General features: G+C 36.7%; 35 protein-coding genes (2 of these 35 cut by a window edge). 7 read left to right on the forward strand and 28 right to left on the reverse strand.

What is annotated here, in order from left to right; translation table 11 throughout:
- The 11 genes from QM491_RS16100 to QM491_RS16150 form a co-directional block, all read right to left on the reverse strand.
- Window positions 1-644, reverse strand: the 5' end (the start) of a protein-coding gene (locus tag QM491_RS16100; protein WP_283328537.1) for an alpha-N-arabinofuranosidase. It extends 895 nt beyond the left edge of the window; 644 of the gene's 1539 nt are visible here — the first part of the coding sequence; its start codon is at window positions 642-644; its stop codon lies off the left edge, out of view.
- Between the two features lie 152 nt (window positions 645-796).
- Complete coding sequence (gene araA, locus QM491_RS16105; protein WP_283328539.1) at window positions 797-2302, reverse strand: L-arabinose isomerase; 1506 nt, start codon at window positions 2300-2302, stop codon at window positions 797-799.
- A 116-nt stretch (window positions 2303-2418) separates the two neighbouring features.
- Window positions 2419-4056 carry a ribulokinase gene (locus QM491_RS16110; protein WP_283328540.1) on the reverse strand — a complete coding sequence of 546 codons (1638 nt, stop codon included), beginning with the start codon at window positions 4054-4056 and terminating at the stop codon, window positions 2419-2421.
- A 197-nt stretch (window positions 4057-4253) separates the two neighbouring features.
- Complete coding sequence (locus tag QM491_RS16115) at window positions 4254-4955, reverse strand: NUDIX hydrolase (RefSeq protein ID WP_283328542.1); 702 nt, start codon at window positions 4953-4955, stop codon at window positions 4254-4256.
- Between the two features lie 451 nt (window positions 4956-5406).
- On the reverse strand, window positions 5407-6369 hold the full coding sequence (locus QM491_RS16120; protein ID WP_283328544.1) for an arabinan endo-1,5-alpha-L-arabinosidase: 963 nt from the start codon (window positions 6367-6369) through the stop codon (window positions 5407-5409).
- Window positions 6370-6447: 78 nt separating this feature from the next.
- Window positions 6448-8430, reverse strand: a complete 1983-nt coding sequence (locus tag QM491_RS16125; protein ID WP_283328546.1) for an alpha-L-arabinofuranosidase family protein — start codon at window positions 8428-8430, stop codon at window positions 6448-6450.
- Between the two features lie 143 nt (window positions 8431-8573).
- Window positions 8574-11966: a VCBS repeat-containing protein gene (locus QM491_RS16130; RefSeq protein ID WP_283328548.1), complete on the reverse strand. Its 3393-nt coding sequence runs from the start codon at window positions 11964-11966 to the stop codon at window positions 8574-8576.
- Window positions 11967-12011: 45 nt separating this feature from the next.
- The gene (locus tag QM491_RS16135; protein ID WP_283328549.1) at window positions 12012-13496 is read right to left on the reverse strand and encodes an arabinan endo-1,5-alpha-L-arabinosidase; all 1485 of its coding nucleotides are present in this window, start codon (window positions 13494-13496) and stop codon (window positions 12012-12014) included.
- Window positions 13497-13696: 200 nt separating this feature from the next.
- Window positions 13697-15250 (reverse strand): RagB/SusD family nutrient uptake outer membrane protein, encoded by a 1554-nt coding sequence (locus tag QM491_RS16140; RefSeq protein WP_283328551.1) that lies wholly within the window; start codon window positions 15248-15250, stop codon window positions 13697-13699.
- A gap of 87 nt (window positions 15251-15337) precedes the next feature.
- Window positions 15338-18673, reverse strand: a complete 3336-nt coding sequence (locus QM491_RS16145; protein WP_283328552.1) for a SusC/RagA family TonB-linked outer membrane protein — start codon at window positions 18671-18673, stop codon at window positions 15338-15340.
- 282 nt (window positions 18674-18955) lie between these two features.
- Window positions 18956-20005 carry a FecR family protein gene (locus QM491_RS16150; RefSeq protein WP_283328554.1) on the reverse strand — a complete coding sequence of 350 codons (1050 nt, stop codon included), beginning with the start codon at window positions 20003-20005 and terminating at the stop codon, window positions 18956-18958.
- Between the two features lie 333 nt (window positions 20006-20338).
- Here QM491_RS16150 and QM491_RS16155 point away from each other — a divergent pair, with 333 nt between their 5' ends.
- A complete protein-coding gene (locus QM491_RS16155; protein WP_283328555.1) occupies window positions 20339-20944 on the forward strand; it encodes an RNA polymerase sigma factor in 606 nt (201 codons plus the stop codon).
- Here QM491_RS16155 and QM491_RS16160 read toward each other — a convergent pair.
- Window positions 20941-21933, reverse strand: a complete 993-nt coding sequence (locus QM491_RS16160; protein WP_283328556.1) for a bile acid:sodium symporter family protein — start codon at window positions 21931-21933, stop codon at window positions 20941-20943. The two genes, QM491_RS16155 and QM491_RS16160, sit on opposite strands and share 4 nt — an antisense overlap.
- A 137-nt stretch (window positions 21934-22070) precedes the next feature.
- Between QM491_RS16160 and QM491_RS16165 the strand changes: the two genes are divergently transcribed.
- The 3 genes from QM491_RS16165 (at window position 22071) to QM491_RS16175 (ending at window position 23890) form a co-directional block, all read left to right on the forward strand.
- On the forward strand, window positions 22071-22502 hold the full coding sequence (locus QM491_RS16165) for a MarR family winged helix-turn-helix transcriptional regulator (protein ID WP_283328558.1): 432 nt from the start codon (window positions 22071-22073) through the stop codon (window positions 22500-22502).
- Between the two features lie 93 nt (window positions 22503-22595).
- Window positions 22596-23012 (forward strand): organic hydroperoxide resistance protein, encoded by a 417-nt coding sequence (locus QM491_RS16170; protein ID WP_166551205.1) that lies wholly within the window; start codon window positions 22596-22598, stop codon window positions 23010-23012.
- Between the two features lie 164 nt (window positions 23013-23176).
- Window positions 23177-23890, forward strand: coding sequence for a recombinase family protein (locus QM491_RS16175; protein ID WP_283328560.1), 714 nt, complete (start codon window positions 23177-23179; stop codon window positions 23888-23890).
- An 86-nt stretch (window positions 23891-23976) separates the two neighbouring features.
- Here the strand turns inward: QM491_RS16175 and QM491_RS16180 are convergent, their stop codons facing one another.
- Complete coding sequence (locus tag QM491_RS16180; protein WP_283328562.1) at window positions 23977-24306, reverse strand: hypothetical protein; 330 nt, start codon at window positions 24304-24306, stop codon at window positions 23977-23979.
- A 617-nt stretch (window positions 24307-24923) separates the two neighbouring features.
- On the opposite strand from QM491_RS16180, the gene QM491_RS16185 reads away from it, so the two are divergent.
- Both QM491_RS16185 and QM491_RS16190 read left to right on the forward strand, forming a co-directional pair.
- A complete protein-coding gene (locus QM491_RS16185; protein ID WP_283328563.1) occupies window positions 24924-26135 on the forward strand; it encodes an acyl-CoA dehydrogenase family protein in 1212 nt (403 codons plus the stop codon).
- 11 nt (window positions 26136-26146) lie between these two features.
- Complete coding sequence (locus tag QM491_RS16190; RefSeq protein ID WP_283328565.1) at window positions 26147-27214, forward strand: phosphotransferase family protein; 1068 nt, start codon at window positions 26147-26149, stop codon at window positions 27212-27214.
- A gap of 65 nt (window positions 27215-27279) precedes the next feature.
- Here the strand turns inward: QM491_RS16190 and QM491_RS16195 are convergent, their stop codons facing one another.
- The 6 genes from QM491_RS16195 to QM491_RS16220 all read right to left on the reverse strand — a co-directional run bounded on the left by QM491_RS16195 (window position 27280) and on the right by QM491_RS16220 (window position 39478).
- Window positions 27280-29601 carry a glycoside hydrolase family 3 protein gene (locus QM491_RS16195; RefSeq protein ID WP_283328566.1) on the reverse strand — a complete coding sequence of 774 codons (2322 nt, stop codon included), beginning with the start codon at window positions 29599-29601 and terminating at the stop codon, window positions 27280-27282.
- A 206-nt stretch (window positions 29602-29807) separates the two neighbouring features.
- The gene (locus QM491_RS16200) at window positions 29808-30674 is read right to left on the reverse strand and encodes a transglutaminase family protein (RefSeq protein ID WP_283328568.1); all 867 of its coding nucleotides are present in this window, start codon (window positions 30672-30674) and stop codon (window positions 29808-29810) included.
- Window positions 30664-33237 (reverse strand): circularly permuted type 2 ATP-grasp protein, encoded by a 2574-nt coding sequence (locus QM491_RS16205; protein ID WP_283328569.1) that lies wholly within the window; start codon window positions 33235-33237, stop codon window positions 30664-30666. The genes QM491_RS16200 and QM491_RS16205 overlap by 11 nt, the downstream gene beginning before the upstream one ends.
- A gap of 244 nt (window positions 33238-33481) precedes the next feature.
- Window positions 33482-36907: a transglutaminase family protein gene (locus tag QM491_RS16210; protein ID WP_283328570.1), complete on the reverse strand. Its 3426-nt coding sequence runs from the start codon at window positions 36905-36907 to the stop codon at window positions 33482-33484.
- A gap of 686 nt (window positions 36908-37593) precedes the next feature.
- Entirely contained in the window at window positions 37594-38514 is a 921-nt protein-coding gene (locus tag QM491_RS16215; protein ID WP_283328572.1) for a ParB N-terminal domain-containing protein, read from the reverse strand.
- Window positions 38515-38521: 7 nt separating this feature from the next.
- Entirely contained in the window at window positions 38522-39478 is a 957-nt protein-coding gene (locus tag QM491_RS16220; protein WP_283328573.1) for a ParA family protein, read from the reverse strand.
- Window positions 39479-40403: 925 nt separating this feature from the next.
- On the opposite strand from QM491_RS16220, the gene QM491_RS16225 reads away from it, so the two are divergent.
- Entirely contained in the window at window positions 40404-41828 is a 1425-nt protein-coding gene (locus QM491_RS16225) for a replication initiation protein (RefSeq protein WP_283328574.1), read from the forward strand.
- A gap of 689 nt (window positions 41829-42517) precedes the next feature.
- Here the strand turns inward: QM491_RS16225 and QM491_RS16230 are convergent.
- The 9 genes from QM491_RS16230 to QM491_RS16270 form a co-directional block, all read right to left on the reverse strand.
- Window positions 42518-43834: an alkaline phosphatase family protein gene (locus QM491_RS16230; RefSeq protein ID WP_283328575.1), complete on the reverse strand. Its 1317-nt coding sequence runs from the start codon at window positions 43832-43834 to the stop codon at window positions 42518-42520.
- Between the two features lie 100 nt (window positions 43835-43934).
- Entirely contained in the window at window positions 43935-47159 is a 3225-nt protein-coding gene (locus QM491_RS16235) for a TonB-dependent receptor (RefSeq protein ID WP_283328577.1), read from the reverse strand.
- A 322-nt stretch (window positions 47160-47481) separates the two neighbouring features.
- A complete protein-coding gene (locus tag QM491_RS16240) occupies window positions 47482-49647 on the reverse strand; it encodes an FUSC family protein (RefSeq protein ID WP_283328579.1) in 2166 nt (721 codons plus the stop codon).
- A gap of 121 nt (window positions 49648-49768) precedes the next feature.
- Entirely contained in the window at window positions 49769-50170 is a 402-nt protein-coding gene (locus tag QM491_RS16245) for a response regulator (RefSeq protein WP_283328580.1), read from the reverse strand.
- Window positions 50170-51927 (reverse strand): sensor histidine kinase, encoded by a 1758-nt coding sequence (locus tag QM491_RS16250; protein WP_283328582.1) that lies wholly within the window; start codon window positions 51925-51927, stop codon window positions 50170-50172. Before QM491_RS16250 ends, QM491_RS16245 begins: the two co-directional genes overlap by 1 nt.
- Window positions 51928-52368: 441 nt before the next feature.
- Window positions 52369-54075, reverse strand: a complete 1707-nt coding sequence (locus tag QM491_RS16255) for a GAF domain-containing hybrid sensor histidine kinase/response regulator (protein ID WP_283328583.1) — start codon at window positions 54073-54075, stop codon at window positions 52369-52371.
- A gap of 355 nt (window positions 54076-54430) precedes the next feature.
- On the reverse strand, window positions 54431-55141 hold the full coding sequence (locus tag QM491_RS16260) for a hypothetical protein (RefSeq protein ID WP_283328584.1): 711 nt from the start codon (window positions 55139-55141) through the stop codon (window positions 54431-54433).
- A gap of 118 nt (window positions 55142-55259) precedes the next feature.
- Window positions 55260-56612: a glycosyltransferase family 2 protein gene (locus tag QM491_RS16265; RefSeq protein WP_283328585.1), complete on the reverse strand. Its 1353-nt coding sequence runs from the start codon at window positions 56610-56612 to the stop codon at window positions 55260-55262.
- An 82-nt stretch (window positions 56613-56694) separates the two neighbouring features.
- Window positions 56695-57671: the 3' portion of a HEAT repeat domain-containing protein gene (locus tag QM491_RS16270; RefSeq protein WP_283328587.1), read on the reverse strand. The gene runs 115 nt beyond the window's last position; the window shows 977 of its 1092 coding nt (coding positions 116-1092); its start codon lies off the right edge, out of view; the stop codon is at window positions 56695-56697.

Raw genomic sequence — 57671 nt, forward strand, 5'->3', positions numbered from 1 at the left:
GTGGCATATTGACGATAAATGTTGGCATAATATTCAGCCTTCATATTACCACCGCAACCCCAAGCTTCGTTTCCAACACCCCAGAACTTCACACCCCAAGCTTTATCCTGTCCGTTTTCTTTACGCAAATTTGCCATTGGACTTACGCCATTATGGTTTACGTATTGAACCCAGTCAGACAATTCTTTTACAGTACCACTACCCACGTTACCAGCCAAGTATGGTTCTGTACCTAATTCTTTACACAAATTCAAAAAATCATGTGTACCAAAGCTATTATCCTCTGTTACACCACCCCACCAAGCATTAACGATTGAAGGACGTTGTTTTTTAGGACCAATACCATCTTTCCAGTGGTAAGTATCTGCAAAACATCCCCCTGGCCAACGAAGATTAGGAATCTTCATTTTTTTCAAGGCCTCAATCACATCCTTGCGAGCACCGTTGATGTTAGGAATCTTCGTGTTATTTTCACCAACATACAAGCCCCCATAAATACAAGCCCCCAAATGTTCCGCAAAGTGACCATATATCTGACGGTTGATTTGAGTTTTAGCTTGCGAGGCATCAAGCGTTACTTCATTTTGGGCAAATCCTTGTAATGACATAGCTGCAAGCGCTAATGTCGAAATCCATTTTTTCATAGTTTAGTTAATTAATTTAGGAGGACAGTTTGAGTGCAGTCTTTAAAGCAATGAGTATATTTTAAACACCATTCATCACTCAAAATTCTGCCTTATTACTTGCAAGGTTTAACGAGCGAATAGTGTCGAGAACACTACTCGCTCGTTTGAGATTATTTGAATGCTACTTCATTCCAACGCAACTCATTTTTTAGATTACGCAACTGAGTATCTTTATTGATTACTACTAACTCTACACCAAACATATCAGCTAAATCCTCGATATATTCAGTTGTAAGGTTTTGGCTAAATACTGTGTGGTGAGCACCACCAGCCAAAATCCATGCAGCACATCCTGTTGCCATATCTGGTTGTGGTTTCCACAATACGCGCGCTACTGGCAATTTTGGTAATTCTTCTGTTACATCCACGCCGTCTACTTCATTTACCAAGATTCTGAAACGGTTACCCATATCAATCAAAGAAACGTTCAAGGCTGCACCAGCACCACCATTGAATACCAAACGTACTGGATCTTCTTTACCACCAATTCCTAATGGATGTACTTCACATTTTACAGCACCTTTAGCAATACTTGGACAGATTTCCAACATGTGTGCACCCAATACCATTGGATTAGCTGGATCGAAATGGTAAGTATAATCTTCCATGAAAGAGTTACCGCCTTCCAAACCACTAGCCATGAATTTCATGACACGAACCATAGCAGAAGTTTTCCAGTCACCTTCGCCACCGTAACCATAGCCAGCGGCCATCATACGTTGAGAACCGATACCTGGTAGTTGTTTCATACCATACAAATCTTCGAAAGTATTGGTATAAGCACCAAAGCCACCATCTTCTAAGAATGCTTTCAAACCAAGCTCGATACGTGCTGCTTCAAACAAAGACTCACGCATGGCACCACCTGCTTTCAAAGAATCCATTACTTGGTAAGTCTCTTCATATTCTTTTACCAATTGGTTGATTTCAGCATCAGAGAATTGGTTGATTACTTTTACCAAATCACCAACACCGTGTGTATTTACTGAGAATCCAAAAGTCATTTCAGCACCTACTTTATCGCCGTCTGTTACCGCTACTTGACGCATATTGTCACCGAAACGAACCACTTTCAAACGTTGCATTTCGAAACGACCTGCCGCTACACGTGCCCAAACATTGATTTTTTGTAACACATCTTCTTGCTGCCAGTGACCAACCACAACTTTACGGCTCAAACGCATACGAGACATAATGAAACCAAACTCACGGTCACCATGTGCCGATTGGTTGAGGTTCATAAAGTCCATGTCGATGCTCGACCAAGGAATATCACGATTGAACTGTGTATGCAAATGCAACAATGGTTTTTTCAAAATATTCAAACCACGAATCCACATTTTTGCTGGAGAAAAAGTGTGCATCCATGAAATAATACCAATACAATTAGGAGCAAAGTTTGCCTCCTGACAGATATTATAAATTTCATCTGGTGTTTTCACCACTGGCTTGAAAATCACATTTACAGGGATAATCGAAGATGCTTGGAACGAGTCCGCAATGATTTTCGAATGCTCATCTACCTGACGAAGTGTTTCTTCACCGTATAAATGTTGGCTACCTGTTACAAACCACACTTCTAATGGCAAACCGCCAAATGTTTTTAAATTACTCATTGTTCTGATTGTCTTGATGTTTTAAGTTATTAGAAAGATGCTTTACGCTTTATGCTGTAAGCTGTAAGCAATAATTCAATTTGCTTATAGCCTACAGCTTACAGCTTAAGACTCTTTTATATATTCTCCTCAATATACTGTCCGATACCTTGGTATCTTTGGTATAGTGCTTCGTAGATAGGCACAACCTCTGGACGAGGCTCATAAGTTGCATCAAATGCCGAAGCCATATTTTTTTGAGCTGAAGCCATATCAGGATACACACCTGCTGCTACGGAAGCACAAATTGCTGCACCCAAAGCACACGCTTGGTCTGAACTAGCTACCTTGATCGGCATATTTAATACATCTGCCAAGGTTTGCATTACAAATGGTGATTTTTTGGCTACTCCACCAATGGCAATAACTTGCTTGATAGGTACGCCTTCTTGTTGGAATCTGTCCGAAATAGCACGTGCCCCAAAAGCCGTTGCCTCAACTAGTGATTTGAAAATTTTTACAGCATCACTACCCAAGTTTAAGCCAATGATTCCTCCTTTGAGGGTATGATTAGCATCGGGAGTACGACGACCATTCATCCAGTCAACAGAGACAATATCGGTAGCTTTTACAGGTAATTCTAAAGCTTTTTCTGAAAGATAAGGAATCAATTCAGCGCTAAGTTTGTCGGCTGCCTCCTGACCTAATAAATCACGTACTGGTCCAACAATCACCTTTTGGAACCAAGCATACAAATCTCCAAATGCCGATTGTCCAGCTTCCATTCCTAACATGCCGGGAATGATTGAGCCATCTACCTGACCACAAATACCACGAATCAACAAATGTCCAATTTCTTCGTTGGGTGCCACCAACATATCGCAAGTAGACGTTCCGATTACTTTACACAAAGAGTAAGGCTGAATGTCTGCCCCAACTGCCCCCATGTGACAGTCAAATGCACCTACACCAATTACAGCTTTATCTGAAATACCTAGTTTATCAGCCCATTCTTTTGAAATGGTACCCATACTATTGTCTGAAGTATAAGTTTCGCTAAAAAGTCTATCTCTTAATCCACCCAAAAGTGGATCTAATTTTGTCAAAAATTCCTCAGAAGGAAGACCTTCAAATTCTTGATGCCAAAGAGCTTTATGACCCGCAGCACAACGGCTTCTTCTCATGGCAATTGGGTCTGTATTACCTGTTAGTACAGCCGAAACCCAGTCACAATGCTCTACCCAAGAATACGCCTTTTCACGAATAGATTCATCTACACGAAGGGTACGAAGGATTTTTGCCCAAAACCATTCCGATGAATAAATTCCACCAACATATTTCGTAAAATCGGTATCCCAATGATGCGCCAAATGGTTAATTTCTTCAGCTTCGGCATTGGCAGTATGATCCTTCCAAAGAATAAACATACCATTCGGATTTTCAGCAAATTCTGGTAACAAAGCCAAAGGTGTACCATTTTGGTCAACAGCCACGGGAGTCGAGCCAGTGGTATCTACCGAAATACCTACAATATTTTGTTTTACCTCATCGCTCAAACCTTCTAATGCTCCAGCAATCGAATTCTCTAATCCCTCCAAATAGTCTAAAGGGTGTTGTCTGAATTGTGATGATGCTGGATCACAAAATAACCCCTGCTTCCAACGAGCATAATAATGAACGGCCGTTCCTACTTCTTCGCCTGTTGCGGTATTTACTACCAATGCTCTTACAGAGTCTGTTCCGTAATCAACTCCGATTACAAATTGATTTTTCATTCGTTGAATATATGTTTAAAGCCGAGCTGAAACCAGCCAAATGCGTTAATTTGACACAATTTTGTATTTCAAAAAAGCGAATAAGTATTTTCTCTCATAAACCTTTTGTTATTTCCCTAAGTACAAGATATTTATAAAATACTCAACTTCAGGATTAGATTTATAATTCATCACTAATTCGCTTTTTTATAAAGCTTTTATACTTTAAAATCAGAAACAAAATAATGGAACGCATTAAATTGTTTCTGATATTTTTCTTGATCTAATTTATAGAGAATCGCCTTCTTAGTAGCCGAATTCTCGTTCTTTTCACCTGTATCTATCAACAATTTTGTCGATAGAATTTTACGACTAAAATTACGACGATCTAAAGGCGTATCATAAATCGCTTCATAGAGTTTTTGCAACTGAGGAATCGTAAATTTTTCAGGCAATAACTCAAACCCAATTGGATGCAAAGCCGCTCGATAACGCAATCTTTCGAGCGCCAAGTTTACCATATTACTATGATCAAAAATGAGTTCTGGACGATTTTTTAAACTAATCCAAAAAGCATTTTGAGACTTCGCTGCATCCTGACTATGCGCATGAATATTAATCAAAGCAAAAAAACAAACTGAAACTGTTCGCTCTACAGGGTCACGATTGATTTCACCAAATGTTTTAATCTCTTCAAAGTAAATATCCTTTAGTCCTGTCAAATCGTACAAAATACGGTTGGCCGCCACCTCCAAATCTTCGTCTTCGTTCAAAAAGCCTCCCATCAATGACCACTTGCCAAGCTCAGGTTCAAAATCACGTTTGATTAATAATAACTTCAACTCTTCTCCATCAAACCCAAATACAATACAGTCGAGGGCTATAAGGATTCGAGTACTATGATTGTATCTTGTTAGCATTATTTGTTATAGTTTTTATAAAGCTTTGGGCTTTGTCATAAATAGCCTGATTACTCCTAGTAAAATAAGTTATTCGATTAAGGTAAAGTGGAAAATAAGCCTTGTGAGATTTATTTTCTACTTTAAAACTTCGAAATAACTTATTTTCACTCAAAAAAGGACTAAAATGAAGAAATTATTTCAATTTTAATCCTTTTTCAGGAAGTGAAGGGAACCAGTGATTCCCCCACTATACACTATTTATGAAATACAAATCGCTATGATTATTCAAAACGTGTTATTATGACACAATTTTAAATCAAATATTTGATTAATACAAAAAATAATGAGAAAAATTTAGAAGATTATAAAAATTATACCCCATAAGCCCCTGTAAACAAATGATTTGAGTACTTAAACATCTACAGAAAAGGATAGGAGTATTCAGTTTTGAAAAAATGGGCTATCTCTATTACTCCCAAGAAAGCACTGGCCAACCATTTTTGAATTTCATATTTATCAAAGCAAACTTTGACTTTCCTTCTTCTAAAGCATCGTAGAAATGTATGGAAGTAATAAGTTTTTTTCCATCACGTAATAATCCCACATGTCCAGGTCCCAACCTCGTATCTTGACTGCGAAGCAAAACTGTACCGCCACCTTCGGTAAGCTTACGACCAGATTGATCTAAGAAAGGTCCTAATGGGTTTTCCGAACGACCCACCACGATATAATAGGTACTATTCAAACCCTTGCAACATAGTCCATTATTTACGAAAAGATAATAGTACTTTCCTTCACGAATCAAACAGGACGCTTCCCAATCGGATTCGCGACCACCAGCTAATTTGACAATTGAAGCTCCCACTTTGCTCTTACCTGTTAAAGTATCCAACTCAACCCCTGCAATACCAGCGTGGAAGGATCCATAGGCCATATATACCCGCCCATCACCATCTTTCAAAATGCTTGGATCAATGGCATTAAAATCCTTTTTCTCTTGTGACTTTACGACCATACCTTGGTCTGTCCATCCGTAGTTGGGACTATCAGGATTGAGGCTTGATGACGTCACCAATCCAATAGCAGAGGTTGGGGAGCCAAAAGTTGAACATGAATAATACACATGATATTTTCCGTTCATAAAAATCACATCAGGTGCCCAAAAATGCCCCTTGAAGCCTTTTACAGTGCTATCAATCCAAGCAGGATGTTCTCCTTTTTTGAATATAGGAGGCGTATTCGTATTCCAAGTTTTTAGGTCTTTAGAAAAAGCAGGGGTAATACCCCAACCTGTCGAAAAATACCAATAAATATCTCCATTTTTAATAATTGTACTTGGGTCATGCACATAAGAGTGCTCAGACTGAGCAAACAAAAAAGAGGTATTGCATAACAATAGCCATGCAAGCAGATATGTGTAAATAGGCTTCATTTTTGGAGGAATTGATAAAAATAAGGGGAAAATCGTAGCAATTTTCCCCTCAAACTAAACCAGATTTTAAAAGATTTATTAAAGCGTTTTTATCCTCACCACATAGAATGAATATGGCGCGAGTTCGAGACTTACTTTTTTAGTCTTTGCATTTACCACAATTTTCTTTTCAGAAGGACTAACTTTTAAGGCTTCTTCAAAAGTATTTACGGAATTGGGATCACTTTGCATCACAATCAACTTAGCATTTGGATCCAGTTTTTTTACGCCATCCAATTGGATTTCACGCACTTGAGCTTGACTATTATTGTTCGCAATTTTCAAGATAATCTCATTGCTTGCCTTATCCCAACTAGCTGATGCATACAAGCTATCTTGTCCTATCAATGGTTGATTATTTTGTGTCATCGAAAGCACATGAGTTCCTCGATTCAATGAATATAATTGTTGAACATAATAACTTGGTGTACCAAATGATTGCAAGTTATCAACCCAAATCAAATCAGGATTCCACTGCCAACCATCAACGTGCGCAAACAAAGGAGCATAAGAAGCCATTTGAACCACAGCAGCATTACGTTCCAAACCAGTCATAAATGCAGCTTCAGAAAGCGCAGCTCTCCAAGTGTTACGATTGCTAGCAGAAGCGCCATTGTTGGTATGAGAGGCATATTCTCCTGCAAAAACTTTTGAACCATTGCGATCGTAGCTATCATAACGCCCTGCATTTTTCAAGAACCACTCTGGTGCACGGTAATAATGCTCATCAATAAAATCAGCATTCATAGCACGCAATTCTTTATTCAAATAGTCAAAACGGTCGCCGTTAGGGTCTGTACCAGAGCTATTTATCAATTTGAAATTAGGATATTTTGCTTTGATAGCTTTCGTAAATACTTTCAAACGCTCGATGTATTGTGGTCCCCAGTTTTCATTACCAACCCCCATCATTTTCAGATTAAAAGGTGCGGGGTGCCCCATTTGCGCACGCACTTTTCCCCAAGTAGTATTGATATCACCATTGGCAAACTCAATCAAATCCAAGGCATCTTGTACATACGGTTCAAGTTGATCCATAGGTACAACTTCTGCCGAATTGAATTGGCAAGCCATACCGCAGTTTAGGATAGGAAGTGCCTCAGAACCAATATCTTCTGCCAATTGTAAATATTCGAAAAATCCTAAACCAAACGTTTGGAAATAATCTGGTGCTGGACGATGCGCAAACTCGATATTCCAACGGTTCATGATCAATTGGCGTTCTTCGATTGGGCCAATTGTTTTTTTCCATTGGTAGCGGTTGTTCAAATCAAAGCCTTCAACAATACAACCTCCAGGAAAACGAATAAAGCCAGGCTTAAGATCAGCTAATTTCTGAATCATATCGGCACGCATCCCTCCAGGGCGTCCTTTCCAAGTATCTTCTGGAAAAAGCGAAATCATATCAAGGTCGATTTGACCATTTCCTTCAAACCACAAACGAAGTTTACCTTTTGCCTCAGTAGCTTTGGCATTGAAACTCACAGCTTGTCTATGCCATTGCCCATCCGTTTGAGATGGAGTAAGCGTACCTTCTCCAATTACTTGCCCTTTGGCATCAAGTAACTCAGCATGAACTTTAACAGGACTTCCTGACTGACGGTACATCACGGAAAAATCATATCTTAATCCATTTTTGATACCCATTCCACGGAAACCCTCATTAGTCAATCCAAGGTCTCCTTTTTGTGCATTTTCGACCTTAACACTCACAAAGCGAGGGTTGGCAGTGTTTTTATCAGCACGATTTTGAATCAATACTTCTCCTTCGTGAAAAGTTTTTCTTTCTATTTTCCAACCCATCAGTGGCTTTTGGAATTCGAAAGAACGGTTTTTAACCAATTCGGCATAAATACCGCCATCGGCACCGAGGTTAATATCTTCAAAAAATATTCCCCACATAGTAGGTTGTATTTCTGAAACTGGTTGCGCAACGTTCACCTTAATCGGATTAGGTGTTTGTGCTTGCGCCAACAAAGTGGTAGCCACAAATAGACTAACGGTCTTTATTATACGGTTCATATAAATAGATAAATGGGATAAGTTAATGTTTCGTATGTATATTGTTTTTAGTAAAAAAGTTATTGGCTAATAGTGTATCAGTTATTAGATTAGACTCACAATCAAAAAGACAAATCAAAGAGAATTACAGACATATTATTAATTTAATCTTTATTATCACTTAAAGGGTAATATTTTAGTCTTTGATTATTTTCTGCTACCACCAAATAAGACTTCCGAAGACCATGAATTAGTTGTATTGCTTTAGCATCACCTCTCAAAAATAAACCCTGATAACCAATAGGTTGAGGTACAAAGCGCTTTTGTTTTGTTCCTAATAAAATTAACCCGTAACTGGCGTCAATTCTTCCTGTGGTTATTTCGGTTTGAAATTCATTGCCTCCCAGAATCAAATCTAGTATTCCATCGGCATTGACATCAGCAGCTTCGATAGCGTTAATTGGCGCTAGTTGAGCCTCAATGGGTAACTCATGCGTGACAAACTTTCCTGCTTGATTTTCGAGCCAAACACTTTGACCATAGTCACAGCTCAAATCAATAAGTGACTCTTTTCCAATATGTTCCAATAAATCAATCATATTTATTTCAGCAAAATCGCGGTGCAATAAAAATTTCTTTTTTATCGTGGGCGTTTGTTCCGCAAATTGATTGCGGTCTAAATCGGGATACAATTCAAAACTTCCTGTTTTGTTTTTCAAAAAGTAGGCTGGAAGCAACTCATTTGTACCATTATTGTCAATATCTTTGGCAAAAAGATGATACGGTCTTGTTTCTGAAATATGATATTTTTGATTCATTCCCCAATTTCCCAACACCAAATCTTGATCACCATCGGCATCTAAGTCTTTGGCAATAATACTTCGCCACATTCCTTTTCTTTGAGTCAATTCGCTAGCTTCAATATCTAAGCTTAATTTTCCATGTTGATTTTTGAAAAATTGAACGGAAGTCCATTCTCCTACGATTACTAAATCAATCTGATTATCGTGATTATAATCTGTCCAAACTGCCCCTGTAATCATTCCAGCATACAGAAGGTCAGGTGCTAATTGAGCTGTTTGTTCTTTAAAAAAACCATTTTGGTTAATCAATAAATAACTCTGAGGAAGTTGAGGAAAATGTTCGGCATCGAGACGACTACCTACAAAAATATCTTGGTCACCATCATGGTCGACGTCTGCAACTGCTAAGGTAGTACAAAAAGTTTGAAGCTGTGCAGGGATTGCCATTAAATTCTGCTGAAAATTGCCTTTCCCATCATTTAAAAATAATTGTACCGAACTTTGATAGCCTCTTGGATACTCGGTACTTCCACCTGCCAGAAGCAAATCCAAATCGCCATCGTTGTCGGTGTCTACCAAAACCGAAGCCAAATCTTCTTGCAATTTTGAGGTTTGAACTAATATTTGAGCCTTAAAACCACCCGTTTTTTCCTGAATAAAAAAACATCCATTCTGACGAGAAGCTCCTCCTACAAAAAAATCCTCAAGCCCATCACCATTGACATCGCCTTTAGCAAGGCATGGACCTAATTGCGAATATTTTTGTGGTTGCAAACGGCGATTATAATAGTCAAAAAATGGAATTTCTTGATGAACAAAATCAAGTTCAATACCTTTATCCTCAAAGGATTTTGTATAAATACTTGCTAAATCTATAGCTTCATTTTGTTTTAAAAGCAAGCTTGTATTTGCTTTTACTCGAAAGAGCCTTTGTACTTTTTGGTTCGACCAAGTCACTATTAATGAATCGATTAACTCACTTTTACCTAAACCAACATGTAAACGATTTTCGACAGAAGAAGCATATCCACGAACGGGTTGTTGTTCGAGCATTTGTACTTTACCTTTCGTATAAATTTCAACTTTTGTACCAAAACCATCCAAATTTCCTTCATTCCCTTTTAAGGTAATCGTTAAAAAGTGAACGTTATCAGTATCATTATTCAGGGTATTCTGGTAAAGAAATGCCTTTTGATTAGTGTTATTAATGACTAAATCTAAATCGCCATCATTGTCAAAATCAGCATAAGCAGCTCCATGCGAAATAGAAGGATTTTCGAGTCCAACATCTTGAGTAATATCTTCAAATTGAAGGTTTTGAGTATTTCTAAAGAAAAAGTTATTCAACTTAATTGCCCCAAATTCATCCAGTTTTTTCCGTAAATCATGAATACTTTTTGTATCAAAAGCATTTAAACTATTACTGCCCCCACCAAACTGATAACTACTTTGTTGGGCTTCTCTAGTAAAATTTAGAAAATCATTGTTTGTCAAATCCTTGGCTAATCCGTTGGTAATATGTAGGTCTTTCCAGCCATCATTATCAAAATCAGCACAAAGCACACTCCAACTCCAATCGGTTTCTGCTACGCCAGCCAGATTACCTATTTCACTAAAAACAGGAATCTGCTGTTGATCCACACGTTGATTGCCCCGATGAAGCTGTAGCATATTTCGAGAAAACTCAGGTTGATACCCCAGTTTTCTCTGCAAATCATATTTCTCAGGACTAAAACCCAATGCCATCATTTTTTTACGCTCGTTGGTTGGCGGGAGCATATCCAGTACTGTAATATCTGGCAAAAGGTCATTATTTAGGTCAGCTACATCTACCCCCATGCTGTTATAGCTCTGATGCTGAGTGGCTTGTGCTATAACATTTTTGAAGGTTCCATTTTGTTGGTTCAACCATAGTTTATCATTGCTGAGATAATCATTGGCAACATAAACATCGGGATAGGTATCTTGGTTAAAATCGGCGACAGTTATGCCTAAGCCATATCCATCTTCCAAAATTCCAGCTTGAATCGAGACATTCTGAAAAATAGGGTGCCCCAATTTCTTATCAAAACCAAGATTTTGATAAAGGTGGTCAGCGGCAGGCGATGTTCCAGATGAATCTGGCGGAACCAGTTTATTTGGTTGAGGATTAAACAATTGGTGATTCAATACATATACATCCAAATCGCCATCTTTATCATAATCTAAAAAACAAGCTTGTGTCGAAAAGCCTTCATCCGCTAACCCATAGACTTGAGCTTCTTCCTTAAATGTCAGGTTTTTCTGATTAATTAATAAAATATTTTTTCGATTTTGAGGATTTTTATGATGTGAAACGCAAATGTAAATATCCTGCCATCCGTCTTGATTAATGTCTACGATGCTCACGCCTGTACACCACAATAATTCAGGAATATTAGCCTTTATGGTAATGTCTTCAAATTGCATTTTTCCTTTATTCAAATACAAGCGAGGACGTACTTGACTACCCACAAAAATCACATCTTGTAAGCCATCATTATCAAAGTCACCAACACCTACGCCTGAGCCAATGTACATATATTCATTGGTATAAAAATTCACAGAATCAGATTCCGTCAAAGTATTACTGAAATCGATATGCGACTGACTACTCGAAATGGACACAAAATGCAAAGGGCTTTTAGACTTCTTTTGACATGAAGTAACTCCACCCAAAAAGATGAAAAACAGAAAGATATATCTTTTTGAAAATGTCAAAAAAGAATGTCTCATAAGCATTTGGTAAGTTATTTTAGTGGTATGCAGTTTTTTGGAAAGCTATTTCTTCTTTCCCCAAATGGCTGTTCCTTTATTATTCAAACCTGAAAAAAGGATTGTTTCCTTCTTATTTTCCCAATCACGGCCTCTCTCTACCAATACTTCGTCGGTAAAGCCATTACTCCATTTCATCGTAAGCCAAGGCGCTGAATATGACCATGAATTGGTTGTACTTCCGTTGATACCGCCATTGGCATCTAATGAAATAGTGGTAGCTACTTGAAAATCAGGAGAATTTTGTTCCTTATCATAGCCAGGCACAACTCTATATCCTAAGATAACTTGCTCCCAATCGCCCACTAAATTTTCTTTAGTAATAGCAGTGGTAAATTCTCCTGCATATCGCTCAGGAGAAACTACAGGCCAACCATCTTTTGTCCAAAAGATTTTACGTACATGCAAAATCATAAAATTAATATCTTGTCCCGGACGACCCTGATGCGCCATATAATACTGCCCATTATTTTCAAAAACGCCACAATGTGCCACACCTTGCCATCCTGCATGACCTGCAAATTGATAAGGAGCCAATATCATCGGACCATGGTCAATATCTTCATTGAGGTTACGTCCTTCATAGTCATAAAAAGGGCCTTCTGGCGAGTCAGAACGCCCTACCCTTACATTGTACTTGGTTGATAACCAGTCATAAGAAATAAATAGAAAGTATTTTTTAAGATCTTTATTATAAATAATCTCTGGACCTTCGATATTACCGTTATACTGTCCATTGGTAAAACCACGATTCGCAATTCTTTTACCTTTGTCACCTGCTACCAATGGTAAACCAGTGGCAGGATTAAGTTTCAGCATATAAATTCCATCCCAAGCCGAACCATAATAAAAATAGTGTTCGCCTGTTGGTGTAACTACCACAGTTGGGTCAATCGCATTGGTTTGACGTGTATTATCATTTTGAGAAGTAACCACCAAGCCTTGCTCTTTCCAAGGACCCAAAGGTGAACTAGCAGTAGCCAAACCAATCACACTTAAACGAGGGTCGCCAGAAGAAAGTGAGTAGTACAATCGAAATTCATTTCCTACTTTCATTACATAAGGTGCCCACAAAGAATTAAACGGCTGAATCCCTTTTTGCTTGATAAAATTTGCACCTAACGTTGGCAAACCATCAAATACCCAACCATAAAACTTCCATTCTATCAAATCTTTTGACTGTCGAATCTGAATCCCCGGGCGAATATCTGTTCCATAAGCTACATCGGTATTGTAGCAATAATAGGTATCTCCATCCTTAATAATTGATGGGTCATGAACATTGTATGGCCCCCAACGCAAATAATTACTTGCCGCAGCCACATCTGCATAAGAGTCTTTGATAGAATTAATATCAAAAGCTGAGGCAGTTGGCGTAGGATTGGGGGGTGGAGTTGGCGTGGGATCAACTGCACTTTTTGAACAAGCACTAATTCCCAAGATTAATAGGAGAAAAGTAATGTATAAATATTGTTTTGTTGAGAAAAGCATAAGACGACAAATTGAGATACCATGTTAAATAATGGTAGGTAAACATCAAGTATTTTTAGGTTTAGAGGAAATATTTGTACTGAAAAGGCAAGCCATAGACAAATGCAAAAGGTATTTTTCTTCATAAATATTTCGCCATTTACCTACAGCTTGATAGCCTTTATTTTTATATTCAATGGGTTCAAGTAATTTATAAAAATCTAATAACCAGCATTTTGCTTAACACCAGGGTTGGTATTTACCTCTCGTTGCGGAATTGGATAAAACTCTCTACCTGCTTGATAAGTATTAAACTCAGGGTCACGAAGCTTCAGCTCTGCCAATTTGGTAGCATCCTGTAGCCATCCCCAACGACGAATGTCATCAAAACGGTGACCTTCTAAGCAAAACTCCAATAGTCTTTCGTGTGCCAACTGCTCACGCATTTGAGCGGCCGTCATATTAGGTTTGGTCGTAGCCAAATTAGGCAATCCTACTCGTGAGCGTACTTTTTGGATATATTGATAAGCCTGAGCCGTTTGTCCAGTTTCATTTAAACATTCTGCATACATCAACAAAATATCCGAATAGCGCAACAAACGCTCATTGATACCCGAACGCCAATCAAATTCATCTGCTTTGGTCTCGTCATTTTCATATTTACGACAGAACAAATCATTTAAGTCGTTGGGATTTGTATAAAAAGTAGCAAAGTCTTTTCCATACAATTTCATACCACCAGGTTTATTGTAAAAAATCGTTGCCTCCAAACGAGGGTCATCTTTCCCCGCAGTCGTTTTTTCTACCAAAAATTCATTGAATACCGAGCGAGTGGGTTGCACGTCTGTCCAGCCAAAACCACGTGGCCCATAAGTAATAGCACGACCCGAAACCGCTCCCCATCCTGGAGCAGGCTCGCCACCCCAGTTCATATCTTTACCGCCAGCATCACGAGAAAATTGTACCTCAAACAATGATTCTTTATTGTTTTCGGCAACTTCTGTAAAATTATCACGATAGTTTGGCATCAAATCATATACCCCTAAATCTATCACGGCTTTGAACTGCGTAGCAGCTTCGGCGTATTTTTTTGTAAATAAGTATGCTTTTCCTAAATACCCCAATGCTGCACCTTTAGTAGCACGTCCAGTTTGACTTTTATCTGGTCCTGTTACATTATCATAACTTACAGGAAGTAATTCTGATGCTTTTTTCAAGTCAGAAATTACCTGTGCCCAACCTTCCTCTGCGGTAGATTGCTTGACATAAAAATCTGCTGTGCTTTTTACCGAAGTAGTTGGTAACATTACATTGCCAAACAAATTGACTAAATGATAAAAATAAAGTCCTCGCAAGAAATAAGCCTGTCCCAAAACACGGTCTTTTACCGCTTGATCCATGGCGATTTTTGGTACAAAGTCCAATACCTGATTAGCTTTAGAAACACCTTCATAATACGCACCAAAAGCCCAGCCATAAATCGCATCATTCCCTGTATTTAAGGCAAACTTTCCTGAATTGTACATTTGATCCCAAGGGCTATTACTCTTAATATCATCGCCACGAGTATCGAGCAACACAGGAGTACTACGCATGTAGCCCCCATCGATAATCAACGTTTGGTAGGCAGCATTCACTCCCTTAATCGCATCATCTTGTGACTGCCAAAAAGTAGCCGAAGTTTGCTGATTGGGGTTTGTTTGCTCCAAGTCTTTTTCACAGCCCGTAGCCAACATCATTGCGGCAACGAACGCTATTATATATTTTTTATTCATGGAAAATCTAAAATTAAACGATTTTGTAAAGTAACTCATAGACAGATAGCGCCCTAAAAATGGCACTTTTCGACTGTTTACATCAAATTAGAAACCTACTTGCAAACCAAGCATAATAGTACGAGGGTTTGGATAGGAGCCATAGTCTAATCCTCTACTCAACAAACCATCACTTGCAAAGTCAGGGTCATAACCTCGATACTTTGAAATCAAGAAAATATTCTGACCCGATGCGTAAATTCTGATTTTACTTACACCTTTAATTTTGTTTAATACACTTTGGGGAACATTGTATCCAATTTGCGCATTTTGCATACGCAAATACGAGCCACTTTCTACAAATCTGTCAGAATCACGAGTATTAGCATTTGGATCACCAATCACTGGGCGAGGCACATTGGTATTGGTATTAGTTGGAGTCCAATAGTTGAGGGCGTCTACGTGGTGATTACCATATTGCTCAGCCATCAAATCACGATATACACCATTGTAAACCTTATTACCTGCCTGACCCTGCATAAAGAATGATAAGTCAAAGTTTTTGTATGATGCGCCAAAGTTCAAACCATAATAGAAGTTTGGAATAGAAGAACCCAAATAAGTACGGTCGCCTTCGGCTGTGATTTTGCCGTCACCATTGAGGTCTTTAAACTTAATATCTCCAGGAGCGGCGTTCAATTGTGTAGCGTGATTTTTCACATCATCAGTATTTTGGAAAATACCTTCGGTCACATATCCATAAATCTCTCCTACAGAATGTCCAACTTCTGTTTTACTGGCTGCACCATAAATCGGCTCGTTGTTTCCACCCAAGGCTAATACTTTATTGTTGAGTGTATGTGCATTGGCAGAAATTTCATACTTAAAATCACCCGTTTTTTTACGATAAGTTGCTGTTAATTCCACCCCAGAGTTGCTCACCGAAGCAATATTTGTTGTAACGCTCGCATTGGTAGAACCCACCGAGGCAGGAATAGGAATACCCACCAACATATCATAAGCACGGTTGTCAAAGTATTCGGCAGTGAACGAGATTTTATCATTCAAGAAACCAAAATCAACCGCCACGTTGGTTGTTCTTTTAGATTCCCATTTAATTGATGGGTCAACCACTTGCGTACGAGTTGCACCTGGAGCTAAAGTATTGTTGAACACATAATTAGCATTGGTATTGATATAGGTATCATAAAGATATTGACCAATAGATTGATTACCTAATTCGCCAAAACCACCTCTCACTTTCATGCTATTGATAAATTCTGGTAACTGAATATCATTGTGTACATTCCAAGCAGCAGCTAGTGACATAAAGTTACCAAAGCGATTAGATGGACTAAATCTTGAAGAGCCATCACGACGGAAGTTGAATGTCAACAAGTATCTATCTCCATAATTGTAGTTCACACGACCCAAATACGATTGAAGAGCAGCATTCCACTGATATTCGCTAATACCACGACCACCAGATGCCTCTAATCCAGAACTTAGTGTCAAGAAATAAGGCTCAGTAAGTCCTAGAGCCGTTCCAGTCATGGACGCCCACTCATCTTTTTGATGCGTAATACCTGCTAAAACATCAACTTTATGACGACCAATTTCTTTGACATACGTAGCAGTATTTTCAATCAAGAAGGTATTTGCACCACCACGTGTTTGAGATAAAAATGCTAATGGCGTTAGATAGTAAAAACCTAAATCATATTTTGGTTCAAAGAAGAAATCTTTCCAGTCTGTTCTATCGTAACTTACACTTAATCTGTATTTTAGATTTTTAGCTAATTCCAATTCGCCCCAGAAATTTCCTAAAATACGGTTACGATCTCCTGTACTTTTCAATAAAGCATTCATCCCTACTACGTTCAAAGTAATAGCTCGTTGTGTATTGTTGTCGCTACCACCATAACCGCCTAAACGATTTGAATCATAAACAGGCATAGTCGGAATGGCAGTCAATAAACTGGTTACACTTCCTCCAAAAACAGCATGTTCTCTTGTATTGGCATTGTTTACCTTGTGTGACTGCGTGTAAGCAAACTTTGCTCCAAAAGAGAAAATACCTTTTTTACCAGTCAAGTTACCATTCAAGCTATAACGAGTATAGTTTTGAGGACCAGTATAGGTACTACTTTGATCAAAATAACCTACAGAAACACTTCCTCTTAGAACCTCAGTACCACCCGAAAAGTTGAGGTTATGGTCGGTAATTTTACCAGTTTTAAAACCTTCTTTTTGCCAATCAGTATCTACTTTACTGATATAAGACGGGCTTTTCGGATCATTGGCAGGCGCTACCAACAAGCCAGCATTCAACTCTGCTGCACTTGTAATATTCTGATAGCCAACACGATTGGTTACAGGAATTCGTCTAGCAATTTCTTGCACACCAGCATATCCTGAATAATCAACTTTCAACGGTCCTGCTTTTCCTTTTTTCGTTGTAATAATCACAACGCCAGTGGCTGCACGAGCTCCGTAAATAGCACCAGCAGAGGCATCTTTCAAAACCTGAACACTTTCTATATCATCTGGTGAAAAATCAAAGGGTGCATCTACAGGAACACCATCAATGACAAACAACGGACTATTGTTGTTGAAAGAACTAATACCACGAATTTTAATACTCACAAATCCTCCAGGCTCACCAGAACCATGCACTGTAACCCCAGCCACTTGACCTTGGAGCATTTTGGCTACATCATAAGTCGCTGTTTTTTTGGCATCTTCCATTTTAACGATACCTACAGAACCCGTCAAATCTTTGACTTTTTGCGTACCATAACCAACCACTACTACCTCATCGAGTTTGGCGATGTCGGCCGTTAACTCAACATTGATAGTACTGCGACCACCCACACGGATTTCTTGTTTTAAGAACCCTACAGATGATATTTCAATGACAGCATTGGCATCGTCTACCTCAATTTTGTAGTTTCCTTGTGCATCTGCTACCGTTCCTTTATTTGTTCCTTTAATTCGAATAGTAGCACCAGCCACAGGCTGATTATCTTCACGGCTCGTTACTCGACCAGACACGTGCAATACTGCGCCAGACAGTGTAATATCTTCGAGAATGGCGTTTGACTGTACGTTTGGGTTAAAATTTCGGTCGGTATTGGCTGTATTCAAAACATGGATATTACCACGTACTTGCTTGAATTGAAGGTTTACCTCTTTGGTCAAGAAATTAAGAACTTCCGAAAGCCTCTTATTCTGCACATTCAAAGTAACTTTCACCTGCTCGTTGAGATAAGCATCATTGTATGAAAAATGAAATTGCGTTTGCTTTTCGATTTCTTTGAATACCTGAACAATCGTAGCTTTTTCTACTTTCATGTTCAGACGAGTATCCTCGATATTTTTGGCTTGTGCACCAAAAATGCCTAGAATATTAATTTGTAAAATACTCATGAGGAGCATTAACATAGTCGTAAATCGTTTTTTTAACTGGAGAAGCGACTTGGGTCGAAGGATTTTCATATATTTGATTGGGATTTTGATGATTGAAATAATTAAAATTCCTAGTTCTGCTCTATCGCACAGACGCCAATCTTTTTAGATAGCTCAGAACTCAATCAAGGAGCCGACGCATAGTCGGCTTTTTTTGTTTGGTTAGCTGGAGTTTTGAAGCAAAGAATTCATAATTAATGTTTAGATATGTTAGCGAAAAATATGAATATGGTTGGTGATATTGCTTTTGGAAATAGCTTATCTATTTGATACGATTTTTACTTCTTTTCCCTTGATTTCAAAATCAAATCCTGAAGTAAATCCTATACCTGTCAAAACATTTTCGAGAGATTCGTCATAAAACTCACCACTGTATCTCCCTTTCAATTTTAGGGCTGGATCAACTATAATTTTAACACCATACCAAGTTTCGATTTTTGATAAAACGCTTGGCATGTCTTCCTTAGAAAAGTACAATATATTATCCTTCCAAGCGAGCTCAGATTTTGGGTCAAACGTACTGACCTCTATCTGCTTTTGAGTTTCATGCCAAACGCCCATTTTGCTAGGGGTAAGTATTTCTGATTGATGATTTTCGACAACACTCATACTTACTTTTCCTGTTCTTACAGCCACCTTTCCAATGGCATCTTTTTCAGAATCATTTACAGAAAAACTTGTCCCCAAAACTCTAGTTCTCAAATGTTTTGATTCTACCACAAACGGTTTTTGTGGATTTTTCACAACATCAAAAAATGCTTGTCCATTCAGTTCAACTTTTCTAATTGTATCTTGAAAATCAGAATTATACGAAATAGAACTTCCTCCTTGAAGCGTTACAATTGAGCCATCAGGAAGAATCACTTTTATTCTTTCGCCTGGATTAGCACCATAAAATTGCTTATTTCCCATGGTCAAAACAGAAGTCATCAAACGCTCTTTAGCAAATTCTGTTTGTAATGAATAGGTAATTCCAATAACCACGGAAGCTGCCACCCACCAAAATCTTTTAAGATTATTCGTGAAAATTGAAATAGCGTGTTGCTTTTCTGCGTCAGAATTTTGAGCAACAGTCGATTTGATACTTTCAAACATCGCATCTAACTCCTGTTTGTCTAAATGATACTGATGCTTATAGGCAAGGTTTTGAATAATATTTTTGGCAAGCTCAAACGTCTCTTTTTTGTCAGGATTATTCAAAAGCCAATTGTTCCAAAACTCGTTTGAAACATTATCTGGCTCTTTTACCCATTTTACAAATGAAGAGTTACTCAGAAATTGCTCTATATTGGGTTGATTCGATTCCATAGTTTAGTTCTTTCAAATACAGAAAGACAAAAACTCAAGGAATGACCATAGTGATTGAAGAAAAAATTTTACTTTTTTTAGAAAAAATAAAATTATACCATTTAACATTCTGATAATGAAAGATTTACATTATCAATAAAAATTATCAAATACTAGCTATTTAATAACTTTATAAATTTTTTTTTGCATTTTATTGAGTAGTAAATCAAAAAATATCCTACATTTGACCTAAGGAATGAACAATTCCCTTTTTATTTAGCCTCAATTGTGTAATAATGACACATATAGGTCACCAAATTGAATTAACAAGCCATATATTTTAATTGAATAGCCATGAAAAATCTCTCCGAAGAGCAAATTTGGAAAGCATTTAAAGATGGAAGCGATGAAGCCCTAAGTTTTATCTACTATCAATATGCCCCAAAGTTATATAACTATGGCAGACAGTTTTGTGCTGAAGCAGACCAAGTAAAGGATGCAATTCAGGATTTATTTTGCGAAATGATTCAATCAAGAGGGCGTCTAGGAGATACAACTTCGATTAAGTTTTACTTATATGCGAGTTTGAAACGTAAACTGATGAGAGTTCAGGAAAAGCAACAAAAACAGTTTGCTTTTATAGGCTTAGAAGGCGGTTTTGAACTTAATATTTCTGATGGAAATGACTTATTTAATCAGATATTTTCAGCAGATACCAGTCAGATCATAAAAGAAGCATGTGCAAAGCTTCCCGAAAAACAACGAGAAGCTATTGCTTTATACTTTTTTGAAGGGCTAAGTTATGAAGAAATTGCCCAGATTATGGCTATGACTAAAGTAAAGTCAGCGAGAGCCTTAGTCTATCGTGCCCTAGAATCATTATCCGAAGATTTGACAATACAACAGCATGTTTCACAGTCTATTACAGCTTTGTGGGCTATATGCCTAACCACTAATTAATGATTGGCTTGTTGAGCCATTTTTTCGCCACGCTTTCGGGCTAGATAACTTGCACCAATAAGTTGTCCAGCATGATAAATCATAATGGGCAATAAATAAATACCAACCTCAGCACCTGCTCCAAACAACACTTTACTCATAACAGTACCATGCACTAATGATTTTTTGGATCCACAGAATATGGCCGTTGAAGTGTCAGCTTCGTTAAACCCAAGTTGATGCGCACACCATTTTATCAATTGATACACTACTTGAAATAGTACAATCATACCTACAGACAACCAAATGATATTACTTATGGGTAAGGTTGCAAATATATGGTGGTCAAACGAATCACAAAAAGATTGGTATACAATCAAAATGATTACTGTTTGATCGACCATCTTTAAGGCAACTTTGTTTTTTTGTGCCCAAGCACCTCCAAATTTATTTAAACTCATTCCGATAATTACAGGTACTATTACTTGTAGAACCAACTTAATTAGTACATCTGTCAAATCGAAATTACTGTTGACTTGCCCCATAAACAGTGACATCCATAATGGTGTTAATACAATTCCTAACAAGCTCGAAAGTGTAGCATTGAAAATAGCAGACACTACATTTCCTCCTGATAATGAAACCATTACAACCGAAGAAGAAACCGTAGAAGGCAATGCTCCTAAGTAAAAAATAGCTAACCATAAAACAGGTTGTCCTATAGAATCGAACCAAGGTTTGACTAAAAGTGCTAGCACAGGAAAAAATATAAATGTACTCGTTTGGATTAAGGTATGTAATTTCCAGTTACTGATTCCGACCAATAACTGTTTGGTATCTAATTTCAAACCATATAAAAAAAAGGTCATGCTAACCCCGTAAGTCGTTGCAAAACCCAATGCTTTATCTAAGGTAACTGCTCCTAATTGTGGATATAGATAAGCTAAGACAATAGCTCCAATCAAAGAGAGAATAAATCCATCTATTCCATATTTTGCCAAAAATTTCATATTTACTTTAATTATTGATTTCCTAAAAAAACAAAAATAGGGCTTCATGGCTTTGTTTTAGCATTTTCAGAAAATTTTAATAAAATAGCTTGCAATTAAATTGTAAACAATTTAATTTTAAACAAAAAAACAAGTAAATGAATCAACTCAAGTTAGAAAACCAGCTTTGCTTTCCGTTTTACGCTATTTCAAGGCAAATAACTGCCCTGTATAGACCATTGCTTGAACCACTCGACTTGACCTACCCACAATATCTAGTCTTGTTGGTTTTGTGGGAATCCAAAAGTTTATCTGTGAGGGATTTAGGTAAAAAGCTATTACTCGATAGTGGGACATTGACTCCGCTATTAAAACGTATGGAACAAGATGGATTAGTAATCCGCCAACGTGACAAAGCAGATGAAAGAGTCGTATTTGTAAGCCTGACAGAGAAAGGAATTACACTAGAAAACAAGGCAAAAGATATTCCCTTCAAATTAGCCTCATGCTTGGCACTTTCGATGGAAGAGTTTATCAATTTGAAAGCCCAATTAGATAAGCTAATGGAGACAACCTCAGCTTTAAAATAACAGAAAAATACAATTTCAATCATAATTCAATAAACTAATATTTGCTCTTATTAGTGGTATATTTTTCTAATAAAGCAATAAAATTATACAATCATGCAAGCATTATATCAGGCATCGGCAACAGCGACAGGTGGTCGCAATGGACAAGTAAAATCTTCAGACGGAGTATTGGATTTAGAGGTAAGAATGCCCAAGGAATTAGGAGGAACAGGAGGTGCATTTACCAACCCTGAACAACTTTTTGCTGCTGGCTATTCAGCGTGTTTTGATAGCGCTTTGAATCTTGTGATTCGTATGCAAAAAGTAACTACGGGTACAACTTCTGTAACAGCAGAGGTTGCTATTGGTAAAAACGATGCAGGAGGTTTTGGACTATCAACAACATTAAAAGTACATATTCCAGGCGTAGAAAAAGAAGTTGCACAAGCATTGGTTGAAAAAGCTCATGAGGTATGCCCGTATTCAAATGCAACAAGAGGTAACATGCCTGTAACTTTAGAAATTGTGTAAAATTTATACTTGTTTAAATTTTACTAGAAAGTCTGATCAGCACACGAGTTGGTCAGACTTTTTGTCTTTAAGGGTAGATGTCATTTGGACTTATGTATTTTTCTATTATTTTTACAAGACAATAACGAGCATTGTAGCCTTGTAAAATTTTCTAAACTATTGTCATGAAGAAGTATATTGCCTACCTGAGAGTATCGACTAAAGGACAAGAACGCTCAGGCTTAGGATTAGAAGCACAGCGAGCTATCATTTATCATTATGCAACCCTTGATAAAATTGAAGTAACGCAAGAGTATATCGAAGCAGAGTCTGGTAAAGATATAGACAATAGACCGATGCTTCAATCTGCCATTGCTGATTGCTTGAATGACAAAGATGCGTTTTTGATAGTAGCCAAGTTAGATAGACTCAGTCGTGATGTGAAAGATACTTTTGATATTTTAGAAAAAGTTCGAGGGAAATTTGTAAGTTGTGACATTCCTACTCAAAACGGGGTTTTGGATACCTTCACGTTAGCAGTTTTTGCAGGTTTGGCGCAGCGTGAACGTGAACTGATTAGCATCCGAACTAAAGCAGCCTTGCAGGCAAAGAAGAATCGGGGCGTGAAATTAGGTAAACCTGAAAATTTTACAAATGAATCAAGAGCCGTGGGAGCCGCATCGACAAAACAAAAAGCCTTAAAAAATTTAAACAATCGCTTGGCTTCGGCCTTAATTGAAAGATTCGACCGAGGATTGTACACCCTTCAACAAATTGCAGATGAACTAAACTCGAAAGGATTTAGGACCTCGAAGGGAAAAATGTTTCACCCAACTACCGTAAAAAGATTAATTGAGCGCCGAAAAGTACCTATTTCAAGCATTTTGAAGGCGTCGTAGGTAGCTTATCGTAAGGCGTCGTGGGCTGTTATAGAAAATAATCAATTCTCAGCGCCTTCGACGCTTTTATTTTATGAGTAAACTTCCTAAAATAGAGAGAGTTGAGTGCCTATCAGATGCTCTATTTGTACCCGTTTATTTCTCTCAAAATACTCAAGTGCACGAGTCAATTCTTTTCTATTTCGACATATCAAATAGGGCTTTTTATTATGGGGTCGTACCAGTCGAACATCCAATTTAAAAACCGTACCCACTCCATATTTTTGGCGAAGTTTTCGACTGCACTCAATACGAAGTGTACTATCAGCTCTTTGTCCATCTAGAGGACGTAATCTCACACGACCTCGTTCTACGATAGATTCAGCAAAAACATCTAAATACCAAATAGGTTGTTCGTTAAAAAGTGAATATCTCATTGGATTTAATCAAAATTACTAAGTTGGCAAACTCAAACCAAACTGTTAGTAAGATACTAATTATTTCAATACCTTGTATAAATCAGGAAGTTAAGAAGAGTCAAATTATTTTCGTTTAATAAAAGTATATTCAAAAATAATTTTGCATGAAGACCTATCCGATTAATAAGTTTAGCTAAAGATTTGAGGATATTTTATAGTAAATAATACTTAAACAACGCTTTTAAGATTATAACTTTTAAAAAATCATTCAAATAATTACTTTCATAATCCAAATGGAAACGTTACCGATAACGATTGCATAAAAAAATCATGAATCCTCGTTGGAATAATTTGAATACTATCCTAATTTAGTTGTCAAATTTGCGGTAATATATTACTTTTACATAAAATTCATATTTTCCTGTATCACAGGTAATTCTCATGATTTCGGAAGCTCAGTGAGCTAAAACATATTATCATAGTTTTTATAGAAAATTGGGTGTAGTTACTGGCACTATAATATTTATGGTGTCAGTTTTTTTTGTGCCTACCCTAAAGTGATTATTCTCATTTCAAGAAAATTTTAAACTTTTCTTTGTAAATTCCTACCATAATTCACTTTGAAATAACAATATATGAACTTCTCACATTCTCCCAAGACTCTTGACTTAATCCAAAAAGTTGAGTACTTCGTTCATAAACACATTTTACCCATTGAAGAAAAATTTCGTGCAGAACCTCTTATTTCGAATCCTAACTTTCAAGAATGGTCTCTCGATGAAGAGATAGAATCTTTAAAGAAATTAGCAAAATCTCAAGGATTGTGGAACCTATTCCTTCCAGAAATTAGTGGTTTGAGCAACGTTGAATACGCACCCCTCGCCGAAGCGATGGGATATTCGTTATTGGCTCCAGAAGTTTTTAATTGCAATGCTCCCGATACAGGCAATATGGAAGTCCTCTGGAAATATGGGACTACAGAACAAAAAGAAAAATGGCTTACTCCTCTCTTGGAAGGCTCAATTCGTTCTGTTTTTTGTATGACCGAACCAGCAGTTGCCTCAAGTGATGCAACCAATATGAAGGCTACGATTGAAGGTAAAGGCGATTATTTACTGATCAATGGAACCAAATGGTGGAGTACTGGCATAGGGCATCCTAATTGTAAAATTGCAATTTTCATGGGTTTATCAAATCCTGAAGAAGCCAAACATGCACAGCACTCAATGGTATTCATTCCACTAGATACCGAGGGTGTAAGCATCAAACGAATGTTGCCTGTATTTGGCACTTATGACCCACCGTACGGTCATGGTGAAGTCAGTTTCGAAAATGTTAAAGTACCAAAATCAAATCTTATTGGCGGACTAGGAAAAGGGTTTGAAATAGCACAGGGGCGCTTAGGTCCTGGTCGAATCCATCATTGTATGCGAGTGCTTGGAGCAAGTGAGCGGGCATTACGTCTGATGATAGAGAGGGGAAAATCAAGAACAGCTTTTGGGAAGTCGCTTATTGAACTTGGAGGAAATACAGATATTATAGCCAATGCTCGTATGGAAATCGATATGGCAAGGTTACTCGTTATGAAAACTGCCTTTTTGTTAGATACTTATGGTATCAAAGGTGCCTTGAGTGAGGTATCACAAATTAAAGTAGTTGCACCGACGGTTGCCTGTAAAATTATAGATCAAGCAATGCAACTATTTGGAGGAAAAGGCCTTAGCAATGATACTCCACTCGCTGGACTATATGCATACGCACGAACTTTAAGACTAGCTGATGGCCCAGATGAAGTTCATAGAAATGTGGTGGCAAAACTAGAACTAAAAAAATACCGAGAATCATAAAAGGGCTGGAAATGGAAAACTTATTAATTGATAAACCCAAAGATGTTCGTACTGAAGACCAGCTAGATTTGGATACATTGAAAAACTATTTAGCAAAAGAGTTCTCTATTACTATTGACTCCATTACCTTGAAGCAGTTTAGTGGTGGAGCCTCAAATTTAACGTATCAAATTACAATAAATGATAAGACATACATTCTGAGGTGTACGCCTAAAGGTACTAAAGCCAAAGGGGCTCATGATATGGCAAGAGAATCTAAGATAATGTCAATACTTGCCCCTTATTATCCCTTCGTACCAAACATAGAGTTATACTGTAGTGATACTACAGTAATTGGTCGAGAGTTTTATATAATGGAAAAAATCTCAGGAATTATTCCTAGAGCAAATCTTCCAAAAGGCTTAGAACTAAGTTCTGAAAAGGTACGAAATCTATGTATTAGAGTAATAGACAAATTAGTTGATTTGCATAAAATCAACTTAGAAAATACTGATTTACAACAATTTGGAAAAGGGAAAGGCTATGCGAATAGGCAAATCACAGGTTGGGTAGAACGGTACCGAAAAGCCAAAACATGGAATGTGCCTTCTTGCGAATATGTGATTCATTGGCTACAAAACAACATTCCGTCTGAAGAATATACCTGCTTTATTCACAATGATTATCGTTTTGATAATATCGTTCTTTCAGCTGATGAGCATTTAGAAGTAATCGGTATTCTGGATTGGGAAATGGCAACGGTGGGCGATGGACTGATGGATTTGGGCAATAGTCTAGCTTATTGGATTCAGGCAGATGATGATTTTGTATTCAAGATGTTCAGAAGACAACCCACACATCTAAGAGGAATGCTAACTCGTAAGGAAGTCATTAGCTACTATTGTGAACGAATGAGCCTAAAAAATGTAGATTTTACCTTCTATGAGGTATATGGGCTGTTTAGATTATTGGTGATAATTCAGCAAATTTATTTTCGGTATCATCATAAACAGACTAGTAATCCTGCATTCAAAAACTTTTGGTTTATGGTCAATTATCTCAACTGGCGTTGCAAACGAATAATTAAGAAAAATAATTAAAAAGACAGGCGAGAAGGAACTCTTTTCGCCTGTCTTTTTAATTACAAATAATGGATCATGTTATATTATTTTTTATACAACTTAACACGACCGTCTTTGATAACACCCCTCCAATTTAAGCCAAAGCCAAAATCGTAGACATTACCTTCTGAGTCCTTGTGACATTCCATATCATGTGGCACATCTTCTGCTTGTTTTTCAACAGTACTCATATTAGCAGGCATTTGAATTGGCAACAGAGCTGAAGGTTCTTTTTTTCCAGAAATAATATCAAAAATAGCTTGATCCTGTACTTTAAAGTTTACCAAAATACCCTCTACCTCCTTCTCAAATTCATTGAATACCATCGGATTCTCCATCGATACTGAAACGATAACAGGTTTTCCTTTCATCTTAGCTTTTGTCTCTAAAATCATATCCAAATCAGTCGAATTTGAAGCCTTTATGGTTTTACCCTTATAAGAGCGGTTCGTTGAAGCCTCCAATGGATCTCCACCAGCAATACTCGTTTCACGAGCCTCAGTAGCAGTATATTCTTTATACTGTAGACTTATTGGCAAATAACCATTACCACCTTTTTCCAAATCTGCTTTATCATAGCCAATGCCAGAAGCAGGGTTATTCACAAATACGATGGCACAATCAGCCTCATTTGGATTATCAGTAACTGTAAAGTACTTCTTAACAATATTTAAGTTGACAGGATACTCCAACGATTCAGGAGTTTCCATGCCTAGGAAATTACGAGATTTGGGAACAAAACGTTTAGGAATATAGACAGTCTTACCTAAGCGAAGCGGTAGAATATTTCCTTTGTTTTTGAGCATTACAATTGAGCTAGTCTGCGCTTCAAAACCCTCACGCATAAATGTAGGATTACCCACTACTTTCACTGTTTCTTGAACATCCAAATAGGGGTTTTCAAACAAACCAACACGGAAAATATTACGTAACAAACGAACCGCTGATTTTTCCATGCGAGCACGCATCCATGTTTCTCCTCGCTCTTTTACTCCCATTGCATAAGCATCGATAATAGGTTTAGAATCATTGTTACCTCCAAATTGATCCACACCAGCTATCAAAGCTTTGTAATGTAACTCCGCTTCAGTAAGTTTTTCTAAGCCCCATGGCTTGCCATCTACAAAGTTATCCATCACCGTGTGAGCATGAGTTATACCCCAGTCGGTACACACAACACCATCATAGTGATATTTATCTCTGAGCAAATCTGTGATGATATATTTATTGTAACTATTACCTACGTTTTCGTTATTTTTTGTATCAAAGCCCCACGAAATTGTATAGTATGGCATCACAGCAGAAGCCATCTTAGTTTTACCTTTTAGTTTAAAAGCACCTTCAGTAAAAGGTATAAAATGTTGTGCATAGTTTTTGCCAGGGTAAACCGCATATTTCCCAATAGCATAATGAGCGTCACGACCAGCTTCGCCAGAACCACCACCAGGCCAGTGTTTCACCATCGCATTCACACTTCCAAAACCCCAACCATCCTTAATTTCTCTATCACCGTAAGAAGTTTGAAAGCCATCAGAATATGCTTGCGCCATCGCTGCACTCAAATAAGGGTTTTCTCCAAAAGTTCCACTCACACGACTCCAACGAGGTTCGGTAGCAATATCTACTTGCGGAGATAATGCCGTAGCAATACCCAAAGCACGGTATTCGGCAGAAGCAACTTCTCCAAAACGATGCATAATAGTCGGATTAAAGGTGGCTGCTAAGCCTAATGAACTTGGCCACATCGAAATGGTCCCACCAGCCGCAGCATTGTATTCGGCACTTGCCAAAGTTCCATGACGAGGGTCAGAACTATTATTGGCAGGTACACCCAACGCAGTACTTTCGACAAATGCTTGCATTTTATTATTCCATTTGGCAGCTACCTCAGGACTTTTTACTGTAGTCAACAAAACATGTCGTAAGTTATCTTTATCCAAAAATGTTCTCTGCTGGTCGGTCATGTCAGAAGGATCTGTTTCTCCTTCCTTGTAAGGCTTACCATTATAAGTTCCAGAAAAATATCCCATTGGTCGTGCAGGCAACGACTGATGACCAGAATATAACATCAAGCCAGCAATTTGTTCGACCGACATTTTAGACGCCAAATCTTTAGCTCGAACATCAGTTGGCAGGCGCCAATCTTCGTATTTATCGAGCTTTCCGTTTTTGTTCAAATCTTTAAAGGCCCAACCATCTACTGTCAAAATTTTCACACCTGAACTCGGAGCATAGCCTAATTTAACACCACCTTTGTTTTGAACAATGGTAAAATCACCTTTCGATTGTGAGGTATATTTCTGAGCTTGAACGCTCAGAGATAGCGATAAAGTAGCAGCAAATAATGGTATATATTTATATTTCATATCGTAAAAATTAATAAGGTTATTATTGAATTAATATGATACAAAGAAATGAATTATTACCATTATTTGATTAAATTTTTATATAATTCATGCTATTTTTTAGTCAGATAAGGAAAAAAAATCGATAGATACAAAAAAAGGACAACTCAACTAGTTATCCTTTCTATCACTACTTTACTTGAATTATTATCTTTTTTTTCTCATTACTAGACAGGGATTACATCCACCGAAACCGACAATTGATGCCCTCCTGAGCTAAATATTACACCTTTCAATGGAGCCACATCGCTATAATCACGACCATACGCAGTAATGATATGACGCTCTTGAGGAATCATATCATTGGTTGGGTCAAACTCACACCAGCCCATCTCAGGGATATACACCGAAATCCAAGCGTGAGAAGCATCCGAGCCTTGTAATTTTTGTTGTCCAATTGGCGGAAGAGTCTCTATATATCCACTAACATAACGTGCAGCCAGCCCCAAGCTCCGCAAGCAAGCAATTGCCAAATGTGAAAAATCTTGACAAACACCCCTTCGTTCTTTTAACACCGTTTTGATGGGAGTATAAATAGAAGTAGCATTTGAAACAAACTTAAACTCTTTGAAAATTTTATGACATAACCGCATAACTCCTTCATAAAGTACAATATTACCTTGCAAGCAACTAAGCGCAAACTCTTGTATTTCAGCGTCCCAGTTAATGAAAGGACTTTGTAGCATATATTGTAAAAGTTCAACTTTTAGCTCACTGTTATTCCAGAGTATATTTTTACAATCTTGAACTGATACAGTAGATATATTCTTTTGAATTTTGGGTAAACTCTGAACTTTACTAACAGCCTGAACGATTAATTCTTGGTGAGGAACATGGATTGAAAAATAGTGGACTGTATTCCCAAAATAATCTTTTCTTTCAATAATTTCATTGGGAGATGGTGTTATTGTTAATTTAAAACTATCACAAATTTGTCCTTCCAAATCTTTAGGCTTCAAACACACTAAACTATGATAATTATTAACTGTTTCGTGATATTTATATGAAGTTTTATGAATTAAGTTATATTTCATTCTGACTTAAATTTTCGGTACTACTCAAAAAAGAGTGTTGTATTTCGGTATGAGTAAAGTACAAATTTGTCAAAGAGTTATTTACTGATAAAATTAAATCAAATACTTCTGCAAGTAAACTATCTAAATGTACTCGATACAAAGTGTCTTGTTCAAAAATAATCATTTGAGAAACATCAGCTAATTTAATTTTCAAACCTGCTTGCAAGACAGCTTTTTGAGCCTGATTTAGTCGCTCTGTGTACAATGGCTTAGGTAATTCAGACAAATAACGCCCAAGTTCATCTAGTTGGAAGGCTAAAGAATAAGGTAATTTAGTTTCCAGAAAAATCATATCAAGCATTGCCTCCAAATTCAAATTAGATTTATAAAGCTGTCGATAATAAATCAATAAATGATGATTGATAAGAACTGCTTCTATGAGCTCATTTTCGACATAAGATTCACTTTTAAAACTAAAACAAGCCCGAATTGTACTGATTTTTAGTAGAATTCTTTCTATGAGTTTTCCTGATTCGAACAAATAATATCCGCTATCCCTTGGCATTGTATCGGCAACAATACCATAAAATGTAAATAAGCGAGCATGAAGTTTATCCATGATTTTTTGCATGGTATTACTATTAGAATAGGCTTCATCGGGTCTCTTGATTTTTTTGAATGTATTCTCAATCGAATAAATTGCACGCCATGTATCATGGTTCCATTTGTCACTCACAGAAATAACACCCTTCAAAAATGCCTCTGTACTCGATGCTACAGAGCCTAATATCTTAAGATCGTAAATAATTTTATGTATTTCTTGGTATGGATTAGCTAATAAATCGGGCTTTTCTGTATCCAAAAAACCAGGGTAGGTTAAGGTGAGATGTGTGAGACCTTTTAACAAAATTTCAATATGTTCTGATTTTGAGGCATTTCCAAATTTGACACTTTCATGGAGTGCATTTATCAACAACTTGATATACTTGGTCGTAGACATGGTTCGCTCGGCATATCTACCTACCCAAAAAAGATTCTCAGCGCTTCTGCTAGGCAGCGAAGTATGATGATGCACAGACTCTTTGGGCATTTCGATGCGAATCTCCTTTTGTGCTATTTCAGTGTCTGATACAATCCAAGTATCTTTAGAACAACCACCATGCTGATGCGAAACTTCAAAACGCCCTTTTACAGCAGAACTTCTTGTCAGTCCCCCCTGCATGACCATATAGTCGTCGCCATTAGCTACCAAATAAGCCCTAAGCGCTGCCAAACGAGGCACTAATTTCCCATTTACTAACGAAGGAGTTGTCGAAAGACCTATTTCCTCTTGTGCAACATATTCGTGAGGTGACTGCAAAATTTGTTGAATCAACTCCATGCGCTGTTCGGGCGTTAGCAACCTACCATACACCGAGCGAAAAATCTGTTTACGATTAGCTTTTTTTATAATAAGCCTAGGAATATTCTCAATTACGTAATTAAGTTCGTGCTTATGCCCACACCACCAAGTAGCAATGGAAGGTAATATTAGTTCTTCTTTCAGAAAAAAACGACAAGCAGCTCCCATAAAGGCTAGAAGACCACTATTTTCAAGGACACCTGCTCCTGGTGTATTTACAACAGCAACTTTGCCTGAGCGCATAGCTTGTAATAGCCCTGGAATTCCCAAACGAGAATCCTCCCGTAATTCTAATGGATCACACCAGTCATCATCTACTCGACGAATTATCACATCTACTTTTTCTAGGCCATCTATTGATCGTAACCATACAAAACCATCTCTCACCACCAAATCATCGCCCTGAACCAAAGTATAACCCAAATACGAAGCCAAATAGGCATGTTCGAAATAAGTCTCATTCCCTGACCCTGGGGTCAAATATACAATTGTTGGATGTTCTCGACTTTTTCCTGTCAGAGCAGTTACCTCTTTATGAAAAGTTTTGAAAAAAGGAGAAAGACGATTTACCGTCATTCCAGTTGTCAATTCAGGCAATATCGCACTCATGACCGTACGGTTTTCGAGGGCATATCCTGATCCCGAAGGCGCTTGAGTACGATTATCGACCACCCACATTCGGCCATCAGGTCCACGAGCAATATCTACACCATAAATGAGTAACTGCTTTTCGCAAGCCAATTTTACGTCCATACATGAGCGTAAAAATCCACAATTATCATAAATCAACTCAGGAGGTAAAACACTTTCCTTTAACAAAAGTTGAGGTCCATAAATATCCTTCAGCATCAAATCTAGTACCATTGCTCTTTGCTTTAGCCCTTTAGCAATGTAATCCCACTCTGATTTTTCAAGCAAAAAAGGAATAGGGTCTAACTGCCAAGGTCTTGCACTTACTTCAGAGCTACCATATACATTGTAAGTGACACCATTTTCCTGAAGCTTATTGGTTAATTCCTTACTACGTACCACAAGCTGTTCCATACCCAGCTTTTCGAGGGTATCAAACATCTTTTTCCAATATGGTTTTACTTGTTGATTAGCGTCCAGTATTTCGTCATAAGACTCTATCTCTTCGAGGTACGCTTTGAGTAAACTATCTTTCACTTCAGTAATCATATTATCATAAGCAAGCACTCAAAATATTGACTGCAAAATGGTAAATCTTTCACTTTATTTGTTTGTATCATTGTATTCTGTAAGCGTAAAAACATAAATGTACATATTTACGAAAAAAAAACAAGGATAGGTTATCACGACGAATCAGAAAAACATCAGATAACCTATCCTTTTAAAAGCTTTGCCCAACTAAGTTTACCACAAAATTACAAGTTGAATATCCAGTAAAACTAGCACTTAAGGCTTATCTAGCTCTCCAGAATCTTCTTAAGTCAAGCGTAGTGGGATATTCAGCATTGATAAGCTCAACAGGCGTATCAATTTTCATATTCTTCTTATTTTCAGCAACAAATCGCGAAGGAGCTGTATTGAATCTTATAGGTGCAGGAACCGTTTCTGTCATAGACGGAGTGTGCCCAAAACTCCAAAAGCGACTAATTCGCCTAGACTCCGCTTCATAACTATTGATAGGATATGTATCAAAACTTCGCCCGCCAGGATGCGACACAAAATAGGTGCATCCACCAATTATACGGTTATTCCAAGTATCTACAATATCAAATACCAATGGAGCATCTACTCCAACTGTAGGATGTAGCGCCGATGGCGGATTCCAAGCTTTATATCTGATACCAGCTACATATTCGCCTTTAATTCCTGTTGGTCGTAATGGAACTCTACAGCCATTGCATATCAAAATATGTCGGTCTTGAACAAATCCAGAAACCTTAACTTGAAGTTTTTCTAAAGATGAATCCACGAAACGAGCTGTGCCAGCATTTGAAAGTTCTTCACCAAGTACATGCCAAGGTTCTATTCCTAAACGAAGCTCTAGTTGCAAGTTGTCGACAGTTATACCACCATGATGTGGAAATCTAAATTCGAAAAAGGCATCAAACCATGAAATATCGAATTCATAGCCTGCATCTTTCAGATCATTTACTACGTCGATCATATCCAAATAAGCGAAATGAGGTAGTAAAAATCTATCGTGTAATTCCGTACCCCAACGAATTAGCTTTTTCTTATAGGGTTGTTTCCAAAACTTAGCAATCAAGGCACGAACTAGTAGATTTTGAACCAAGCTCATGTGCTTGTGCGGTGGCATATCAAATGCTCTAAATTCAAGAATTCCCAAACGACCAGTAGATGAGTCTGGTGAATACAGTTTATCTATACAAAATTCGGTACGGTGTGTATTTCCTGTAATATCAACTAAGAGATTCCTGAAAATTCTATCTACCATCCAAAATGGCACATTGCCATCGTCTGGGATTTGGTCAAAAGCAATTTCAAGTTCATACAAACGCTCGTCACGGCCTTCATCTACTCGTGGCGCTTGACTTGTTGGACCAATAAATGAACCAGCAAACAAATAGCTCAACACAGGGTGATGCTGCCAATAAGTAACCAAACTTCGCAACAAATCGGGGCGTCGTAAAATCGGACTATCAGCAGGTTTTGCTCCACCAATCGTTACGTGGTTACCACCGCCTGTTCCTGTATGTCGTCCATCTACCATAAACTTTTCGGTTCCTAACCTCGACAAAAAAGCTTCTTCATACAATGCCGTGGTATTGTCGACTAGCTCCTGCCAATTTTTTGATGGGTGAATATTTACCTCAATTACCCCAGGGTCGGGCGATACCACAAGTTTTTCTAGCCGATAATCTGAAGGAGGCGTATATCCTTCGATTCTAACGGGCATTTGTAATTTTTCTGCGGTTGCCTCAATAGAAGCAATAAGATCTAGATAATGCTCTAAGTATTCTGTCGGAGGCAGAAAAGCATACAGTATTCCGTCTCTTTCCTCAATCACCAGAGTTGTTTGAATCGTATTTACCTCAAATAACAAAGGTTTTTCTTCTTGCTCATCCGTTTTCTTACTTTTATCTTCATCCTTGATTTTAGAAGCTTTTGAGATGGGAGCCACATAATCGGTAGCTTCAGAACCATATCGAGCCTCTGCAACAGTACTATAATCTCCTAATACTGGCAAATCTTCAAATGGACTACGCTCTAAGGGTTCGTCTCTTTGAGTTTTAGAAATTACAGGTAATGAATTCAATGGCAACCTTAAACCCACTGGAGAATTTCCCGGAATTAAGAAACAATTTTCTCTTCGAAATTCCCATACACAACTTGTCCATGAGCTAGCATCCCAATTCCAGCGAATCGGCAGTGCAAATCCTACAGGATTATTTAACCCTTTTTCTAATACTTTTGCTAATGTACGGCGCTCTATCGAATCCTTCAGGTTTACTGCCAGAGGATCTACATTTACAGGTAATTTACCTTCTTCTAACGTCCAATAAATAGGATCTTCAAAAGTAGGGCACAAATTACTCGGACGAATACCTAAATATTTGGTGAGTTCTGTGGCAAATAGTTCAGCATCGTGGAAGTTATAATTTGTTTGTCCTTCTTTTGCGATAAGGTCGTCATTTTTCCAAATGGTATGTCCGTCCTTTCTCCAGTAAAGAGCATATTGCCAACGTGGAAACAATTCACCTGGATACCATTTTCCCTGTCCAAAATGTAGTAAGCCTCCATGAGCAAAGCGATTTTTGAGGCGTAAGGCAAGATTATAGGCAAGCTGGCGCTTGAGTGGACCATCAGCCGTCGAGTTCCATTCTGCTGATTCAAAATCGTCTACAGAGACAAAGGTTGGTTCTCCTCCCATCGTCATACGCACATCCCCATCTTGTAAATCCTTTTCAACGATATTACCAACATTCATGATTTTCTCCCACTGCTCTTCAGTATAAGGCTTGGTCACCCTTGGATCTTCGTGAATACGGAAAACTTTATTATCAAACTCAAATGTTACTTCGCATATATCAGTAGCTCCTGTAACTGGTGCCGCACTCGCATAATCAGGTGTGCAGCACAAAGGGATATGTCCTTCACCAGCAAATAATCCAGATGTTGGATCTAGCCCTATCCAACCTGCTCCAGGAATATAAGCTTCGACCCAAGCATGTAAATCTGTAAAGTCTTCTTCTGGACCAGAAGGGCCGTCCAAGGACTTTACATCAGGGGTTAGTTGAACCAAATAGCCCGATACAAATCTAGACGCAATACCTTTATGACGTAAAATCTGGACTAATAACCAAGCAGAATCTCGACAACTACCACTTCTAATTCTTAGTGTATCTTCACAAGTTTGTACACCAGGCTCCATCCGAATATTATAATCAAGATGTCCATAAACTTTTTGATTGGCATATACTAAAAAATCAACGGTATTAATATCTGCCTGAGCTTCTACTTCTTTCAAAAACTCTGTCAATAATAATCCTGATTCACCTGCTTCTAGGTATGGAGCTAACTCTTTTGATAAAATCTCATCATATTTGAATGGAAATTTTTCGGCATATTCTTCTACAAAGAAATCAAAAGGATTGATTACTTCCATTCGAGCGATTACTTCTACTTCTACGCTTAGTTCTCTTGTTTTTTCTGGAAAAACAACTCTTGCTTGATAGTTTCCAAATGGGTCTTGCTGCCAGTTAATAAAATGTTCTTCTGGAGTAATTTTCAAGGAATATCCTTCAATCGAAGTTCGTGAATGAGGCGCAGGTCTTAAGCGAAAAATGTGGGGCGACAAGCTGACGCTACGATCAAACTTATACTTAGTTTTATGAGAAATCGCAACTTTTAATGACATACGAGATTATTTTGAAGGTTCAATCATGGATTTATGTAAAAAAAGTGAAAAAAACCATAAAATATCAACCTCCAAATAAAAATTTATAAATTCTCTTAAAGAAATTATATTCTACTTAACATTCATTTTACTTTTAATTATTTTAGAATATTCTCTTTATTCAAAATTATATTTCATCATTGTCAACAATTACAACTTTACCTTAATGCCTATTTATCATTGACCATTCTGTCCGAAATACTCAAATCATAATGCTCAAAATGAGCAATATGATAATGATAAAAACGCTCAAACCATAATGCTCAAAATGGGCAATATGATAATGATAAAAACGCTCAAACCATAATGCTCAAAATGGGCAATATGATAATGATGAAAATGTTCAAACCATATTGCTCAAAATGAGCAATATGATAATGATAAAAACGCTCAAACCATAATGCTCAAAATGAGCAATATGATAATGATGAAAATGTTCAAACCATAATGCTCAAAATGGGCAATATGATAATGATGAAAATGCTCAAACCATATTGCTCAAAATGAGCAATATGATATTGATAAAAACGCTCAAATCATAATGCTCAAAATGGGCAATATGATAATGATGAAAATGCTCAAACCATATTGCTCAAAATGAGCAATATGGCTGATAACAAAAAAGAGGTCGATTGACCTCTTTTTTGTTAAAGTAACTCTTCTAACCTAGAGACTAGATTTTTTAGTTCTTCTAGTTTTTCTTTGTCTTTAGCATTTACAATTTTCTTTACAAGGGCTATAATTTCATTAGAACAATTAACTAACGTATGGTCAGCTGGAACTGCTTCAATTTTTGCTACCAGTCCACTCGTTTGTAGCACGGTTACCAACTCATCTGCACTTTCGATGGGTTTAGGTAATTCTTTTACTTTAGCTACTTTTTGTAAAAGACCCTTTTCGATATTTTGATTTCCAGCCAATACTTCATTTCGTAAGGTGGTAGATAGTTTCCCTAACCCTTCTGCAAACTCAGCATCACGTCGAATAGTAGCAGGACTGACTTTGTATTCTTCCGATAATTTCGAGGCTGTTGAAGCTTTTACACGTTTACTTTCAAAATAATCATCTACGTTGATAAGTCCTTCGTCAGTAATACGGTCATATTTACCTCGTTCAGTTTTTTCGTTGTTATAGCGTAAGCCTCTGAAGTAAGATGCTTGTTGAGGTGTAAGATTACGGCGCCCCAATTGCAAATCAATCATATAGTCTTTTACCTCTTTTAGATTGCTAAAAGACAATAATTGAATATTAAAATTCAATTGATTGGCCTGACAAATTCGATAGCGATTGTGTCCATCTATCAGGATGTAGGCTGGAGTTGCATCTTCTGTGGTACTTAATCCAGCTACGCTGAGGGTAGTTTCCCATACTAATAGAGCATCTTTACAGCCGTATTTTAAAATATTCTGTTCTAGTTGTTGAGATTCTTCGTCACTCAAAGGAGGTATAAAGTCGCGAAGTTCTTCAAGGATTTGTATATTTTGCTTAATGGCCTCTAGGGAAATGAGATTACTTCCCAAGGCTTGCTTGGTTTTGGAGGCTATAACGTCTTTAAAATTTGCTTTCATCTAATCTCTATTTTACCACTTGTAAATACTGTATAAACTCTTCCGAAAACTCACGATACAATTTGGCTGCTTCCGAATTTTCTGCAAATTTGGAGATTGTGCTTTGTTCTATTTGTGCTTTTTGAAAATCTACAAGATGTTTTATTTCGGTACGAAATACCCTAAACTGTGACATACTTTCTCTAACGTGTTCTTTTACGCCATCGTGTACTGAGTTTTTCTTTACCATTGTAAATACGATTCCGTCAATTTCAATGGCAGGATTCCAGCTCGTACGAACTTCCGAGATTCTATCTAAAAGGGTATTCAATCCTTTAACAGCTGATATTTCTGGTTGAAGTGTGATTAAACAACTTTTAGAAGCAATCAACGCTGAAGAAGTAAGAGCATTGAGTGATGGAGGGCAATCTATCAAAATATAATCGTATTGCTCCATCAAGGGTACTAATTTGTTTTTGAGCCTTGAAACTCCTCCCAAAGAAATAATTAATTCGATTTCAGCTTTTGCCAAATCTATATCTGAAGGGCTAAGATCTAGGTTGGGGGCAATATTCATCACTGGCAATTCATCAGTTTTGAGCAAAGCATCTACTACTTGCTTTTCTGGTGTGTCTATTCCTAGTATTTGAGACAAATTACCCTGAGGATCCATATCAATCAATAATACGTTAAATCCTTTTCTGGCTAAGGCCTCACCCAAAGAACCTGTAGTAGTAGTCTTTCCAACGCCTCCTTTGTGATTGATGATTGAAATAACGCGAGCATTCTGATAAAGATTTGGCGAGTATCCGTATTTAGTTAATACAGGTAATAGAGCTGCTAAATGTCTTTCGTTTAGATTTCGCTCTCCAGTGATAGCTTTGGTGAGTGTTCCTTTGGCTAATGCTGATTCCTTTTCTACAGTCGAAACTGAAAGCGCGGGGTTATGTCTTAAGAATTTCAGGACTAATTCTTGGCTTATCATAGGTAAAATCGTTTGTATTATATTTCATACAAATATATCAACAAAGTATCAGTTTTGATACAACTATCTTATAATAATTCTTCTTCCGCTAAACTTATTTTAAAGTAGATAAAAACTACTTTTATGGTGTTAATTGGCAAAAGGTCGACATAAAGGAAAAACTACTTTTATGGTGTCATATATAAATTTTAGAGAATATTTAAAAACTACTTTTATGGTGCTAAATTAGAAACGACTATAAGTTATAAAAACTACTTTTATGGTGTACTTATTTTTTAATAGGGTTATTTAAAAACTACTTTTATGGTGTCAGAGGTACTTATTATAACTTTTTAAAAACTACTTTTATGGTGTTTAGTTGATTTCAACGATTTTCTTAAAAACTACTTTTATGGTGCTTGGGGTGTTTTTAATACTTTCTTTAAAAACTACTTTTATGGTGTCTCCACTTTCAATTCTTTCTCTTACGATTTTTATTCGTGACTAATTTTAGGAGTTTTTTAAACTGAATATTTAAGAAAAAAATTAATAAAAAATCAACAATTCCCTTTGTTGTCTTTTAAATCTTTTATTCTTTTAAATCTTTTAGGGCTCCATAACTATTTGATTTACAGTTTATTATGACCATTAAAAACTACTTTTATGGTGCTTAAAACTACTTTTATGGTGTATTAAAACTACTTTTATGGTGCTTAAAACTACTTTTATGGTGTATTAAAACTACTTTTATGGTGCTTAAAACTACCTGCTTAAATTAAAAGTAGTTTTTGTGATGCTTTTTTTTCAATTCCTCTTATTTTTGTACAATAAAGGACAGAAACCGAAGTCTGTGACAATTTTTTGATTAAGGGTCTTAATAAAAAATTAAGTATTTCATTCTAAGCTGATTAGTATAAATACCGGTTTTCCTAATGTCATAGAAGATATGAAGACAGAGAAAAGAGAGCAAGCTTTGGACAGCGTAACCAAAGACCCTTATCGGATTGTCAAGGGCAATCCTCTAATAGAAGCGCGTTTTGAGTTGACTCCAACTCAAATGAAGCTTTTTATTTATATGTTGTCGTTATTGGACATAAGTAAAGAGAGCTTTGTCCCACTGACGATAACAGTAAAAGATTTTCAGAAGTTTACAGGCGTAGAAGGAGGAAGTTTGTATTCGCACCTGCAACAAGAGATGAAGAAGATGATTGACAAAAAGGTTTATTATAAAGACGATCGCATAGAATTAGATTCGCACCTGATTAGTGGTTATGTTTATTTTAAAAAAGAGGGCTATTTTGTTCTGGAATTTCCTAACCTATTGAAACCTTTTTTATTACAACTCAAAGAAAACTTCACAGTACTAGATATTCGAAATATTTTACGATTAGATAGCTCGTACGCCATGCGTTTTTATGAAATATGTAAAGAAAAAGAACGCATTGGTACATTTGAATTTGAAGTAGACAAACTCAAAAGAATGTTCAACATTGAGCACAAGTACAAAAACTATTTTGATTTTAAAATGAAAGTAGTCGTACAAGCGCAAAATGAATTGATGAAAAATTCGGAATTATATTTTGAGTTTACCGAAATCAAACAAGGGAAAAAAGTCGTCAAATTAAGGTTTGTTGTAAAGAAAAATAAACTGGAGGAAGTAGAAGACCCACTAGTTGATCAAATATCTGCGAGTTTTAAAGAAGCTACTCAAAATCCCTTGCCATTAATTACCCAGTCGATAGAAATACAAGCCAACGAGACACTCAATTTGATATATGATCAAATAAAAGATTTTGGAATTACACAACATACTATTAAAGATTGGCTTGACGAAATATCGGTTGAGCAAATACAATTAGCGATTGACTATCTGAAAAAAGAGCTCATTACTGGTCGAAACATCAAAAATATAGGAGGATATTTGACTACGATGGTAAAAAGTTCAGATCTGATGCAAGCACAGCAACAGGAAGTAAAAAAGAAAGAAGAAGCCAAGCGAATACAAGCTACAAAGAAAGCAGAAGTTCAGAACAAAAATGAGCAACAATACCGAAAAGACAAATTATTAGAAGAATACACCAATGCTAAGCGTCATGAAGCCAATATGATACTGAACCAAAATCCTCAGTTATACTTGAATATTCTTGACAGAATGAGTGCAAATCTGCTAGGGTCAATGCAGTATGATAGCTATCTTCAATTTTGTAACGGACAAATATCAATAGATACCTTTTTAAAATATTTTAATCTGGGAACAGGCTTTTACGGAATTGTTATGAATATATTGGAAGCTGAGTTTCCTGTATTTGGTTATATCAAAGACGAGTATATTCCAAAGGCAAAAGAAATAGGCTTGAGATTGACCTACTAAAATCTTGATTTTTGGAGGGGCTTTGTAGTGTGGAAAGCTAAAATTACTACAAGGATTAAAAAAGGATACTATTCTCTCCCAAATAAACGTGTTTGTGTACCCGGTTATCATTGATTGCTCTCTGCATTGGATGAGTCTGTAAGTGTATGTTAGATGAGTTGGTGAACTACCCGTGGCAAATACTTGGTAGAAGAAAAAACATTTACTTTACAATCAACTAAAGGCAAAAAACAACTCCATCTTCTAGCTCGATCATTTAAGGCTAGAAAGAGAAAAATCCCAAAGAACATTTCTATTGCTTGGGCTCAAGTACAATAACCTAATTTTGAGAATATTAACTGTCTTTAGGGATAGTAAGGGATATAAAAAAAACAATCACTTCTGTATTTATTAACCTCATTACCTGTAGAATCAGCTAGTGAAGCTTAGGAAATATGTCATAGATCAATCATTTGCCCACAGAATAGCAAATATGAGTCATCCCGAATTTTGGTATTTGGCTTATTTCCAATTGTTGATCAAAAAAGCGGTCGAAAAACTAATTTCGACCGCTTTTTTGATACAAGATTTCACTTTAAACGCAAAGCATTGCGTCTCTACTAGTAAAATTCGTATTAATAATAATCACTCATGCGCTCAATCACTAAATTAGGAATGACTCATGTTTGCTCTTACCATTTTAAGTAAACTTATTTTACAACACTTGGATACAAGACGCCATCTAGGTTATTCATAGATAAACCCAATAATTTTGCCACGATTGGAGCAATGTCTTCAAGTCCCATCGTTGGAATTACCACATCGGATTTTATATCAGCACCATAAGCGATAAATCCTGTTTCTATTTCTTTGAAATTAGGGAAATAGCCATGTGTTCCACCTTTGGCTGGTTTTAGGAATGGTTCTTCAAAAGAATCCGAAAATGAAAACCCTTGTTTGGCAGTCAGAGCAAGTGCTGCCTCTGGGTCAGCACCAATGGCTTGATAATCTTCTGGTTTTACAATATCAAATAGCTTTTTTGTACTAGCTGGCAAATCATTCAAAATTTGTTGAACCTGCTTGAGCGTTTGCTGGTCTTTTTTATCTTTCAAATACAAAAATGCCATACCGCCTTGTGGATGGAAAGTCGCTTTCCAATTACCTCTATCTTTTTTCTTTTCCATCAAACCTGCTTTTACGAGCCATGTATTTGGCGAAAGTTGCGCATGAATATCCACAAATCCATGATCACCAACAATCAAAAACGTAGTACTATCTTTGATACCTGCGCGTTCGGCCGCTTCCATGATTTTACCTACGGCACGGTCTGCACCTGCAATGGCTCTTTCAACGCTTGGACCATTGCGACCTTCTTTGTGTTCAAAATGATCTAAATTGAAAATATGTACGGTTGTCAAATTTGGTTTGTATTTTTCCAATACATAAGCAGCCATACGAGCAATATTTTCGTCCATCGTCAGATAATCACTATCCATTGCTTTAGCGGTCAATTTACCCGTTGCTTCACGTTCAATTTCTTCAAACAAACCTTGTGGTTTGGCAAATTTGCGCATTTGAATCAATGGATCTGCCACATTCTTTTCGATTTCTGTTTCTGGAATATTATAGTCTACAGTTTGTGTTCCAACTGTCACTGGCCAGTGAATAGAAGCCGTTTTTAGACCTTTTTTGTGAGCAGCATCCCAGATAGTTTCTGCTTTAATCAAATTGTTTTCCCAGTTCCAACGTCCTGTTTGTCCAGTCGGCTCAAATGGAGTATTATGAAAAATTTTGTGTTTGTTTGGCAAAACTCCTGTCACAATGGTGGTATGTGAGGGATAAGTAACTGTAGGAAATACGCCTCTTACACCGTCTGAAGAAGCACCATTTTGAGCCATTTCATGAAGGTTTGGCGTAGGCCATTGTGCTTGTCTATAAAAATCAGGGCGAAAGCCATCGAGACTAATAACGACTACATATTTAGATTTTTGTGCGAATGTTATTGACACTGACGTAAGCAATAACATAAGGAAAATAGCTTTTTTCATTTTAGAGAATGTAAAGGTAGGATTTGAAAAAAGGCGGTTAAAGTAACAATCTGCTTTAACCGCCTACAAAAGTGATATATTAAAATGCGTATCTTAAACCAAGTTGAATACGCCAAGGAGTACCTCCTGCGGTAGATTGCTTGCGACCAGCGCCACTTTCAACAGTGTAGGTATAGTTTTTGGTTGTTTGATCAAAACCAGTCATCGTTACCAAGTTGATATTACCATGGTTATAGCTTACACCTTGTGTTTTGTCCAAAAGATTCATAAAGTTGAAGCAGTCAGCAGATACCGAAAGAGTTCTACTAAGAATTTTTATATCTTTTGTTAAACGTAAATCAACTGTGTAATAGAATGGGTTGACACCGCCGTTACGCTCTGCAACCTTACCAATATTCTGTCTGATGTAATTTTTGACACTTTCTGTAACTTCTGGGTTATCCAACAATCCTTGAATCCCTTTTCTTATTGGTTCTGGAACACTTGGGTTATTTGGGTCAAAAACAAAAGCTAAATCGTTTGTTAATACAAAGTCTCCATTTAAGCTTTTATTTCCTCCTACCATAAACGAATAGCGTGTGCCACCGACACCGTTTAGAATAGCACCTAATTGAAATCCTTTTACGCTTGGAGTAGCCGCTGAAATAACTAATTTGTCTGAGAATTGGTCATCAGAATATGAAACTGTCTGATCACGAGGGTCGTCTACCACTGGTCTGAATGTAGATGTATTGGCTACACAACAGTTGAAAGAGGTATTATCTTTGGTGTCATTTTTGGTATAACTTACTGATAAATACCCATCTTGTCCGATTTTCATACTCGCATCTAACACAATGGCGTATTGGTCTAACACACCTGTAGACTCTAGTTCTAGCACGCGACCAAGGTTTTTATCTTTTCTACCTTGTGTCCAGTCTGTTGAGCCATTGGCAGGAATAGTGTTAGCAGGAACATAAACACCACGATTTGCCTCATTACTTAATCTAAAATAAGGTTCGTCAACGATGTTTCTGTCATAGTACACATAATTGTTGACTGTTTTTGACCAAAGTAAATTGACACCAGCTCTGAATCTTTCGTTGAAAAATCTGTTGTACGAAAGGTTTACTTTATAAATAGAAGGAACTTGAAAATCTTTGCTTACAGCATTGATGGTAGACACATAACTTGCTCCTGCTGGAATACCAGGCGTAGTAGAAGGGTTGTTACGATACGAAACAAAATCAGGGGAAGGAACACCAGCACCAGAAATGTCAATCGAACCAACCATTGTACCACTATTCTGAATATTATTCAACTGCAAGTATGAAACTGGCTGTGCTGAGAATATCCCACCACCTAATTTAACAATATCTTTTTGGCGACCTTTTACATCCCAAGTCAACTGAAAACGTGGTTGGATATTGTTATAATCTGCTAAAGTATTGTTTGTTTTGATCCCTAAACTTGTTTCAGTTTTAGGATTAGCATCACCTTGACGGAAGAAAATAGTAGCATCATAACGTAAGCCAAACATAGCACTCACGTTTGGAGTTGGGTTAAAATCTACTTGAGCGAATAGCGCTAAATCAAGTAAAGATTGCTTAACGGCTGGATTAACCAAGGGAACTTCTCTAGCATAACGACTTGGTTTTTGGTCAATAAAATCTTGCAAGCTATTGAAGAAAAAGCGACCGTTCATTTCGTTGACAATCGTTGAGTTCAAAAAGGTCAACATGTTGTCAGTACCAAATTTGTAGTTAAAGGCTCCTTTGCGTAAATACGTTGTATTGGCTAATTGGATAGTTTTATCTCTGGTAGTTTCAGTACCAAAACGTTGCCCACCAAACTGTACAGTTCTGGTTTGTGTAGCACTTGGGTTTGTTGCTGTAGGTATTACTGAACGAACGGTAATGATGGCTCTAGGAATATTGGCGCTTGGCAAATCATCATTGACAATATAGTCACGTGCAACAGTTTGATACTGTACTTTCAATTCGTTGGTTACGTCTGGACTTAGTGACGAACGTAGTGAAACTAATGTGCTATTTTCTAGAGACTTAAAGCCAATCCAACTTTCAAGTAAATTGATATTTGAGTTGTCAGAAGTAGAATTTGGGCTCAACCATGTAGTAAGGTTATTGCGAAATGTAAGTTTGTTTTTGTCGTTAATCTGCCAATCTAATCGAGCAAAAAGTGCATTAGCTTCAGTTTGTCTTGAAAAATCCCCATATTGTTGGGTGTTTTTCATACCATATTTTGCCCTTGCTACTTCAATCAACTTATCCAGATTTTCTTTAGTTATACCAAAGTTTTGTTCTTGTGTTTGGTCATAAACTGGCGCAATCTGATAAGGAATCGTTTCTGTCTGGCGGTCATAAGCGACGAAGTAGTGAAGTTTATCTTTTACGATAGCTCCCCCCAATGAAAAACCATATTGCTTTTGGTCAAAAACTGTAGTGCGAGGTGTTCCATTGATATTGTATTCACTTGCCAAAGGGAAAAGCTTATTGCCTACAAAGGTTGCTTGATTAGCACGTTGAAAAAAGAATGCCGAACCTTCAGTTTTATTAGTACCATTTTTGGTAACAGCATTTACCGAACCACCACCTTGACGACCTTGCGTTACATCATAATTGTTGGTAGATACCTGATATTCACGAATGGCTTCTTGAGAGATTGTATATGGACCATTACCAACTGCTCCATTGGTGTACATACTACGAGCATTTACGCCATCCATGGTTACGTTTGTCGAAGAGCTGCGCTGACCGCCAAAACTACCATTTTTACCTTGTAGTGGCGACAACGCCGTTAATGCTGTAAAGTTACGTCCTTCCATAGGTAACTGCTTCATCTGGAGAGATGTCACAGCGATAGCTGCACCAGCACGTTCGGTTTCTTTATTGACAAAGTTGGCACTTACTACCACCTCTTTTAGTTCGGTATTACTTTGTTTGAGTTGTGCATTTACTCTTAATTTGTCACCTTGATTCAAAGCATAGTCTGTGAATTTTGTAGTTTGATACCCTACAAATGAAATGGTAACCGAATACGGCTTACCCAAAGGCAATTGTTGTAGTTGATACTCACCTTGTGCATTGGTGACAGTCCCCGTCTGAAAGCCTGTGGATTCGTTGCGAACCTTCACTGAAACACCTGACATAATTTCGCCACTTTCATCGGTGATTTTTCCTAAAATGGTAGCATCCGTACCTTGTGAAAATGAATTAAATGAGATAAACAGTACAGAAAAAATAAGGAAAGTCTGAAGCTGTTTTACACGGTTTGAGAATTTTTTTAAAATAGTAAACGTGAGCATAAACGCGTATGGGTTTTGTTGAGGCCACAAAAGTATGACGACATTTTATGCTCTTTATACACTTTCTCTAATATGAACAAATTTTCATTTTGGGGTAATCTCAGTTTTAAATACTCTAATTTTTAGCTACTTTCTAGGTATGATTTGATATTGTTCTGATAAAATGTTTTTAATGATTCGTAATAAAATAAAAAATCCCCACCGAAGTGAGGATTCCTATAACAGCGTTAGATATGTTCTGACACCAATCAAATTTCAATAAGTAATAGGTCATCAAACATATTTACGCAGTACGTTTTACAAAATCTATGCCGTTACGACTCTACAATTTAATTTTTATTGTAATCTTCAAAATATCTAAGGCTGCTTTTTGAAGATTGATATACTGTTCAGGAATAAGCAATACCGTTTCTTCGTCGTCACGAACGAGATTTTTGAGCTGAATTAATTGTACTTCTGCCAAATCAATCTCTTCGCCATTAAGGGCTTTTATGGCTAATGATAATATTTTTTCGGTATTATCTCCTACCATTTTTAGGTTATGAAAATCTGGTATTTGGTCAAAATGCTCTTTGACGTAAAGTCCTAAAGTAGCAGTATAAGAAGCAAAAAGGTGATTCAGTACCGAAAACTTATGAACTTCTTTGATACTCGTTTGCTTACTTTTAGGTTCAGAAAACATCCTTTGAAAAGCCGATGCTAAGTTAGCTGTTTTGACATAAACATCTTTTCGAGCCAGCTTATAAGGCAAATAATGAAACTCATTACCCAGATACAAGCCTCTTACCTGTCTAAAGTATTCTAAATTAGCTTCCAGCATTTCGACTAATACCTTTTGAAGCTTTTCTTTTTCCCAAGTCGGAAATAGAAAATAACTCGCAATAAAGGATATGCCACCACCAATAAAGGTATCCATGACTCTTTCTTCGAGTATCGAGATATTCCCCATTCCTAAGAAATTATAGAGAATGAGTATAAATGGAGTCATAAACAATACACTTACAACATAATTTTTTCGTTGAAAGCTGTACGCCCCAAGCATACAAACTAGCAAAATAGCAAATAATACATTTTTGTTATGCTGATATGAAAGAATCAACAAACCAAAAATAGCACCTACAATTGTACCAATTAAGCGATGATAATTGCGCTCTTTGGTAAGACTAAATGCAGGCTTCATAATTACCATAATCGTAAGCAAAATCCAATTGCTGTGCAAAAACTCAAAGGATTGTGCAATGATAAAGCCAACCAACATCACTAATGCAACCCGTAACGAGTGTCTGAAAATTTCGGAATCAAAGGTTAGGTTTTCTCTAAAAATCTTAGGTTCAAATTCTTGGTGAGAAATAAATTGGTCGGTTGCTAAATCACTAGAATTGAGAGTCTTTTTCTTTCTGTTTTTAAAATTTCCTACAATCTTTTTTAATCTCGCAAAGATATTCTTGATGTTGACTTCGATATTTTTCAAAGCGCCAATACTCAGCGCTGTAAACCCGTGCTCTTCGGCGTGTTCCTCCAAATCAAGAACGGCAATATGTAATTCTTGAAGTTTTCTAGGAATAATTGGCGAAAGATGTGGCGTTGTGCCCATTTTGAGATCATACCCTATCTTTTCTAGTTCATCTGCCAAAAGCGTTAGAATATCTTCATACTTTTTAAGAATACCAACGCTATCAAACTGTTTGTGAAGATGCTGATAGTTATAAAAAGTTGACATGATTTGTTCAAACAAATCAATAATATCCACGAAAACTACAACCAAAAAACGACCTTCTTGTGTCGACTCTCGAACTATCTCTCGAGTTTTAAAAAGCATCTCTCTGGTAGCATCTTGCTTTTCATTTACACTTATTTGTGTTTCTATGAGCTTTTTATAATTCTCGTCATAATCTACCCCTTCATGATAAAAAGCCGCCTTAATTTTCATGAACTTAGCTACTTCCACAATCGAATCTCCTAAAGATTGTTGTGCAATGCGATAGGGCATTATGGTGTACAAAGACAAACTAAGCCCTGTGTACCAAAGCCCTCCCATCAGAATATAAACGGGGTGCATCATAATTTCATGAAGCGGACGAATGTCTCCAATGCTTAAGGTCATAACCAATAGTGCCGCCGTACCAATAGCAGCTGCACGAAGACCATACACATAAAACATAGAGAACAAAAAGCTAAATCCTGTAATCATTAATCCCAGAATAGGGATAGAAAGATTGGCAAATCCGACCAATAAGGCTACTAACGAAACAATACCTGTTGTAGTCAGCATAGCATTGCGTCGGTGAACAATAGGTCCAGGTGAATCCACTACGCTGGCACACAAGGCACCCAATGAAATCGTCATGCCGATATTGATTTTGTCAAATTCGAGCATGAGCAGACTTGGAAATAAAACCCCAAAGGTGATACGAAGTCCATCTCCAAAATAGGAGCTTAAGACGAAATGCTTGATTTCGTTAGTAGGTCTTTGTGCACTATTGAGCATGTTATTCAAGATTAAGATTGCTTATTTGTACTAAATTCAGAGGTAGGTTTTAGGCTTTCTGAATATAGAACTATTTTACAAAGAAAAAGGGTATTTTGCTACAAAATACCCTTTTCTTTATTTAATCTTGGAATAACTTGATTTGTTTCAAATTGTCGAACGTTAAGGGCTTTGTGATGAATCCGCTAACTTCTCCAAACCCTTTTGCCCGTTCTATATCGGCTGGATTGATAGACGAGCTAACGACATATATTGGAATATCTTTCTCAAATTTATTTTTGATTTTAGAAAACTCTTCCAAAAACTCCCAACCATCCATCACGGGCATATTGATATCCAATAGTATCAAATCAGGAATCACACCGTCTCCTACAACTAATTCATTGAAATAGTTGAAACCTGCCAATCCATTTTCGAAAATGGTCAAACTCTTACAAAAATTTTTGGAGACCAATAATTTTTTTACCCAAAATCCATAGATGTTGTCGTCATCTATGACACAAATAGTTTCTACAGGCTTCATTAAAATATAATCTTAAATGTTGTACCAATATTTTCTTGACTTTCGACTTCAATTTTACTACCCATCAAATCCAACTGATTTTTGATTAAAAACAATCCAAATCCCTTGCCGCTGGTCTGTTTATGAAAGGTATGATGCATACCAAAAAGCTTGTATTTGTATTTTTCGAGGTCAATACCAATACCATTATCTTCTATCTGTAATACAGTTTTGTTATTTTCAATCCAAGAAGAAAGCGTAATCATCGGACAAACCTCAGGTTTCCGAAATTGAATTGCATTGGAAAGAAGATTAATAAGAATACTTTCCAAATAGGCTGGTATATAGTAGACACTTTCACAACTTGAAAAGTTGCTTTTGATAAGTGCCCCACTGAGAACTAGCTCGCTTTGAATTATACTTTTGACTTTTGTCAGCACATCATCAAAGCAAATTCTAACTTTCGGTTGTTGAACTTGTGATTGAGTAACTAATACTTCATTGAGCTGTGAAATCGTTTCACTGAGTTGTTTAGAGATTTGCTGAACATTGTCCAATAAAAGCTTTCGTTCATATTCAGTATCACATTCTTCAATAAAATTGCTTACCATTTCTAAGTTGCTAGTATGCGATCTTATATTATGTGACACAATATGAGCAAAATTTAGCAATTTTCTGTTTTGTTCATGAATGATTTTTAAAGAATCTTGTAAAAAAAGTTCTTTTTGTTTCTCTTCATCTATATTCTTAATTACTCCACGAACGCCGATTATGTTACCTTGAATATCGAATAGGGGACTTCCTATAACTCTTACCCAAATTTTATTTTGCAAATAAGTCAAAAACTCACAACTTATATCAAATGCTCTTCCCAATGATACAGATTCATCAAATGCCTTGATAAATTTATCTCTGGAAGTTTTAGGATAGTATGATAGCGTTTCTGTCAGACTAGGTGTTTCTAAATTATCTGGAAATTCATGAATAACTTTTGTACTTTCAGACCAATACACTTTTTGTGTTTTGAGATCAACCTCCCAAGCACCAATTCTTGCCAATTTGGCAGATTCATTCAGAAGAAATTCGTTTTTCAGCAAAGAACTTCTATAATTGACCGTTTCGGTTATATCAATTATAGAGCCTGCCATTTTGATGGGTTTTCCATCTTTATCCCACATTGCCTGTCCAGATGTCTGAAACCATTTATATTCTCCTGAGCGACAAAGCAACCTAATTTCTGTTTTATAAGGCTTGTGTTCATAAAGATGCTCCCATATAAGCTGCTCTACTTTTGCTTTATCATCTTTATGCAAAAGTGTATTGAAAAAAGTATTAAAAGACGTACGGATTTCATCATCTTGATATCCAAGTAATTCATAGAATTTACTGGACCACCAGATTGTGTCAAATTGCAAATCCCAGTCCCATATTCCCGCTTCTATTCCATTAATAATTAACTCAAACTCTGCTTTATGAACGGGAGGCTGCGGTAACTTACTGGGATTTTCAATCAAATAAGAAATGTGTGTGAATGTTCCCTTTAACAAAAGGGCATATTCGTACTTGTCTCTCAGTTCTACATATCCATTAATTTGAAAAAACTGAAAATTACCTTCAGCGTTATAGAGCCGTATTTTTTGCTCAAAATAATTTTCATTCTTTGTTAACTCCTTTACAGTATCGAAATCTAACCATTTTGCATCAAATGAAAACAAATGGCTTTTCAATGTATCTAAATTGTTAATTGTTTGGGAAGGCAGTGATAATATCGCATTCACATTATCTGAAATAGAAAACGTATTGCTCGTCAAATCCCATGCCCAAAAGTTAGGAATATCGAGATATCCCTCCCGATTCCAAGACTCTCGGATAGTTTTCATAACACAGTGTGGTTTTACTCAAATCAAAAATTCAATTGTGTCCTTTTTGGGGATTTATCAGTAGTGGAAAGGATTTACTTTATGGTTGAAGTAAAGTAAAGGGAGCATATATTTATTGATAAGTCCCTGATTCAGAGACTATAATAGAGTTCCGGGTAGACGATTTGTCTTAAAATTGGCGTACATGAAAAAGCAAAATAATTTTGCTAGCTATGTATCATAACGGTGCTTGTTAGAAGAGCATCAGATTTATTTTGTAGAAACTAACGAAATTCATAATACATCTCGAAAAACAGATTACGAATTTCGTTAAATATATAAATTTTACCAAAGATACAACTATGTATTGATTATATGGTCATTTTGATATCTAAGATGTTTTGCCAATAACAAATATAGCTCGTCTGCTGTGTGTGGTTTCAGAAGATAATCGTTCATACCTACAGCCAAGGCCTCTTTGATAGTTTCGGCATTATTATCAGCCGAACTTGCAATAATGGTCAAATTACTATCGATTTTACGAATTTCTTTGGTCAGCTCAAATCCGTTAAGTTCTGGCATTTGTAAATCTATAATAGCTAAATCATAATACTTATCCGAATTTATCAATTTCAATGCTTCGTATGGAGATACACAGGTATCAACTTGGATACCTTTTTTCAACAAATTTCTTGCAATAATTTTTAAGTTTATTTCATTGTCATCTACAGCCAAAATATTACATCCTTTAAAGTCAAAATCGTTTAATGCCTTGATAGAATAATTTTGGTCTTCTGCTATTTTGAAATTAATAGTAAAATAAAAATTTGAGCCTTCGTTTAGGGTACTATCAACATGTATTTCGCTATTGAACAATAACAAAATCTTTTTGATAATGGCAAGACCAAGACCAGTACCCCCAAACTGACGTGTTGTTATAATTGACGCCTGTGCAAACTCATCAAATATTTTAGGCAGAGATTCTTCCGAAATTCCAATTCCATTATCAATTACCTCAAATTTGACTTCAACATGCGACTGTGTTCTATTCACAACTCTTGCTTTCAGAGTAATTTGGCCATTTTTTGTAAATTTTACCGCATTAGAGACCAAGTTATTAATTACTTGAACCAAACGTGTAGGGTCGCCCTCCAAAAATGCAGGAATATTTGAATCTAAATCTATTTGTAGTGTATTACCTTTTTCTTTAGAGCGATGCCAATTTATTTCTACGATGTTATTGAGCAAATCAACAAGATTAAAAGAAATTTGTTCGATTTGTACTTTTTGAGCTTCAAGCTTACTATAATCTAGGATATCGTTAATAATAGATAAGAGTGTTTCGCCTGTAAATTTAAGTACTTTCAACGGAGCCTCCTGCTCTTTGCGTGGTTGTTCCTCCAAAAGCAAATGAATATTACCAAGAATTGAGTGCAAAGGAGTTCTTATTTCGTGGCTCATCATCGAAAGAAAAACAGATTTGGCCTTAAGCGCTTCCTCCAAATGAAGTTTTGCTTGCTCTAGTTCTCTATTTTTTATTTCTAAATCTTCTTTGATTTTTTCTAACTGAATTGTTTTCTTACGAAGTTCAAACTGATTTGTTACTTGATTAGCCAATGCTTTTAAGGCTTCAATTTGGTCATCGGCTAGTGAGCGGGGCTTATTATCAATTACACAGAGTGTTCCTAGTGCATATCCTTTGGACGTTACAAGAGGAATACCAGCATAAAACTGCATACCAGGTTCATTGACAACAAAAGGGTTGTCAAAAAATCTATCATCTTCTAAAGCATTTTCAATAATAAAAGGCTCATCGGGATTTAAAATTGTATGCCCACAAAAGGAAACTTCTCTAGGCGTTTCGACCGTATCAATTCCTTTTACAGACTTAAACCACTGTCTATCCTTATCAATTAGGCTGATAAGGCTTATCGGAGTTTGACAAATCTCTTGAGCAATTTGAGTGATAGAGTCATAATCTCTTTCGGGTAATGTATCAAGAATATAATAACTCTTTAGCGCTTCTAATCGCTCCGATTCGTTACTTGGTAAGAGTGGTTTTTTCATAAGTAGTTTGTTACGTAATATTTGAGGTAATGTACCCAACAATATCTTTGTATGTGAACAAAGACCCCTATTGCCTAACCCACTCGGAATAGGTTACGGCTATCTGGTATTCAGAAATTTACGGTGTTTCGCTATTGGCGATAAACGAAACATACTACTTAGGGCTTGCAGATTTATAGTTTTAATAAAAGTGCCATTACAAAGGTAATTTGAGCACGATACAAATTAATTTACTATAGGATACGCTCTTGGTACGTCAAGAGTTCATCAAAGACACATATACAAGAGAGTAAAAATACATATTTTATTTAAACTAATAAAACTATAGTTAGTTGATGAATATATTTTATGAATATCACAAAACAAACTGAGTATTTCCTCTTACATTGACACGTACAGTTAGCAGACCTGAAGATATCTTCGCAATGGTAGTTCCTTTTAGGTAACGTGGCCGAAACACTGCTCCATATTTGATGTCCTCTTTGTAAATATTAGTAGTAGATTCGGTTAATGTAGTAGATAGTACCCTAATGCTCAGAATTTGACCATTATCATCAACCGTTATTTTAAAAACAATTTTACCCACTTCACTCGTTTTGTCTGTCAACAAAGGTTTTTGAGCCAGATAAAAATGGTCAAGACCATATTCAAAGCCTTCACCTCGCTGAGCCCCATAATTTGGCACAAATGCTTTAGGTTCGGGACTATAGCCATATTTGTCAGAAATAGAGCTAGGAAGTTTTGCTTTAGGAGCTTTGTAAGGGCTTTTTTTAGAGTAGGAGGTTTCAGCACCTGAAGTATTTTTATTTTCTCTATTGGGTGCTGCTGGGCCAGATGCTTCTCTAATCTTTTTGTTATTAGCAGTAATATGTACCTGTGGAGTTTCGTCTAAATCATTTTCGGCAAGCGCAAATCTAATTTTTTGGTAGGTTGATATTTTAGTATTTTCGTCCCAAACAGATAGCTTTACAGAGGTGTATGAGAGAATAGCACCAACGGCAATTGTCCACCAAAATGCCACTTGCTTATTCTTCTGTTCTTCTAGTTCTTCTTGATATGTTTTCATGGGTCAAGGTATTTATATTCTACAAATTTATAAAATCACATCAAGAATATAAAAGATAAGGGGTTGAATAATAGCTTTTAAAGCCATATTCAACCCCTTATTAGTGAATTATATTTTATCAAGTTTTTTTTGGGGTGGCTGCATTTGTATAACCTGTTCGAGTCATTTCGCCCCAAGAATGTGTTTTCTTAAAAAACAGATCATAATTGCCTTTTATAGCCCAATATACCGTGAGAGGATGATAAATAAAAGGCTCTAAGATAGCTGTGATAAAAAGCCGTCCAATCTCTTTAGGTTCTGAATAACGATTAAAGAAAGTTTCTTGAGCCTGAATTGCCAATATTGAAAAAAATAAAGACATCGAGAATACTAATCCAAGCATAGCCATAAAAAAATAAATATTTATATAGCCCAACACAATCATTATTAAAGTAAAAATCAATCCAAAAGCCTCTATAAATGGCCCAAACCATTCTGCAATTAGCCAATATGGAAAGCTTAACAAACCAATTATTCCATATTTTTTTCGTCCGATCATATCACGGTGTAGCATCAGACATTCGGCAGTACCTCGTGCCCATCTATTGCGTTGGCGTGATAGAATGGTTTTTGTGACGGGAGCTTCTGTCCAACAAAGAGGAGTTGGAACGTATGCTACCTCGTAGGGTATTTTTTTATTAAGCATAAGTTTATGTAAACGAATGACCAATTCCATATCCTCTCCAACGGTTTTCTTATTATAGCCTCCTACCTCAATAACACGTTCTCTATGGAAAATACCAAAAGCACCCGAAATAAGCAAAAGGCCATTGATTGAACTCCAAGCCGTACGCCCCAAAAGAAATGCTCTGAAATATTCAATAAGCTGAATTCTTGGTAAAAATTTATTGGGAATTTGAAGTTTTACCATGTGACCATGATATACCTCTGCATCGTTGTTGAGCCACACAATTCCACCCACAGCTACTACTTCTTTGTGGCTATTAATAACAGGATAAATAAGATGCTCGAATGCGTTTTCTTCTAGTAAGCAATCAACATCTACACAAGCAAAGTAGTCTGAGTATGAAACATTGATACCCGCATTAAGAGCGTCAGCTTTGCCCCCATTGGCTTTATCTACGACAATAAGCTTCTTGAAAGCTTTATTTTTTGATTTGTAAATAGCTTTGATTTCATTACATGGTAAGCGATACTCAAAATAATAATCAACCTTTTCTAAATCATAAAATTTGATAGCTTTTTCGAGGGTATCATCTTTACTACCATCGTTTACAATTATCAAAGTTAAATTATTATAACCCAATGATAATAAGGAGCGAATATTCTCAACAATGGTGACTCCCTCATTATACGCAGGTGCTACAACCGAGATTGAAGGGAGATAGGGATTTTGGCGAAAAGCATTAAAATCAATATTTAAGTTTGCTTGTTTGTGATGTTTGAGCACTTTCCATGACCTAACGCTCATGAGTATGTAAGATGTAAAAATCATCATACAATACAAAAACAAGCCAAATTGTATAAAGTAGGAGAAGAATGTTAGCATCCGTTTAAAATTTATTTAACACATGAATTGCCAGTTTTTTATCAGATTTATCTCCATTTGACTCAAGGTATGATAAAAACGACATACTATTAGAATTCATATTTTGAAGTGTTTCAGCGGCTTTTACTCGAATAGCTGGATACACATCTTTCAATTTTTTAAATATAAATGGAACATCATCATCGGTTCCATGTAAGGCTATATATTTTAAAATAGCAATTTTGACAGTTTCCTCTTCTGAAGCAAATCTTCGCTTAAGTTCATTCAAATGCTCATTGCCACCGCATTCTGCAAGATATTCAATAATGGCTGTTCTTACTTTTGGATTAGGATGTACCACAAAAGCTTTGGCATCCATATCCAAGTCAAGTTCCTGAAATATATTAGCTAATTTCAACCCCAATATTTTAAGAGTAACAGAGTCATGATTAATCAGTTTGCTCAGATTAGGGATTTGTTTGAACTGGCTTCTCTTTAGAAAACTAATAATCTCATACATTTCCCAATCAGAGAGAGGAAAGTGTATTTCAGAGAGAATATCTACTTGGTCACCCCCCATCGATATTTCTGCTTTGATAGCCACTAAACGAACAAATTGGTTTTGATGATCTAATAATTCGGTAAACATAGCCGAACTTTCTAAGGCCTTAATGGCCAAAAGGTCGTTAGTTGCGTTGACAAGCTTATACCATTTATACCTGAAGAATTCTTTTTTAATTTTTTTCTCAAAACCAAAAAAAGTATATAACTCTTTTATCTTTTTTTGATCATCGCCTAAAAGGACTTTATTGGCATTGAATATTTCTTCGTAGAGAATTTCTCTAAACAATTTAAATTTTAATTGAATATTGGAAAAATAGTTTGCAATTTCTTTGCTCATAAATTCTTGAATATTCAAGTCTTCTTCCATGAGCCAAGCTGTGATATATTGCTGAATTTTTTCTCTGATTTCTGCTCTACGCTTCGCACTTCTTTTGGCAC

This window comes from Flectobacillus longus (genome assembly GCF_030056705.1).
In the GTDB taxonomy this organism is placed as follows: domain Bacteria; phylum Bacteroidota; class Bacteroidia; order Cytophagales; family Spirosomataceae; genus Flectobacillus; species Flectobacillus longus.

What these genes read in the sequence shown, in the direction of transcription:
- araA (WP_283328539.1), bottom strand. Translation starts at nt 2,302, where the DNA reads ATGAGTAATTTAAAAACATTTGGCGGTTTGCCATTAGAAGTGTGGTTT.
- QM491_RS16110 (WP_283328540.1), bottom strand. Translation starts at nt 4,056, where the DNA reads ATGAAAAATCAATTTGTAATCGGAGTTGATTACGGAACAGACTCTGTA.
- QM491_RS16115 (WP_283328542.1), bottom strand. Translation starts at nt 4,955, where the DNA reads ATGCTAACAAGATACAATCATAGTACTCGAATCCTTATAGCCCTCGAC.
- QM491_RS16120 (WP_283328544.1), bottom strand. Translation starts at nt 6,369, where the DNA reads ATGAAGCCTATTTACACATATCTGCTTGCATGGCTATTGTTATGCAAT.
- QM491_RS16125 (WP_283328546.1), bottom strand. Translation starts at nt 8,430, where the DNA reads ATGAACCGTATAATAAAGACCGTTAGTCTATTTGTGGCTACCACTTTG.
- QM491_RS16130 (WP_283328548.1), bottom strand. Translation starts at nt 11,966, where the DNA reads ATGAGACATTCTTTTTTGACATTTTCAAAAAGATATATCTTTCTGTTT.
- QM491_RS16135 (WP_283328549.1), bottom strand. Translation starts at nt 13,496, where the DNA reads ATGCTTTTCTCAACAAAACAATATTTATACATTACTTTTCTCCTATTA.
- QM491_RS16140 (WP_283328551.1), bottom strand. Translation starts at nt 15,250, where the DNA reads ATGAATAAAAAATATATAATAGCGTTCGTTGCCGCAATGATGTTGGCT.
- QM491_RS16145 (WP_283328552.1), bottom strand. Translation starts at nt 18,673, where the DNA reads ATGTTAATGCTCCTCATGAGTATTTTACAAATTAATATTCTAGGCATT.
- QM491_RS16150 (WP_283328554.1), bottom strand. Translation starts at nt 20,005, where the DNA reads ATGGAATCGAATCAACCCAATATAGAGCAATTTCTGAGTAACTCTTCA.
- QM491_RS16155 (WP_283328555.1), top strand. Translation starts at nt 20,339, where the DNA reads ATGAAAAATCTCTCCGAAGAGCAAATTTGGAAAGCATTTAAAGATGGA.
- QM491_RS16160 (WP_283328556.1), bottom strand. Translation starts at nt 21,933, where the DNA reads ATGAAATTTTTGGCAAAATATGGAATAGATGGATTTATTCTCTCTTTG.
- QM491_RS16165 (WP_283328558.1), top strand. Translation starts at nt 22,071, where the DNA reads ATGAATCAACTCAAGTTAGAAAACCAGCTTTGCTTTCCGTTTTACGCT.
- QM491_RS16170 (WP_166551205.1), top strand. Translation starts at nt 22,596, where the DNA reads ATGCAAGCATTATATCAGGCATCGGCAACAGCGACAGGTGGTCGCAAT.
- QM491_RS16175 (WP_283328560.1), top strand. Translation starts at nt 23,177, where the DNA reads ATGAAGAAGTATATTGCCTACCTGAGAGTATCGACTAAAGGACAAGAA.
- QM491_RS16180 (WP_283328562.1), bottom strand. Translation starts at nt 24,306, where the DNA reads ATGAGATATTCACTTTTTAACGAACAACCTATTTGGTATTTAGATGTT.
- QM491_RS16185 (WP_283328563.1), top strand. Translation starts at nt 24,924, where the DNA reads ATGAACTTCTCACATTCTCCCAAGACTCTTGACTTAATCCAAAAAGTT.
- QM491_RS16190 (WP_283328565.1), top strand. Translation starts at nt 26,147, where the DNA reads ATGGAAAACTTATTAATTGATAAACCCAAAGATGTTCGTACTGAAGAC.
- QM491_RS16195 (WP_283328566.1), bottom strand. Translation starts at nt 29,601, where the DNA reads ATGAAATATAAATATATACCATTATTTGCTGCTACTTTATCGCTATCT.
- QM491_RS16200 (WP_283328568.1), bottom strand. Translation starts at nt 30,674, where the DNA reads ATGAAATATAACTTAATTCATAAAACTTCATATAAATATCACGAAACA.
- QM491_RS16205 (WP_283328569.1), bottom strand. Translation starts at nt 33,237, where the DNA reads ATGATTACTGAAGTGAAAGATAGTTTACTCAAAGCGTACCTCGAAGAG.
- QM491_RS16210 (WP_283328570.1), bottom strand. Translation starts at nt 36,907, where the DNA reads ATGTCATTAAAAGTTGCGATTTCTCATAAAACTAAGTATAAGTTTGAT.
- QM491_RS16215 (WP_283328572.1), bottom strand. Translation starts at nt 38,514, where the DNA reads ATGAAAGCAAATTTTAAAGACGTTATAGCCTCCAAAACCAAGCAAGCC.
- QM491_RS16220 (WP_283328573.1), bottom strand. Translation starts at nt 39,478, where the DNA reads ATGATAAGCCAAGAATTAGTCCTGAAATTCTTAAGACATAACCCCGCG.
- QM491_RS16225 (WP_283328574.1), top strand. Translation starts at nt 40,404, where the DNA reads ATGAAGACAGAGAAAAGAGAGCAAGCTTTGGACAGCGTAACCAAAGAC.
- QM491_RS16230 (WP_283328575.1), bottom strand. Translation starts at nt 43,834, where the DNA reads ATGTTATTGCTTACGTCAGTGTCAATAACATTCGCACAAAAATCTAAA.
- QM491_RS16235 (WP_283328577.1), bottom strand. Translation starts at nt 47,159, where the DNA reads ATGCTCACGTTTACTATTTTAAAAAAATTCTCAAACCGTGTAAAACAG.
- QM491_RS16240 (WP_283328579.1), bottom strand. Translation starts at nt 49,647, where the DNA reads ATGCTCAATAGTGCACAAAGACCTACTAACGAAATCAAGCATTTCGTC.
- QM491_RS16245 (WP_283328580.1), bottom strand. Translation starts at nt 50,170, where the DNA reads ATGAAGCCTGTAGAAACTATTTGTGTCATAGATGACGACAACATCTAT.
- QM491_RS16255 (WP_283328583.1), bottom strand. Translation starts at nt 54,075, where the DNA reads ATGAAAAAACCACTCTTACCAAGTAACGAATCGGAGCGATTAGAAGCG.
- QM491_RS16260 (WP_283328584.1), bottom strand. Translation starts at nt 55,141, where the DNA reads ATGAAAACATATCAAGAAGAACTAGAAGAACAGAAGAATAAGCAAGTG.
- QM491_RS16265 (WP_283328585.1), bottom strand. Translation starts at nt 56,612, where the DNA reads ATGAGCGTTAGGTCATGGAAAGTGCTCAAACATCACAAACAAGCAAAC.